We start from the raw sequence: 57,671 nt of genomic DNA on the forward strand, positions 1-57,671 counted from the left end.
TGCAATTGATGCTATTGGTCATTGCCATAAAAATGGAGGGATTCAACCGAGGGAGGAAAATATGGAACACAAGATTAACGATCTCCGCAGCGCCATCGCCTTACTGCAGCGCCACGACGGGCAGTATATTGAAACCGATCGTCCGGTCGACCCCAACGCCGAACTGGCGGGCGTCTATCGCCATATCGGCGCAGGCGGCACGGTCAAACGCCCAACCCGCACGGGCCCGGCGATGATGTTCAACAGCATTAAGGGCTTTCCGCACTCCCGCATCCTGGTGGGCATGCATGCCAGCCGCGAGCGCGCGGCGCTGCTGTTAGGCTGCGAGCCTTCTGAACTGGCAAAGCACGTCGGCCAGGCGGTGAAAAAGCCGGTTGCGCCGGTTGTCGTTCCGGCCGCGCAGGCTCCCTGTCAGGAGCAGGTCTTCTATGCTGACGATCCTGACTTCGATCTGCGCAAGCTGCTTCCGGCCCCGACCAACACGCCGATTGATGCGGGTCCGTTCTTCTGTCTGGGACTGGTGCTGGCAAGCGATCCGGAAGACAGCTCGCTGACGGATGTCACCATTCACCGCCTCTGCGTGCAGGAGCGCGACGAGCTTTCCATGTTCCTTGCCGCCGGGCGCCACATCGAAGTGTTCCGCAAAAAGGCGGAAGATGCCGGAAAACCACTGCCGGTGACGATCAACATGGGTCTCGACCCCGCCATCTATATCGGCGCGTGCTTTGAGGCCCCTACCACGCCGTTTGGCTACAACGAGCTGGGCGTCGCCGGGGCGCTGCGCCAGCAGCCGGTCGAGCTGGTGCAGGGCGTGGCGGTCAAAGAGAAAGCCATCGCGCGGGCGGAAATCATCATCGAAGGTGAACTGCTGCCGGGCGTGCGCGTGAGAGAGGATCAGCACACCAACACCGGCCACGCGATGCCGGAGTTCCCGGGCTACTGCGGCGAGGCGAACCCCTCCCTGCCGGTGATTAAAGTGAAAGCCGTGACCATGCGAAACCACGCGATCCTGCAGACGCTGGTGGGACCGGGGGAAGAACATACCACGCTGGCCGGACTGCCGACGGAGGCCAGCATCCGTAATGCCGTTGAAGAGGCAATTCCCGGATTCCTGCAAAACGTCTATGCGCATACCGCGGGCGGCGGCAAGTTCCTCGGGATACTGCAGGTGAAAAAACGCCAGCCGTCAGACGAAGGACGTCAGGGCCAGGCGGCGCTTATCGCCCTGGCCACCTATTCGGAGCTGAAAAACATTATTCTGGTCGACGAAGACGTGGATATTTTCGACAGCGACGATATCCTGTGGGCGATGACGACGCGCATGCAGGGCGATGTAAGCATCACCAATATTCCGGGGATCCGCGGCCACCAGCTGGATCCGTCCCAGTCGCCGGATTACAGCACCTCGATTCGCGGAAACGGCATCTCCTGCAAGACGATCTTCGACTGCACGGTGCCGTGGGCGCTGAAGGATCGCTTCGAGCGCGCGCCGTTTATGGAGGTGGATCCGCGTCCGTGGGCGCCGGAGCTGTTTGCTGGCAACGCGAAATAAAAACACCACGCGTATGGCCCGCGGGTCATACGCTAATTTTCTTTTCAAGCGTGGCGATGTTTTCACCCGTCACGCGTTCCACAGTGAAACGATCGACGCTCAGCAAAATGAGCATCAGCCCCCTGCCGCTCTCCAGCAGCGGCGAGATTTCACAAAAACGGTCTCGCCTGGCGGCCTCAAGCCGCTCCAGCGGGAACGCGTCACCCGCGTCGGTAAAAACAATGTAGACATCGCTGTCGCGGATGTCGAACCGTACGCTGAATGCGCGCGAGGCATCCTCATGCAGCGCGTGGCGGATGATATTCGTCGCCACCTCACAGACGGCGAGATCGAGCGCGAAACGCCACTCGTCATCTACGGGAAGCGCCCTCAGCCGCTCTTCCAGCCAGCCGGCCAGCGGCGTCAGGGAACCGAGCACCGCCGGAAATTCTGCCTGCACCGGCGTCTGCATCTACTGCCCCAGCTGCGCAAGCGCGCTGCTTTTATCCGGATAGATACGGAATATGCGATCCATGCGGGTCAGGGTGAACATATTCATTATCCCGGGGTTCAGGGAGCACAGCGCCATGTCGCCTTTCCCGTTCATCAGCTTAAACAACGACACCAGCATTCCCAGCCCGCTGCTGTCGATGAAATCCACTTTGCTGAAGTCGACAATCAAGGCCTTGCGATCGTCGCCAATTTCTTCCGTCACGGACGCTTTAAACGTCGCGGCAACGGAGGCATCCAGCCGCCGGACTGCGGGCGTGAGAATGTTGGCATGCGGTAGTCGTTCGGTGTTAATAATCATTCTGTTCTCCCTGACGCTCGATCACGAGCAGTGAAACGTCATCGGTTAAGGCGGTCGGTTCATCACGATTTGCGTTGCGCCAGCCGGTCAGGTGGTCACCGAACCGCGCCAGGAGCTGGTCAACCGGAAGTCGGGCATGGTCATGAAGCCAGCGTTCGAGACGCTGCGGGCCAAACTGCTCGCCGCTGACGTTCTCACACTCCGTAATACCGTCACTGAATAAGCATAAGCGATCCCCCGGATTGAGGGTAAACGCGACGTCCTCCCAGCTGAGGTCAGGCATCAGCCCGACCGGCGGACCGCCATCGCCCACGGACGTGACGGCGCTGTTTGCGTTCACAATGACGGGAGTAGGATGCCCGGCCTGACACAACACCCCTCGTCCGCTCTCGGGGTCGATCACCCCGTAGATAATGGTGAAATAGCTGGTGATGTCGCTCTCTTCACTGCAAAAGCGGCTGTTCAGGATCCTGATCACCTCCGCAGGCGACTGAATGCCGCCCCGATCGGTAAACAAAAAACGGTCTACCACCCGACCATGTAAGAACTGGCGCGCCACCGCGAGGGACATCATCGCGGCCCCCACGCCGTGACCGGACACATCCACGCAATAGAACCCAATGTGAGAATCGAGTGGAAAAATATTGAACACATCGCCTGAGACCCAGGCTGACGGCATGAAAAGCCAGTCGGAAAAGTAGTTCCCAAAACGTAAGCGGTGCGAAGGCAGCACCGAGTGCTGAACGCGCGCCGCGAGTTCAAGATCCTGTTCAATCTGATGCAACGCTTCACTCAGGCGCTTGTTATGCGCCGCGAGGGTCGCCTCCAGGGTCAAAATACGGACCCCGGCGTGGAGCCGCGCCCGCAGTTCATCCTGCTCGACCGGCTTGCTTAAAAAGTCGTCCGCCCCGGCATCAAAGCCCTGCGTTAAATCCCCTGCATTCTCGCGGGCCGTCAAAAGAATGAGATATACATAGTGGCCAAACTGACGGTTGCGGATGGTCTGACACAGCGTGAGTCCGTCCATTTCCGGCATGTCCCAGTCGCTTATCACCATGCTGATCGGCTGGCTGGACAGTATTTCCAGCGCGGCGACGCCATTTTCCGCCTCGCTCACGATATACCCCCACTGGGTGAGCATTCGGGAGAGTAACCGACGATAAATCAGCGAATCTTCAACGATTAACACGTGCAGCGCCGACATACATCCCTCCTAAAGCGGTAAGAACCAGATGAGGCTCACGGTCCCTTCCCTGAATTTTGCATTCCCGTTACCGTGCCCCGGATAGCGCGTTCCCGCATAGTTCGCGTACTGGATGGAGAACGAACCCGGCGTATAGCCGGCATAACCGAAGCTGTAGCTGTAATCGCCGTTCCAGGGCTGCTGCTGGCTGCTGTCCGGGAACCAGAATGCCGTCGCGCGAACGAAGAAATGTTGTTTGAAGGTGTAGCCGCAGCCGCCGAGCATGACGTTTTTATTTTTGCGAATGTCATCGCTGCTGAGATCGTAGTACCGCGGCACCCAGCTGTACCCGACCTGGCAAATGATGGAATCCCCTTTATTAATCAGGAGCGTGTTTTCGACCGGTTTCGGTAGCGAAAACTTGTAGGCCAGCGTAAAGGCGCCCTGTTCGAAATAGGTGTGTCGTCGGCTACCCGACGTCCAGAAGTGGTTATCGCCGTAGTTGCTGTAAACCAGGCTCACCGTGTTGGCGTGCCAGTCATCGTAGCCGAAGCTGTAGCGAAAATCGGCGGTGTAGCGGCTGGTGTCTCTGACCGGCAGTCGGGACGTGATGTTGGCAAACCAGAAGCTGTAGGGGGAATACTGAAGGCTGAGATTTAGCGTCTGGTTAAACTTTTTCTTTTCCGTGGCGGTGTCTGAACTGTTCGGAATGCTCATCCACTGCTCTTTCAGTCCCGAGCTAAAGCTCAGCGCACCTGAGAATTTCTTGTCGTTACCCGAGAACAGGCGCCCCCAGCGGCTGGTAAAGACGCCAGCCTGAACGGGTTCACCGTTCTTATCGCGCAGGGATTCATTTTCACTGCTTTTCGCCGCCTCCGCGGCGGGTATCGCGGCGAGCAGCACGCCCGCCAGAAGCCATTTTTCGCGCATAACCGCCATCCTTAGTTAGGTATCCAGCGTGCGCCGACGTCGTATTTTGCCATCAGCCACAAAATACCCAGTGCCGCCGCATGCACTAACGTGTTCTCTATCCAGGCATGACGCCATAAGTCGAAGGTGATGAACTGGCTCACCAGCAGCACCACGTACACATGCAAAATAAAGGTATAAAGCGAGTGCTGGCCGAGCGGGATCAGGAACCATCCCAGCAGGCGATTGAGCGGCGTCCAGCAATACGTCAGCACCAGGTAGACGGTGACCATCAGGGCGATATCGTTTAACACCCGCACCGGGCCCAGCCCGTTCTTCGCCGCCCAGGTGTGATAAAACGAATTGAAGCTGTCAGGCGGGATGACGTGCATCAGCAGCGCGGGCGGCATAAACGGGTTGGTATGGTTCTGGGCGACAAATCCCAGCACCAGCGACACCATAACCAGCGCCACTACCACCCCTTTCCCCGGAGGCGTCCGGGCGAAAGAGAGCAGTTCGGCTTTATACCAACCGCTGGCCATGCCCAGCACAAAGATGAACTGCCAGGCGAGCAGCGGGAAGGCAAATTCGAATTCCGACGGCGTCAGCCGGAGCGGCCAGCGCTGCCACAAGCCGTACACCAGCAGCGACAGCCCCAGCAGCCACCAGACTTTTCCTTTCTGCAGCATCCCCAAAAATAGCGGGCTGAGTAGCAGCAAAAAGATATACAGCCCCAGAATTTGCGTCTGATGGGGGCCAATCTGCAAATAGAGAATAATGTTGAACCAGGTCTCTTTAATTTGCGGCGTAACAGGATAAAGCGACCAGCTTTGGCCCGAAAAGCGGTCGGTAAAATGGGTGACCTCGAAAACGTTAATATATGGGATATAGGCCAGAAGAATAAATGACACTATGATAATGATATTTACACGATATATTTTCCACGCCCTGAGATAAAGCCCCCACCAAACCGTGAGCAAAACCACTTTTTGCAGACGCGCGCGGTTCAGCATGCCAAGCATAAACCCCGAGAGAATAACAAAACCTTCTGCACCGGTTGTTAACCCAAAACGCTCCCAGGAGAATATATTAAATACCGACATTACCTCCGTATGCGCCACGACCATCATGACGAGAGCAATGCCGCGCATAAAGTCGATTCTCAGGTCCCTGGCACCTGCAACGGCGTACCTCCATGCTGTTGATTTAGCGTCATCTTCTTGCGCTACCGACGGCGCAACATGGCTCATAGGGTGTCCTTTGCCTGAAAACGAAAATTAAGGTCTAAATAAAGTAGATAGCCTAAAGGAATAGTAACCGCAATTTATCGTCAGCAGATGAAAGATATTAAGCAGAATTTAAGCTGAATTAACCACCGCTAAATATTAATAAAAACGTGGCTGGACACTTTTATTCGGCGTTCTACACTTATCTTAAATCTTGTTTAATCGCTATTTTCTTTCGCTTTTGGGAAACTGTCTGCGCAGCAGAATGGGTCTGCATTTTCACGGAATCAGGAACGCCGGAACTATGGATTTTTATTTTTCCCGTTTTGAACATCGTCGTCCTCCGGAACCGTTAACAACACCGCGCTGGGTAATGATGACCTGGCAGGTGTTGGCGGTCGCGGCGCTTATTCTGGGTGCCAATTATATTTACTGGCGCTGGACCGCCTCCCTGAATACTGACGCATTATGGTATGCCATTCCGCTGGTCCTCGCCGAAACCCTGGCGTGGATTGGCACCGTGCTGTTTACCATCAATTTGTGGAAAGAACAGGATCCTCCTCAAAGTCCGCCGCCCGGCGAAATTAACGAATGTCTGTCGCCTGAGGAGGCCGTTGAGCCCCGTCCCGTAAAGGTGGATCTGTTCATTGCCACCTACTCGGAAGACACCGAGCTGGTCAGGCTGTCCATTCGCGACGCCCTGAAGATGACGTACCCGTTCCCGATTGACTACCGGATCCACGTGCTTGATGACGGCCGCCGCCCGGAGATGAAAGCCGTCTGTGAAGAGGAAGGCGTTAACTATATCACTCGCCAGACCAACATCGGCTTTAAGGCCGGCAACCTGCGCAACGGCCTTGAGCAAACCGACGGCGATTTCATTGTTATCTGCGACGCCGATACCCGGGTATTTCCCACCCTGCTCAGCCATACGCTGGGCTATTTTCGCGATCCGGACGTGGCCTGGGTACAGACGCCGCAGTGGTTCTTCGATCTTCCGGAAGGAGAAAACCTGTCGCGCTGGGGCCAGCGAAAAGCCGGAAAAGTGGGCTACGGTCTGGGCTGGCTGATTCAAAAGTGTGTTGGCCCGGTCACGATAGGCCGCGACCCGTTTTTTAACGATCCGCGCATGTTCTATGACGTGATCCTGCGGCGGCGCAACTGGGCGAACGCGGCTTTTTGCTGTGGCGCGGCGTCCATTCACCGTCGCGAGGCGGTCATGCAGGCCGCGCTGAGAAGCTACGTCTGGTCCGTCGAAGAGGAGATCCATCGTCATACGCGCGACATTCGCGATGAGGAGACCCGGGACGCGCTGCAGAATGCAATGCGTCCGCACGTGGCGTTTGACACCGAGCTAACCCCCTACAAATTCCACGTCTCGGAAGATATTTACACCTCGGTGCTGCTGCACGGTGACGCCGCACGACGCTGGCGCTCGGTTATGCATCCGCGGGTTGAGTCGAAGATGCTCTCTCCGCAGGATATGCTCACCTGGATGATCCAGCGCTTTAAGTACGCCGCCGGCTCGCTGGATATTTTGTTTCATGACAACATCTTCAGTCGTCGCCGCTTCAGGCTCTCTCTGCCCCAGACGCTGATGTATGCCACCACCTTCTGGTCATACATGGCCTGCGTATGGAACACGGTGTTTTTGATTTCACCCATTATCTATCTGTTCACCGGCATTCCGCCGGTGTCCGCCTGGTCGACGCCGTTCTATCTGCATTTTCTGCCGTTTTTTATTTTCTCCGAGCTGGCCTTTATGTTCGGCACCTGGGGGATCTCGGCCTGGGACGGCAGGGCCTCATACCTCTCCTTCTTTTCCATGAACCTGCGCGCGCTCAATACGGTGCTGCGGGGCGAACAGATCAAATTTCACGTCACGCCAAAAGAGCGGCAGACGGGCCGTTTTCTCTACCTGGTGAAGCCGCAAATTGCCATCGTGGTGCTGACCCTCGCAGGGCTTATCTGGGGCGGTATCCAGGTGGCGCGTGGACAGGTGGATGACCCCTCCGGCTATGTCATCAATATTTTCTGGGGAGGGGTGAACATCGCCGCCATGCTGCCGCTGATTTTCGCAGCCATGTGGACGCCCGCTGAAGAGGACGAGGTCACCCAATGAGGATACGTGATGCCCTGCTGCCCGCGCGCAGCTACCTCACCATTTTGCTCGGCTTCCTGATCGGCTTTGCCATTGTGGTCTGGGTGGAGAAACAGATGCCCACGCGCGTGGAAAGCAGCGGCGGCATCGCGCTCAGTAAAGACTTTCCGCCGCTGCCCACAAAACGGGCGCTGACCTATGACGAAGCCATCTGGGCGCGGGTCGCCTGGCAATACTACGTGAATAATACCCAGCCAAATGGGCTGGCGAACGCCAGCGACGGTGAACCCTGGCTGAGCCTCTGGAGCGTGGGAAGCTACCTGTTTGCGACCGCTGCCGCAGAGCAGCTCAATATTATTTCCGCCGATGAGTTTGACGAGAGGGTCAGCACCGCCGTGTTCACGCTGGGGCAACTGCCGCTCAATGACAAAGGTCTCCCCGCCGCCTATTACCATGCGGACACGCTCAAGATCCTGGGCAAGCCTGACGCCTCCGCAATCGGTCTGAGCCGGCTGCTGACGGCATTACAGACCCTGCTATGGCGCTATCCCCAGCACGCGGCGGCTATCCACGATCTGTTTAGCCTCTGGAACACCGGCGCTCTGATTGAAAATAGCGCTCAAAGTCAGGCAGCCGTGCCGCTCCATCACTGGACGCTGACCGATGACGAACAGCGGGACAGCTTTGGCTACCGTCTCTATGCCAGCCATACGCTGCGCCTGATTGACAGCGCGGCAGGACTCGCGGTGACCAACCCGCCTGAAGGGCAAAAGATGATCGATCTGGATGGCGTAATGGTGCCCGATGAAGGGCTACGCACGCCCTGGGGCAAGCAAACTTCGCTGATCAGTCTCCCCTACCTGTTAACCGGTCTTGAGCTGGGCTTTGATGCGCAGAGCGCTGAAATTGCGTGGCGAATTATGCAGATCCAGCAGCGGCGCCACGGCCTGCGCGCGCCAAAACCGCCGATCAGCACGGATTATGCCGAACCCGCGCCGGATTACGTTAACGATCTGCCGGACAGGCAGCCGGTACAGGCGCGTAACCTGCGCGACGAGGTGCCGGAGAAAGTGGCGATTACCTCCACCCGCACCGCGTTTGCCTGGTATGCCCTTTTCCGCAACAGCTGGAGCGAAGCGCTGCGCCAGCAGGTTCTGGCCCTTCAGGTGCCGGGTAAAGGCTGGCAGCGCGGGTTAAATCTCAACAACAGCGTCAATGCCGTGGTGGACGCCGATACCAATGCCATTGTGCTGGAAAGTCTGTCTTACATCGCGCATGGCCAGATGCTCTGTCTGGCCTGCCTCTACACTTCCCCCTCAGCAGGAGCAACGCCATGAAGCCACGATCCCCGATCCTTTTTCACCTGCTCACGGGAATATCGATCTGCTGGCTGGCCTTATCGACCGTGCGTGCGGATACCGAGCTCCCTGCATCAGGTTACTCCCCGCGCAGCGGCGAGCTGACCGCCCGGGAGATGACCATCGCGAAAAACGCCTGGCAGTATTTCGTCACCAACTATCAGCCCACGACGGGCCTGGTGAATGCGGTCAACAAATATCCCTCCACCACCATGTGGGACAGCGCCTCCTATCTGGCCGCCCTGACGGCGGCGCGCGAACTCGGGATCATTGATAAAGCGGAATTTGACCGCCGGATGCTGAAATTCCTCGCCACGTTAAACACCCTGGTGCTCTTTCGCAACGAGCTCCCCAACAAAGCGTATAACACCATCAGCGGCCAGAAGGTGGACTACACCAACAAGCCCGGCGAAATTGGCTTCTCGGCGCTGGATATCGGGCGAATGCTGGTCTGGCTGAAAATCATCAAAGAGCGTTATCCGGAATACGGCAACAGCATTGATAACGTGGTGCTCGGCTGGGATTTCAGCCACGCGATCGACCCCTGCGGCACGCTGTACGGGGCCTATCTGGAGAACGGCCAGCCGAAGTACGTTCAGGAAGGTCGACTGGGCTATGAAGAGTACGGCGCGGCCGGTTTCCAGCTGTGGGGGTTTAATACCTGCAAAGCCAGCCGTCCGCAGCCTTACGAGCTGGCCGAGATCTACTGCGTGCTGGTCCCGTACGATACGCGCGACCCGCGCAACACGTCGCAGCATAACTACGTGGTGACGGAATCCTACCTGCTCTACGGGCTGGAGTTCGGCTTTGATAAACCGACCGACCGGGATAACGCCCCGCGCGACTACTCCCTGACGTGGATGAAAAACTTTGCCGACCGCGTTTATCAGGCTCAGGAGAACCGCTATACCATTACCGGCGTCCTCACCGCGCGCTCCGAGCACCAGCTCGATAAGGCCCCTTACTTCGTCTATGACACCGTCTTCAGCGACGGGTACAACTGGAACACCATTACCGATAAGGGACAGTTCGTCCCTAACGCTGCCGCGATTTCGCTGAAGGCGGCGCTGGGCATGTGGGTGCTGTGGAACTCACCTTATACCGACCGCCTGCTCAATACCATTGAGAATGCCAACGAAGAGGGAAAAGGCTACTACGAAGGGCTGTATGAAAACGGTGACGGCCCGATCAAAGAGTTCACCGCGAACAACAACGGCATCATGCTGGAGGCACTGTTGTTCAAAAAAGAGGGAAAACTGCTGGCCTTCAACACCGACAATCCGAAGAGCAAGGATTTTGCCCCGTCCCTGTGGGATCAAAAGCTGCTCGATCAGTTTGAAGAGAACAACGCGCTGCGCAGCCGTCCGTTCCTGACCAGCACACCAGCCGTAAAAAGCTGGTGCGACCGGACCGGCGTCACGCAACGCACCAAACCCGCCTGCCAGGCCTGTCAGTGCGCGTCATGCAGCGTGGACGAGCCCGTTAAACTGCCTCCGGTGACTGCGCAATGCTTAAAACCATAGCCAGAGGGCTCGCGGGATTACTCCTCGCAGGCGCGATCGTCTTTGCGCTGTTTGGACATCAGGGAGCAGGCTGGCGCTGGCTCATCAACGGCGGGTGGCACTCCAGCGCGCGTATTGCCGCCCTGACGCCGGAAGAGCGGACGTGGGCGGCGATCGCCTGGCGCTATTTCGTCAATAATACCCAGCCGCAAACCGGGCTGGTCAACGGGAGCGACAAACAGCCCCGCGTCACGCTCTGGCAAATGGGCGACACGCTTATCGCCCTGCTGGCGGCAAAAGAGCTGGGGCTGATTGACGACGCCGAATATGACGCTCGCCTGACGCGGCTGATGGGCACCCTCAACCGCCTGATGCTGACCGAGGCCCGGACGCCGGGTCGACTCTATTCCAGCCAGACGGCGACGCCGATCGACTTTAGCGGCAAGCCCGTTAAAAATGGCTGGTCCGCGCGCGACATGGCGCGTCTGATGCTCGCCCTGCGCCTCACCGCAGAGCGGGAACCGCAGTACAGCGAATACCTGGATAAAATCATCCTGCGCTGGAATTTCTGTCCGGTCATCGATCGTGAAGGCGAACTGTGGTCATCTTCCCTGCAAAACGGCCAGCCGGTGGTGCGCGAGGAGCTGCGCCTGGGCGAGAGCGAATATGCCGCAACGGCGTTTCGGCTGTGGGGGTTTTCCCCGGAGAAAGCGTTTACGCCCCCGGCGCACCACGTCATCATCGCCCAGCGGCGTCTGGCCGTCGATGCCCGGGATCCGCGCACCACGTGGCAACCCTCCCTGATCGCCACCCTTCCCTATATGCTGCCGGGCCTGGAGTTTGGCTGGGAGCCCGAAGGCGTTGCGGCCGATCGGCAAAAGCACCTGCGCAAGCAGGCCGAAAACGTCTGGCTGAGCCAGAAGAGCCGCTGGGAGACCGATAAGATCCTGACGGCCAGAGCAGATTTCTCGCTTCCGCAGGCGCCCTGGCATATCCAGGATACGGTCTGGGGAAACGGCTATGCCTGGAACTCTGTCGGTGACGATGGCCGGGACTACACCCGTTTCGCGCAGGTATCGACCAAGGCGGTCTTTGCCCTGTGGGCCCTGTGGGACACCCCTTACACCGACGTGCTGATGGCGGTGACAAAGCATCTTAACGATCCGCAAAAAGGCTGGTACGAAGGCCGCCAGGAAGCCACGGGCGATACTAACGCTGCGCTCACCCTTTCCACCAATGCCACGGTGCTGGAAGCCCTGTTCTTTAAGCACAACGCGGGCCCCCTGTTTGACGCCCGCCGGGCCAAAAAAGAGAGCTACTTTACGCGCCGTGTGGCAGATGACTATACGCCCGTCGGGCACTGTCTACCGGGCGAAAACGCCGTAAGGAGGACGCCGTGAAATTTTACCGCGATCTGTTTGAATCCAGCCTGAACCGCGTCTTTCCGGATAATGACAAAACGGCGTTTTTCCAGACGTTCTATGACGCCTTCGTTCATATGTCGCCCGAGACGGAGCAGCATTTTTCTCGCCTGCCGGATAGCGAGGGTCAGCAGACCCTGTTTAAGAGTTTCTTCGCCATGCTTGCGGTGGACGGCGCGTTAATCGTGCCTGATTTTCTCGAGCGCCTGGCGCGGGAGCAAGGCGACGACGGTCTCCACCTCCCCCCGCGTTTTTTCGCCCTGTGGCGCGAAGCCATGTTGAACACGGTGAGCCTGCGCGATCCGCAGTGCGACGATGAAATCCTGACGGCCTGGGCCATGGCGATCGCGCCCGGGCTGGAATACCTGCGCCGACAGGCAGAACTTCACTACCGCGCGTAGGAGGATCACGATGAGCGCATTCACGTACGATCTTAACGCGCTGCCGGCGGCCGTCATGATTTATGACCGCGAGGAACGCCTGCAGGCCTGGAATCACAACGTGGCCCTGTTTTATCCGGTCATCACCCCGTGGCTGAAGGCGGGCACAACGCTGGAGTCGCTGGCGGAACGCTTTATCGACGCCGTTTACAACGTCGACCCTGGCCTGCGTCAGACGCTGCGCGAGTCGATCGTGCGCAACTGTCGGCAGGATAAACACTGCGAAGTGCGGCAGGCGGGCCAGCGGCGCATCTTCGTCCAGCACCAGCGCCTTGCGGACGGCGGCATTGTCAGCCTGCACAGCGATATTACCGAGCTGGATGAAGCGCAGCGGGCGCGGCACCAGCTGCATGACGATTTTCTGCTGACGGCGGAATCCATCCATATCGGGATCTGGGACTGGCAGGTTTCCGGCGACACGCTCCAGGTCAACGATACCCTGCTTGCCATGCTGGGCCAGTCGCGCACCCAGTGGCGATATCCGGTGCGTTTTTTACTTAACCAGGTTCACGAGGACGATCGCGCAGCGCTGCGCAAGGCTCTACAGGCTTCGAAGCAGGATCATCGCCCGGTCTTTGAATGTGAAATTCGCGTGCATCACCCTACCGAAGGACTGCGCTGGATGCTGCTCTCCGGCCAGGTGGTCACGCTCTCTATTGAGGGAAACGCCGAGCGCGTGATTGGCACGCTGCAGGATATTACGCGCCGCAAGGAGGCTGAAATTCAGGCGTTCGCCTCGGCCATTGAGGCACAAAAAGCCAATGAGGCGAAAAGCGCGTTTCTGGCGAATATGAGCCATGAAATTCGCACCCCAATGAACGGCATTATTGGCATGACCCAGCTGTGCCTGGATACGGCGCTCAGCGCCGATCAGCGCGATTACCTGACGCTGGTGATGAGTTCTGCCCAGTCTTTGCTGCATATCATCAACGACATTCTCGACTTTTCCCGGATTGAAGCCGGAAAAGTGGAGCTGGAGGCGGAGCCCGTCCCGGTCCGCCCCTTTATTCAGTCGCTTATTCGCCCGCACATGCCGGGGGCGAGCGAAAAAGGCATCGAGCTGCTGGTTGATATTGCGCCCGACGTCCCCGACGTGCTGCTGGTCGACGGCGCGCGGCTGCGCCAGATCCTGACCAATCTGCTGGGCAACGCGCTGAAGTTTACCCATCAGGGAGAAGTGATCCTCATTGTTGAACCCGGCGATAGCGCGGAACGCTGGCGTTTTCGCGTGCGCGACAGCGGCATTGGCATACCTTCAGATAAGCAGAAAGCCATTTTTGAAGCCTTCAGCCAGGCGGATAACTCAACCACCCGCCGCTATGGCGGTACGGGGCTCGGGCTAACCATCTCTGCGCGACTGGTCGCGGCGATGGGCGGCGAATTAACGGTGTCCAGCGAGCCGGGGAAAGGCAGCGAATTTTCCTTCGCGCTGCCGCTTGCGGCCCAGGCGCCTGGCCCGGAGGAACGCCGGCATAGCCATAGCTTTAACGGGGAGCCCGTGCTGGTGGTTGATGATAACGCGACCAACCTGCGGCTATTGGCCGCCATGCTTAGCCAGATGGGGCTGAAACCCACCTGCGTCAACAACGCCAGCGAGGCCATCAACCGGGTTAAAGCGGGAACGGCATGGCCGCTGATCCTGCTGGACGCGCAGATGCCGGATATGGACGGCGTGTCTCTGGCCCTTGAGCTTTCGGTACTGCCGCAGATTTCTGAAAGCCATATCATCATGCTGAGCTCCATGAGTCGACATTTTGATATCAATATGCTGAAGCGGATCGGTATCCAGAACTACCTGCATAAACCTATAGCCCAGAATGAATTGCATCAGGCGATTGCCGCGGCGTTTGAACGTGCGCCGAAGACGGTGAGTGAAAGCGCGCCCGCACCCACCGTCGCGCCGGACACTGCGGGGCTCAGGGTCCTGCTGGCGGAAGATAATCTGGTCAACCAGAAGGTCGCCGCGCGCCTGCTCGAGCGGCTCGGGCACACCTGTCAGATCGTCGATAATGGCGTCGCGCTGCTGGAACGCTGGCGCGCGGGCGTGTGGGACGTTTTGCTGATCGATCTTCAGATGCCAGAGATGGACGGTGAAACCGCCATTCGCCTGCTGCGTGAAGAAGAACGCGCCCGCCCCGGACCGGCGCAGCCCACCGTCGCCATGACGGCACACGCCATGCAGGGGGATAAAGAGCGCTGTCTTAACATGGGTTTCGACGGCTACATTGCCAAACCCATCAGCCAGGAGCGTCTCGCTGAAGAGATTGCTCGCGTGCTTCCGCGCCACGATGCCCCTTCCGACTTCCCGGATGAAGCACGCCTGCTGAAGCAGTGTGCTGACGACCCTGCTCTGGTTCAGGAGCTGCTGGCCCTGTTTGGCGAAGGGCTGGAGGAGGCCATGAAGGCCATCACCCGGGCTATTGACAGCGACGATCGTGAAGCGCTGCGCCGCGCGGCCCACAAGCTACGGGGAGAAGCCGTCACCCTGGACTTCAGCACGCTCGCACAGCAGCTACAGGCGCTGGAGAGCGAGGCGCACACGCTGGAGGGGCAACAGCTTGCGACGTTCAACCAGCAGCTTCAGAAGGAATCGCTGCGCCTGATGGCGTGGCTCAACGCGCGCGGGGTAAACGCATGAACGCTCGCAACTGCGCGCTGCTCTTTGCCCTGTTGACCACCCATGCGGTGGCGAACGCTGCGCCGGTCAGCTGGTCTCTGGCCGGAGAATGGCAGGTTCAGGACGCCAATGATAGCGCGCATCCTGCCGCATCAGGCTGGCGCCCGCTTCAGGTCCCCGCCAACTGGTACAGCGCCGGGTACGATCATCAGGGCGCGCTGTGGTACAAGCACGCCTTTTCCCTGCCCGTGCAGCCGCCCGACGTAATGAGCACCCTGGTGTTTGACGGCGTCGATTACCTGGCCGAGGTCACCCTGAACGGCCAGCCGCTCGGCCAACATGAGGGCTATTTTCAGCGCTTTTCGCTGGATGCCAGCCAGGCGTTACAACGTCACAACCGACTGGTGGTCAGGGTGGACAGCCCTTACGAAGATCCCAATAAGGTCTGGCCGCTGCATAAAACGCTCATGAAAGGGATCCTTAACCAGCATGACACGCGTCCCGGCGGGGCCTGGTCGCCGCAAGGACAGGACGCTAACTCGGGCGGCATCTGGGCACCGGTGAGGCTGCATCTTAGCCGGGGCGCTACCCTGGATGAGACCATCCTGCGACCAGACTGGTCACAGGGGCTGACGCACCCCGCGCTGAAAGCAGATATTCGCTATCGCGCGCTCGAATCGGGCCCGGCGACCGTGCGGCTCACCGCCACGCCCGCCAATTTCAGCGGCAATCGCTTCCAGGCTGACTTTCCGGTTACCCTCGAAAGCGGCGCCCATTCCGTGCAGGTGACGCTGCCCATGCCGAAGGCAAAACTGTGGTGGCCCGTCGGTACGGGGAAACCGCACCTGTATACCATTCGCGTGGCATTACGCGATGAAAACGGCCTGATGGATACGGCGGTGACCCGCACCGGGCTGCGCAAGATCGTCGAGCAGCCCGACAATAAGGGCTGGCTCATTAACGACAAACGCCTTTTCATTAAGGGCAGCAATTACATCGGCTCCCCCTGGCTCAGCAACATGACGCGAGAAAAATACCGTCGCGATCTTCGTCTGGTGGAAGCCATGAACGCCAACGCCATACGCGTGCACGGACACGTTGCCGGGCGCGCGCTGTATGACGTGGCCGATGAGATGGGGATGATGATCTGGCAGGATGTTCCGCTGCAGTGGGGCTACAACAACAGTGCGGCTTTCACGGAAAATGCGGTTCGACAGACGCGGGAGATGATCGAACAGTTCGGTAACTCCCCCGCCATCATCGTCTGGGGCGGGCATAACGAACCGCCGTGGAACTCGCCGTGGATGGAAAAACGCTTCCCGGACTGGAATAAAAACCTCAACCGCGAACTCACGCAAAAGGTAGCGGATACGCTTGCCGAAGATACCTCCCGCATCGTGCACCGCTTCTCCGCCGTTGAGGAGCATTACTGGGCGGGCTGGTACTTTGGTACCGTACGCGACCTGCTTGCTCCGGCTAAAACGGGGATCATCACCGAGTTCGGCGCGCAGGCGCTTCCCCGCCTGTCAACGCTAAAAACCATCATCCCGGCGGCGTCGCTCTGGCCAAAAACGACCGCCGCTGACGATCCTGGCTGGACCGTCTGGAAATACCATAATTTTCAGCCCTTCCAGACCTTTAAGTTTGCCGGTATTCCGCGCGGGAAGAACATTCAGGCGATGATTCGCAATACTCAGGCGTACCAGTCTCAGCTGGTGGCCACGGCGGCAGAGAGCTACCGTCGACAACGCTACCAGCCGGTGACGGCCCTGTTCCACTTCATGTTTGTAGAAACCTGGCCCTCCATCAACTGGGGCGTGGTGGACTACCTGCGTAAGCCTAAAGCCGGGTTTTACGCCTTAAAACGCGCCTACCAGCCTGTTCTGCCGTCCATTGAACCGGTGACGGCGCAGTGGCAATCCGGGGCGGCGGGGAGCGTGCGTCTGTGGGCCATCAACGACACCTGGAAACCGTGCCGCGAATGCCGTCTGACCTGGCGCATCACCCAGCGCGACAAGGTGCTGGCAAAAGGCACGACGGCGATGACGATCGCAGCAGATTCGGGAACGATGGTTAAAACGCTTACGGCCACGCCCGTGGGCCAGGACGACGTGTCGATTCGGTTTACGATTGAAAACAGCTCGGGAAAAATTATCGGTGAAAATCAGCGCACGGAGTCCGTCATAAAGTGAGCGAGGGGAAAAGGAAAATTGCCGCTTCCCCTGCTTTCTTGTACCCTTTCAGCGTTTATCCCAATCACTTAAAAATCGAGACATCCGGACGCCTATGACTGCACATATTTCCAAAGATCCTTTGCATGGCGTAACGCTGGAGATGATGGTCAACGCCCTGGTGGCGAAATATGGCTGGAGCGAATTGGGCGACCGAATCAAAATTAACTGTTTCAGAAAAGACCCCAGCGTTAAATCGAGCCTGAAATTTCTGCGCCGTACCCCGTGGGCGCGCGCGGAGGTCGAAGCCCTGTATCTGGACTCTCTCGATGATGAGGGAAATACAGAGCAGGCGGCGCCCGCATTTAATCCCTGGGCCAACAGCAGGATTATCAAGAGCTAATACGCAAATGACGCGACACGTAAAACGGATTGGTGCGCTGGCTGCCTGCGCACTTTTACTTGTAAGCTGCTCCTCAAAACCACCCAAATCACTGGTTACCCCTCTCCCCACCGTCAGCAAACCGACGCCGCAGGCAAACCAGCCGATGCGCGGCATCTGGCTGGCGACCGTCTCGCGTCTCGACTGGCCCCCGGTGGCCTCGGTGAATGGCCGCAGCGCGGACCAGCGCATCGCGATGCAAAAGCAGGCGCTGATTGCAAAGCTCGACAACCTTAAGCAGCTCGGCATCAACACGGTATTTTTCCAGGTGAAGCCGGACAGCACGGCCCTCTGGTCATCTAAAATTTTACCGTGGTCAGATATGCTGACCGGCAACATCGGTGAGTATCCGGGATACGATCCGCTGCAGTTTATGCTTGATGAAGCGCACAGGCGCGGCATGAAGGTCCATGCCTGGTTTAACCCCTATCGCGTATCGACCAACACCAAACCGTCCACCATCGCCGCCCTGAACCGGACCGCCTATCAGACCCCGGCCAGCGTTTATGTGCAGCACCCGGAATGGGTCCGCATCTCGGGCGACCGCTTTGTGCTCGACCCGGGGATTCCGGAGGTGCGCGACTGGATAACCAAAGTGGTGACCGAAGTGGTGGCGAACTACCCGGTAGACGGCGTGCAGTTTGATGATTACTTCTATGCCGAATCGCCGGGCTCCGCGCTGAATGATTCGCAGACCTGGCGGCAGTACGGCCAGGGGTTTGCCTCGAAAGCCGACTGGCGTAGACACAACACCCAACAGCTGATCGTCCAGGTCTCCCGCGCGATCAAGCAGACAAAGCCCAACGTGGAGTTTGGCGTCAGCCCGGCGGGCGTGTGGCGTAACCGCTCCTTTGACCCGGCAGGCTCCGACACCCGCGGCGCCGCGGCCTATGATGAATCCTACGCCGATACGCGTCAGTGGGTGCAGCAGGGCCTGCTGGACTACATCGCGCCGCAGATTTACTGGCCCTTCTCTCGTGATGCCGCGCGCTATGACGTGCTGACCAGATGGTGGGCCGACGTCGTCAAGCCGACCCACACTCGCCTGTATATCGGCATTGCGTTCTACAAGGTTGGCGAGCCGTCGAGAAACGAGCCGGACTGGACGGTTCAGGGCGGCGTGCCGGAGCTGAAAAAGCAACTCGATCTCAACGATTCACTGCCCAACGTCAACGGCACCATCCTGTTCCGGGAAGATTACCTGAACCAGCCGCAGACGCAGCAGGCGGTAAACTACCTCCGCGGACGCTGGGGAAGCTGAGTGACCACCAGGCAGAAACGCCCCGTTTCTGCCTGGTCTTTTACGGCTTCGGCCCGAACATCGCCTCGAGCTGCTGCGCATCCGGCATCCCCACCACCTGCTGCAGCTCGTTTTCCGCATTCAGATAGTAAATGGCCGGCGTGGCGTTAGCGCCCAGGCTGTCCATCAGCGTCTGGTGCTTCTGTAGGATCGCTACCGTTTCACGGGAAGCCTCGCCTTCAGGCTTGGGCAGTTTTTTCCCACCGGAAAGCTCGTATTCGCGCCAGGCCGAAACCGGGTCTTTCGCATTCAGAATCGCTGAGGCGTTACGTCCGCTGTTGGGGTTGAGGAACGCCACCAGCAGCGTATTGAGCTGCACCTTACCGGCCTTCACCCACGGCTGCGCCTCGGACCAGAACTGCTTGCAGTACGGACAGAACGGATCGGCAAAGACAAAGACCTTTCGCGGGGCGCTATCCGCCCCTTCCTTCAGGGGATACGCCGCGTTGAGGTTCTTCCACATCTCGCGTCCCATCGGGGCGTAGATCTCTTTCTGGAAGTAGCCCTCGCTGAGGTTCTTCCCTTTGTCATCATAAAGATAACCTGAGATCACGTGCTTGCCGTCCGGCGTGAGAAAGAGCGTCACGCCCATATCCTGATACTGCCCGAGCCAGGCTGGCGCCCCGCCGGGAGCATCCAGCTTCTTGATGATTTTGATGTTCTGCTGCTCGCTGAACTGCTTCACCACGTCCGGTATGGCTTCAGCCGCCTGTACCAGCCCTGACGTCGCCAGCGCCGAAAGTAACAGTAATTTTTTCATTTCCCTCTCCGGTTTGTCGGGGGCATTTCGCCCCCTTCAGGTTAGCGGTTTTTCAGTGCTTCACTGACCATTTCGTCGAACTGTTCGAACGGCACCCAGCCGGGAAGCAGCCCCTCGCCGATAAGCGTGGCGGGCGTGCCCTGAATCCCCATTTTTTCCGCCACAATGAGGCTTCGCCTGATCGTCAGAAAACTCTCCTCATCCGGCGTCGTCACGCTCACGCCCGCCCGCTTTTGCGCCTCCTGAATGCTGGCGTCATCGTGGTACCCCTTTTTCGCCATCAGGGTGTGGTTCAGCTTCATAAACTGCTCAGGATGCGCACGCCAGACGGTTAACGCGTCTCGTGCGGCGGTCAGCGAACTTTCCGAGCGGAAAGGTAAAAACTTAAAGACCACCGCCACGTCCGGATGTTTTTCGACAATCTTCTCCAGGTACGGATCGAATTTTTTACAGTACGGGCAGTTGTAGTCGGTAAACACCACTAGGGTGAGCTTTGGGTTGTTCGCGCCGATGCGCGGGGAGTTTGGATCGTTAAACAGGAAATCAGCGATCGTCTTTTGCGCACGCTGCTCCTGGTCCGGCGTCAGCGGCTGGGCGGCAAATACCTGAAGCGGGGCCAGCAGGAGCAGCAGCGTAATAAAGAGTTTTTTCATGACACAGTTAGCCTTTTGCGTTGTTCAGGGTGGTGACCAGGGTGCGCTTGTCCAGCAGCGGCGAGAGGATCTCGCCATCAGGCAGGCCGGGGCCATACACCGCGTTAAACGGAATGGCGTAGCGGTTTCGCTTCGCCAGAAAATCCGCGATAAACGCGGACGGCTGGCTCCAGTCCCCGCGCAGGGCCACCACGTCCGGCTGGCGCAGCGCGGCAATCACGTTCGGCTGGCTGAGTACGCGATGCTCGTTAACTTTGCACGTCACGCACCAGTCCGCGGAGATATCCACCAACACCCGTTTCCCCTGCACCAGCGCGTTCTCGATAGCCTCTTCGCTGAGCGGCTGCCACGGGATAGTCTGCGCAACGTTTTGTGCCGGAGCGTCAGGCGGCGCGTTAAGCAGACCGCGCACCTGATACCCCCCGAACGCCGACAGCGCGATGACCACCAGCCAGAACAGCGGCGAAGATTTTTGCCCCTTTAGCGCAAACAGCACCAGCGCGACGGCAGTCAGCCCCAGCATCACGATCTGGCTGACCGCCTCGCCCAGATGCACGCTCAACAGCGTCGCCAGCCAGAGGCTGGAGGCCAGCATCATCAAGCCGAGGATGACCCTGAGCGTGTTCATCCAGCGGCCGGGTTTTGGCAGCAGCATGGCCGTTTTCGGCACTAGGGCAACGAACAGCCACGGCAGACTCATGCCCACGCCGAGCATCAGGAAGATCAGCCACAGGGCGTGCAGCGGCGCGCCAAGGGCAAAGGCAACCGCCGTACCGAGGAACGGCGCGGAGCACGGCGTCGCCAGCAGAGTGGCGAACATTCCTTCGCAGAAACTGCCGCCGATCCCCGAGCCCCCTGCCGTCGCCAGCCGTCCTGCGGCAGAAGAAGGCAGCAGCATTTCAAATGCTCCAAACAGGTTCAGCGCAAACAGGAAGGTCACGGCAACCATCAGGCCGATAAACCACGGGTTCTGGAACTGAATGCCCCACCCCAGCGACGCTCCGGCCAGCTTCAGCGCGGTGACCATCCCGGCCAGCAGCATAAAGGAGGTGAGGATCCCGGCGCTGGTGGCGAGGAAGCGCAGCCGGATGGCACGCCTGTCCGATCCCGCCTGCAGGATGCTGTTAAGCTTCATGCCCATCACCGGCAGCACGCATGGCATCAGGTTCAGGATCAGCCCGCCTAATAGCGCAAAGAGCACCATTTTTCCCGTCCCGTCCGGCACGGAGGTCTCTTCGGGCGTTGTCCCAACGGTCATGGTGGTTTGCTGCGCCCGATCGCCGTTGGTCAGCACAAACGACAGCCTTTTGCCTGCCAGCGAGGCGGGTTTATCACCCCATTCGTCAGTCACGGGTACCGTCACCCGAAGCGCAGTGCCGTCATGTTTAATGACCGGCTCGCCGGGCAGAATGTCACCCTCCAGCGGGTCAAAGTAGATCCCCGGATTGTCCCACTTCCCGTCCGTGGTGCCGGTAATCACCAGCTTGTCGCCAGAGAGCCAGGCGGAAAGATCCGTGGATACGCCAGACGTGCCCGGCACGGCGCGCATCGCTTGCTCGAAGGCGCTGCGGAAACCCTCATCCACCGGCTGGGTAAAATCGAGGTGCAGCGGGTAGTCCGTCAGCAGGCAGACGTTGCTGCACGTAGAGAGCGTCAGCGTCCCGTCGAGCGTGTCGCCCTTCGCTCCGTCGAGCGTAATCGGGATCGTCACCTTATCGTGATAGCCCTGCGTGGTCATGCCGGAGATGTCGAAGCGCGACGGCACCGGCCAGGACCAGCTGTCCGTTACGCCTTCCGGCCAGCTGATTCTCGGCGCCACGCCGCCCTCGCCCGGCGATCGCCAGTAGGTTTTCCAGCCGGGCTTTAGCTCAACGGTAAGCAGGCCATTAATGTGCGTTTGTTCCCTCTCCGCCTGAAAGCGGATGCGGGCGTGATCGTTTTGAGGGGAGACCAGCCAGCCGGTGTCCGCCGCATGGGCAATGCCGATGCAGGACAGCCACAGGAAGACGAATCCCCTGAAGAGGTTAACCATGTTGTACTCCGTGAACAGTGAAAAATTATCGTGTGGTGACGATGTTTTTCATTCACGGAAAACGCAGTTTTTCAGGTGTATTCGGGGAGGCGGTGCCTGAACGGACTGTTGCGCAGGAGCCATTGCCCGCCCTTGCGTAAACAGCTGCAGCAGCGCGAAGAAGATAATAATGGCCGGCAGCGCGCCGTCGAAAAACAGCGGCTGGGCGCAGAGAAGCGAGTGCGCGCCTAGCTGACAGGGCGATGGCCCGGACTGCTCGGTGCTGGTTTGCGTTGGGGCATCTGCACTCAGTGAAATCTGCGGTTCCAGTCCCTGTAAAAAATGGTTGAGCATCACCGCACGCTGCACGAGGCAAAGCGCCATCGCGAGACAGGTGATAATCAAAAGCCATTTTCCGAGGAGCTGACGGTTGCGCATAACATTCCAGAGTGACGAGACGCCCCGATCATAAACGATAGTGATGAATCTACAAGTGCCGGAAGTGTAAGGTTTTGTCTGTCGCCGCTATTCGCCCGTCAGCGCGTCATAGACGTCCCGCAGCCGCGTGCGCAGAAATAGCACCGCCTTGTGCTTGCGGGATAACAGCGCCTGTTCGCTGGCGCCGGTCTCCTCTGCCAGCATTTTGATGCTGTAGCCGTGGAGCTCGGTCTTTTCAAATACCTCCCGCTGCGGCGGAGGAAGTTCAGACAGCGCCTGCCCCAGTTCTTCCCACAGCAGCGTCTTGAGGTACTCCTCTTCCGGCGTGTGCGGTACGCCGAACAGGGTTTCGGCCAGCTCGTCTTCCGGAAAACCCTCGTCGTCTTCGCCCATAAAATAGCCGGAGAGCGACACCTCACGCTTTTTGCGCGCCCGGTCGGTCATCTCGTTACGCGCCGCGCGGAACAGCCAGGCGGCGACGTTTTCGACCGGCTGCTCCACTTTCATCAGCTGATACGTCACTTCCTGCAAAATGTCGTCGGCATCATCGCGCACGGAGATCCGTCCGCGAATGAAGGCTTTCAGCCGGGCGCGGCAGGCATTGAGCGCCGACATCAGCATGGATCCGCCCGTCTCCCCGGCTTTCATCTCGCTCACTCTGCATCCGGCGCTTTTGGCGTAGCGTCATCGCGCTTATCGTCACGATGACCGTGCCAGCCGCAGTGCCCGCGACCGTGGCGACCAAACCCTTCGCGACGCTGCTGAATAAACGCCTCGCGCTGTTCGGGCGTCATGTTCATCCAGCGCTCGTTCATCCGGCGGTGCGCGCCAAACATCCCGGGGCGGAAACCTAAGCCGCCAAACAGAATGCGGCTCAGCACCAGAATCCCCAGCGCCTGCCAGAATCCGATGGCCTTCACGCCGAGGATGGCCGGGAGCAAGGCGTTCCACAGGGACATCACCAGCAGGCCGAGCACGATGAAAATCACCGCGCCGATGACTAAGCCCTTGCCCATACGGTGGCGACCGAATCCGCGGCCGTGACCTCTGCCGTGCATTTCAAAATCTCTCATGGTGTTTACCTCGTTTGCAGTAACTGATTATGGCTTGTGATGAGGTAGACGGATGAGGGAGGCAAATATTGCTTGGGGGAATGAATAATTTTGCGGGGAGCGTATTTTCACACGCCCCGTGAAAGCCATTGCTGGCGCTTGTTCACCGTTTAAGGCCGGTTTAGAGCGTTCTTAATTTCCAGGATTTTATCTGCACACTCTGCAGCTGATAACAGGGCGGTATCCAATATGAGATGTTCTCTTTCCCAGGTTTCGTACTCACGGTTTTTAACCTGTTCCCAGTCAGGAGGCGTGAGCCCTGGGATATCAGAGACTCTGTTCTCTACGCGAAAACGATGTTCTTTTTCGTCTGAGCAGACAATTTCAACTTCCAGGAAAGGCACCTTCAACGACAGAGCAATATTGCGGAAAGCATCTCGCACAAGGTTAATATCATTAACGGAATCGGTCACAACGGTGGAGCCCAGCTTAAGATTCTCACTTGCTAAGCCATAGAGGGCAAAATAGCCCTCCGGACCCGTTTTCTGGCCGGGTTCAGAAACTGAACGAATGGCCTGCTCAACGGTATCAACCCGCAGATAAACAGCCCCCAGCCTTTGAGCAACAATTTTTGCAACGGTACTTTTACCGCTGCCGGGTAGCCCACTAAAAATGATTAACATAACTTTCCCTGGTGATAGTTAATTTTAGATTTGTGCTGCCTGTAGAGATCTCCTGAATTATACAGTTACGGTTATGCCAGGTACAAAAAGGCTCCTTGCGGAGCCTCCCTCATTCAATCAAGCCTGCACCGGCAACCTAAAACTCGAAATACTCCGTGAAAGCTGCTGCGCCTGCTCTTCCAGCGAGGCTGCTGCGGCGGCGGACTGCTGCACCAGCGCGGCGTTCTGCTGGGTCACGCCGTCCATTTCGGTCACCGCCTGCCCGACCTGGCCGATCCCGCGGCTCTGCTCTTCAGATGCGACGGAGATCTGCTCCATCAGCGTATTCACTTTATTCACCGACGTAATGATCGAGTCAATCACCTCGCCCGAGCGGCTCACCAGCTCCGCACCGTTTTTCACGCTGGATACCGACTGCGCGATCAGGCTTTCGATATCTTTCGCCGCCACCGCGCTTTTCTGCGCCAGAGTGCGCACTTCGCTGGCCACGACCGCAAAGCCGCGACCCTGCGTACCGGCGCGCGCCGCTTCAACCGCCGCGTTCAGCGCCAGGATGTTGGTCTGGAAGGCGATGCTGTTAATCACGCTGGTAATGTCTTCGATACGCTTTGAGTTCGCCGCGATGGTATTCATCGTGTCGATGACTTCACGGGTCACCGCTTCACCGGTGTGGGCATTTTTCACCGCGTCCTGCACCAGTTTACCGGCCTGATAAACGTTGTCGGTATTGTTCGCCACCGTCGCGCTCAGCTCTTCCATGCTGGCCGCCGTCTGGGTTAACGCCGAAGCCTGCTGTTCGGTGCGTGACGCCAGGTCGATATTTCCGGAGGCAATCTCCTGCGCTGCGTGCGTTACGGTATGGCTCGCATCGCGCACCTGGGCGATTGTCGCCAGCAGTGCCTGACGCATCTGCTCCATCGAGCTCATAAGATGATCGATTTCGTTATGTGCGCTCCCCTTCACCGGCACCGGAATGTCCAGCTTGCCTGCCGCAATCTGGCTGCAGTGCTCGCGCGCCAGGTTGATCGGCGCAAAGACAAAGCGCTTCATCAGCAGGCTGACGGCGATAATCACCACCACAAACAGGCTGGCGATAGCGGCAACGATCGCCAGGCCAGAGACGAAGTTACTGCTCGCATCTTCGTTCAGGCTTTTGGCGTATTTCTGGTGGACGGAAAGCACCTGGTCGAGAACGATCTCGTACTGGCGGTCAAGGCGGGAGACTTCCGGGATCAGCGCGTTGAATTTAGCCACATCGTGCGCCTCGGCGGCGTCGATCAGCGGCGCCAGCCCCTGGTTGCGGTAGTTTTGCCAGCCGTCCTGATAGGCTGTCACCAGCGGCGCTTCATCCGGCAGACGCGGCGACGCCATAAAGGCCGCAAAGGCGTGGTCCGCTTTGGTCAGCGCCTCTTTCACGGCGGCAAGCTTGGCAGCCTCATCGGCAGTATTACCCGCTTCCACCATCTTCACATACTCCATAACCCTCACGCGTAGCGTACGGCTGTGGTTGATGGGGTCAATAATGGACAGCACAACCTGGATCTCTTTGTTGACGTTATCCAGCGAATTATTACTTTTAATGATGAGGCCAACGCTGGTGACGGTGCTGACAACAAAGAAGAAAAGCAGCGAGAACAGGACAATCAGGGACGACTTTTTCAACGACATAAACCAATACCTCAAGGAGAATTATTCCTTATGGTTATCGGCGCTTCCAAAACTTAAATTAATTAAAGTTATTGATGTATCGGTCCGGGCTATATTGCTCACTTATAGCGCCGCTGCAGGGTGGCAGACAGCTTGCGTTGCAACGGTTCCGGGGTCTCCCCCTCGATCAGTTTGCTAATCAAATCAAAGCAGTGCCACGCCAGCTGTCGGTTATCCTGGCGGATGGTATCCACCGGGATCGTCAGCGAATCGTAGAGATAGTGATCGTCAAAACTGGCTAACCTGATATCGCTTTGCAGCAGGTTATGCTGGCCCATATAGCGCAGCACCCCTTCCAGCAGCCCGCAGGCGGCGGCGAACAGCGCTTTTGGCGGACGCCCCAGGCGGGCGCAGAGTTCAGCAAACATCTCGTATCCGGAGCTCGGGTGATAGTTGCCGTGAATGATCCACTCGGGGCGCAGCTCCACGCCGGCCTCACGCAGCCCTTGCTTAAACCCTTCCAGGCGGTCGCGCGTCGGGGATAAGCGGGGCTGCCCGCCGAGGAAGTAGAACTCATCAGGATGCTGACGCGCAATGTCAGCCACCAGTTCGGTCGTCGGGGTAATGGAATCGGTGATCACCAGCGGCAGCGCGCTGTCGTTGATGTGACGGTCAAACAGGACCACCGGCAGCTGCTCGCTGAGCTTATGGTAGTCCGCATCGTTGAGCATGCTGGAAGCCACAATCAGCCCGTCCACCTGACGCGCCACCATGTTGTTCACCACTACCGTCTCCTGCCCCGGGTTTTCATCGCTGCAGGAGATCAGCAGCTGAACGCCCGCCTCGCGGCACAGCGTTTCCAGCTCGTGAGAAAACACGGCAAAACCGTAGTTGGTGATCTCCGGAACCACCAGACCAATGGTGTGGCTGCGGTTATCGCGCAGCGACCGGGCGTGAATGCTGGGCTGATAGTGGTGCTCTTTTGCAATTGCCAGCACGCGCTCGCGCGTCTCCTCCGCCACGCGAAGCTCTTTGCTGCGCCCGTTGAGGACCAGGCTGGCGGTGGCTTTTGATACGCCCGCCAGCTCCGCGATGTCTTTAATGGTGACGCGTTTTGTTTTTCTCACAACGACTTAGATCCGGCTGCCAAAACCCTCATTCTATCATGCAGGCGCGCAGCGACCAGTAGCGTAATGTGATATCGGACGCACCTTCGAACCGCACCCGGGCCGGATGGTCAGGAAAATAGCGGCTGCTCATCACTCCTTCGCCGTGGTTAATGAAGATTTCGACGCTGGAGCGGTCGCAGAGAACGCGTAAATGAGTGACGTCGCCCTGCCAGTAGCGGGTCAGCGTTTCACCGGTTTTCAGGCTCGCGCGTTCCAGACGCACGCCCTGCTCATCGACCATAAGACGCAGCGCGCCGGCAAAATCGACGCTCACGTGCGCGGCGCCCAGCTCAAACTCCAGACGCGTCGCGTCCAGTTCGGGCGCGTCGCTGGCGCGCCCCTGCCAGCGCTGCTCATCTTCACGCAGCGCCGCCAGCTCGCGCGCCGGGGTCTGCCAGAGCCTGCCGTCGCGGTACCGTAATTCGCGCGGGCAGGTCATCTGGTGCATCCAGCCGTGCGCCCGGGTTGGCTGAAGCATCTCTTCCCCGTCCGGTACGCCCATCCAGCCGATCAGAATGCGGCGACCGTCTTCCGCCAGCGTGGTTTGCGGGGCGTAAAACTCAAACCCCGCGTCCAGCTCGTGAAGCTCGCCGTGATCGAATGCGGCGTTTGCATAGTCAAACGCCCCGCTCATCCAGGTAGCCGGATAGGTATTGAGGTAGCGATGCGGCTCGCGCGCCAGCCCCTGCGGGCAGCTGATCAGAACATGCGTTCCGTCGAGGGCAAACAGGTCCGGACACTCCCACATATACCCCGAGTTCGTCAGGCCGTTAACCCCGTGACCGGCGATCTCCCCGCAGGACGTCCAGGCGTGCAAATCGGCTGACTTAAAGAGCAGCACCTTGCCGCGCTTTTGTACATCCTGCGCGCCGAGCACCATGTACCACTCCCCTTCGTGCTGCCACACCTTCGGGTCGCGCACGTGTCCGGTGTAGCCTTCCGGCTGCGCCAGCACCGGCCCCAGCTTCGTAAAACTCCCGTCCGGCTGCTCCACGGCAAGGCACTGCCAGGCCGTGCGGCTGCCGTCATCGAACTTAACGTTGCCGGTGTAGCAAAGCGTCAGGACGCCCTGGTTATCCACGGCGCTGCCGGAGTAGCAGCCGTTGCGGTCATACTCTTCATCCGGCATCAGCGCCAGCGGCTCATGCTGCCAGTGCACCAGGTCCGCAGAGCTCCAGTGCCCCCAGCATTTAAACCGATGCTCGCAGTCCAGCGGGTTCCACTGATAGAACAGGTGATAGCGGCCGGCAAACCAGATAAACCCGTTGGGATCGTTCATCAGCCCCGTCACCGGCGCGGGGTGCCACTGCGGATAGTGGCTATCCGCCAGCGCCCGCGGCTGACCTTTCATAACGGCCTGCAGGATCGCAGGCCAGCGGGAAGGTAACGTCATTATTCAGAATCCGTTTTATATTTCAGCAGCAGTGAGACGGTAAACGCCACGCCGAAGGCAATCACCATGCCGATAATATAGTTGAGCAGCGAGCTGGCCTGCACGATGGCCATGCCCGGAATAGCGGTCAACCCAACGGCGGTCATGTAAACATGGACAGATACCACCCAGGCCCCGCCCACCGCACCGCCGATCAGCGCGGCGATAAACGGCTTAACGAAGCGCAGGTTGATACCAAAAATGGCCGCTTCGGTGATGCCCAGCATCGCAGAGAACGCCGACGGTAAGGTAATGGCTTTGATTTTGGCATCTTTAGTTTTGAACCACACCGCCAGACAGGCGCCGCCCTGCGCCACGTTCGCCATGGCCCAGATCGGCAGCAGGAAGTTAACGCCAATCGACGGGTTACCCAGCAGCCCGGCTTCAATCGCGTGGAAGCTGTGGTGAATACCGGTGATCACAATTACCGAGTAAAGCCCGCCGAACAGTAGCCCGGCCAGCCAGCCCGCGTGGGCGATCAGCGTGCTCAGAATAAAGGAGATACCGTCCCCCAGAGCGCGCCCCGCCGGGCCGATAATCAGCAAGGCGATAAAGCCGGAGATAACGACGGTGAGGAACGGGGTCAGGATCAGGTCTAACGCATCCGGGATCGCGCGGCGCAGGTTTTTCTCGACGATGCTCATAAACCAGACGGCCAGCAGCACCGGGAATACCGTGCCCTGATAGCCAATCATCGCAATCTCAAGGCCGAAGAAGTTCATGGTGTGGAAGCCCGACGCCACGCCCCAGGCGTTGGTCAGCGCCGGGTGGGTCAGAATGCCGCCCAGCGTCGCGCCGAGGTACGGGTTACCGCCAAATTCGCGCGCGGCGGTGAAGCCAATCAGAATAGGCAGGATGATGAACGCCGCGGAGCTGCACATGTCCAGCATGATGTAGATGGCGTTATCCGCATTGACCCAGCCGTAGGTTTTCACCATGCCGAGCAGGCCCATCAGCAGGCCGGACGCCACAATCGCGGGGATGATTGGCACAAAGATGTTGGAGAGCAGACGGGCAATGCGCTGGAACGGGTTCAGCTTGCGCGCCGCCAGATCCGCGGCTTCCGACTTGCTGGACTCACTTATCCCGGCCGCCTGAATAAACGCGGCGTAAACCTTGTTGACCACGCCCGTGCCAAAAATCACCTGCATCTGCCCGGCGTTACGGAAGCAGCCTTTTACGCCATCGACCTTGCCGATGGCCTGCTGATCCGCCAGCGCGTCATCGACCAGCACCAGACGAAGACGCGTTGCGCAGTGCGCCGCGCTGGCGATATTTTCCTTGCCACCGAGCAGCGGAATAAGCTCGCGGGCGATTTGATTAAAATCCATAGATACCTCTGCCTGACTTCTTTTTATGATGTACGAAACGCTCCCGCCAGGCGGGAGCGTGATGGGTTAAAACCAGGTTTCCATCTGGACCCCAAAGTTCCATTCCCCGCCGGCGTTGAAGCCGCTGCTGCCAAAGGCATCATCGCTGGCGTAATGATCCAGTTTGCTGCTCCAGTCCATCCAGGTGGCAAACAGGCGCAGCTCAGGACGGCTGAAGAAATCGCCGATTTTGCTCGCTTTTAAGGTTGGCGCAAAGGTCAGCTTGTAGAAACTGCCGTTGACGGCGTTGCGGTCCTTATAGCCTTCCGGATTTAAATCCATGTACTGATAGCTTCCCTCAAACGCCAACGCGAAATTCTGGGTGACCTCTTTGATCAGGCGGGTGTTGAGCGTTACCCACTCATAGCTATCGCCCTTGACGTAGCGATCTTTACTGCTCTGCGCCAGAACGGCGGGCGCAACGCTCCAGCCGCCGCCCACAGGCGTGACACCGTAACTTGCGAAGCGCCAGGTATCCGCCTCAGACAGCAGCGCGCCGTCGGAGCCGATGCTTTTCACCTCCGCACCCAGCCCGTGACCATACAGCAGCGCCGTTTTGGCGGTCCCTTCGCGCAGGCCGTAGAAGCTGTCATTATGCAAGCCCACCAGGGCATGAACGCCGTGATTGGCGGCATCCGTTTTAATCAGATCGCCGTTAGTGTCTTTACGGTCGTCGTTATCCTTCGCCCGCAGGCCGCTCACCATCAGCTGGAACGGGCCGGCGAAGTGGTTCATGCTGAGGATATAGTTCTGAACGTTGTTGTCGGTCTGCTCCACGCTGCCGAAGTTGCGGCCGTAGATGGAGAAGTTGCTGCGCAGCGAATCGTTCCACTTCACGTCATAGACGCCGCCGCCGGTACCGGCCAGGAACACCACGTCGGAGTCCAGCCAGTGAATGTCAAAGTTGTCGCGGTCGAAGCGTTTACCCGCCCAGAAGGTACTCCCCTTCAGCGCGCCGGTAAAATCAGGCAGGTTGCCCAGCTCCGCGAAGGCCTGACGAATATTGAGATCGCTGGTATCGGCTGACCAGTCGTTATAGGTTCTCTGACCGTCGGCCAGCATCGCTTTAAAGCGCGTGGTCGCCCCGTTGTCCAGGGTTTGCTTGTGCTCCAGGTTCAGCTCGACGTAGGTGTCGGCTTCGTTACCCAGACGCCCCACCGCACCGCCGGTTTCACCAGCTGGGGTCAGGTAAGGGCCGCTTTTGCTGCTGGAGGCGGCATCGTTCATCAGCAGGCCAGAGCGGGCATAGCCGTGGAACTCAAACCCGCCGGTCTGATCCGCCTTCTTCTCCAGCGCGGTGGTGCGCTGCGCTACCGCCTGAGTTGTCGTTTGCGTCTGCTGCTGAGCGGCAACCAGCTGCTGCGTTTTTTGTTCTGCATCGGCGGCGCGTTTTTCAGCCACCTGCGCACGCGTTTCCGCCGCCTGGAGGCGCTGCTCCATCGCGGCAAGACGCGCTTCGATACTTGTCATATCCGTTTGGGCAAAAACAGAGGTACTTCCGGCCAGCATGCCTATCATCACGGCAAGTCTGCGTTTTTTATACATTTTGTCGCATCCCTAAAAGAAGTCATTAAACGTGCTAAATTGCTAAACCGGTTTAGGTTGCTGATACTAAACCTGTGAATTTTGGATCGGCAATCTTTTTTGCTAAACCGTTTTAGTAAGTGTGATCGAGGCGACAATTCAGGCCGCCGGATGGCGGCCAGTGAAGGGAGGAATTACAGTTCGTGCTGCCACGGCAAGGCGGTCATCGCCCCTTTGGCCGTGGTGGCTAATGCGCCGCAGCGCTGGGCTAAGGCGATGACCGGCGTCAGGTCCTGCCCGGCAGCCAGCCCGTAGAGCAGCCCCGCCACAAAGGCATCGCCCGCGCCGGTGGTATCGACACACTCAACAGGCGTTGCCGGATAGTGCTCCACGGCGCCGTCATGCCAGGCGATGACGCCCTCTTTACCCTGAGTGACCAGCACCAGACGCGCCGGGCAGCGCTCCATCAGCACTTCCAGACCGACGTTGACCTCCGCGCTGCCGGTGAAAAAGGCCAGCTCTTCTACCGAAAGTTTCACCACGTCGGCGCTTTGCAGGGCCTGCTCCAGGCAGCCATGCAGTGTGTTCTCATCCGGCCAGAGGTCCGGGCGAATATTGGGGTCGAAGCTGACGTAACCGCCCGCTTCACGGATGGCGGCCATCGCCTCAAATGTCGCCGTACGGCTCGGCTCTGCGCTTAGCGCGATAGAGCAGACGTGCAGCCACTCTCCGGCGCTAAACGGTGGCAGATCGGCGGGTTCCAGAAACAGATCGGCGCTCGGGCGCACCATGAATGTAAACGAGCGCTCGCCGTGGTCGTCCAGATCGACCACTACCGTTGAGGTGCGGTGCGCCGGGTCAAGGCGCATCCACGTCACGTCAACCCGCTCGTCAGCGAGCGTTTTCGCCATAAAGCGCCCGAAAGGATCGTCGCCAACCCTGCCGATAAAGGCGCTCTGGCCGCCGAGCCGGGCAATTCCGACCGCAACGTTTGCCGGTGCGCCGCCGGGACACTGCAACAATCTGCCTTCCTCATCGGGCAGCAAATCCACTACCGCATCGCCAAGTACCCAGATTTTCTTCATGTGATCCTCTTAGCTAAACTATGTTAAACCGTTTTAGCTATTTAAGCACAGGCCGGGCAAAGGGGAAATAACGGGAGGGAAAATTGGCTTACCGCACCAGATGCGGCCAGTAGATATCGCCGACGCCATTAAGCTGCGGCCGGGCAAACAGGAAGCCCTGGAAACGACGGATACCGGCGGATTCAAGCCAGCACCACTCTTCTATTTTCTCAATGCCTTCAGCCACCAGGGTGATTTCCAGATCGGAGCAACAGCTGATGATGGAGCGCACGATCGCCTGCTTCGGGCCGCTCAGGTGGATGTTGCTGACAATTTCGCGGTCGATTTTAATTTTGTCAGGCTGGAAGCGGGTCAGCAGCGAAAGCCCGGCATAGCCCGAACCAAAATCATCGATCGCCAGGCCAATCCCCTCGCCGCGAAGCTGCTTAATGGCGCTGTTAAACTGGTTGAACCCGGAGATCATCTCGTTTTCAGTGACTTCAATGACCACCTGCTCCGGCTGAAGGCCATGCTTTTTAATCTGATTGACCAGAAATTCCACCGCGCCAGGGACATTAACCAGCGACATGGGAAGCAGGTTTACCGCGATTTTATGGCTGCCAATGCCCAGCTTTTCCGCCAGCGCAAAGGCATACGCTTTTGTCTGGAGATCGACTTCGTAGACGTTGTCCGGGTTAACGGTGCTGAAGAAATGCTCCGGGCTGCCGCCGTCGTTGCCGCGGATAAGCGCCTCAAGGGAGCTGATCTTCCCTTCCGAGGGCTCGACAATAGGCTGCAGCGCAAACTGGCAGGTTTGCCCGACAATCAGGCCCAGATGCTCACCAAAGGGTAACGTTTCGGTCGAGAGCGTCCATTTGTCCGGGGTGTAGCGTGCCCCCGACGGGGCCGGACGTTTACCGGTTATAAAGGTCTGAATAAATTTGAACACCCGATCGTCGGAGGTCAGATAGCTCTCCAGCTTGCTGTAGCGCAGCACCGACTGCAGCACCTGTTTCGGCGACTGCATTTGCAGATCGAACAGCAGCATGCCGACGTTTTCGAAGCGTCTGCGCGGACCATAGTCCCGCAGCAGTTCAACCACCCCGCTGTGCCGCTTGTCCTCACGGATGGTGTGGAACAGTTTGACCACACTCTCTTCCGACCCTTCGAGGATCTGCAGAACGTCGTTCCCTTTAGCAAGGAGGACGCCGGTGATATTCAGTTTTGCATTGCGGCCCCTGGCGCGCTCCACCAGCTCCCGCAGTTCAGTGGTCGGGGGGGATAAATTCAACTGGCTTCGGTAGATCAGAGTCGTCAGCACAAAAATGGGTTCCGATGAGAAAGAAAGGTGCTTTGAAGCTTCTATTTAACATACTTAATCAATGCGACCTAACTTATTCACACCACAAAGGAACGTTACTTTCCCCCGTCGCCAATCCGGCTGTCGATCCTCTCCTGCATATAGTCGTAGAACGGGTTCGAGGTGACCCGCATCAGCGCTTCTTTTCCGACGCTCAACACGGACGTTTCTCCCCAGAGCGCAATCGTCCCGAGGCTGATGCCGTAGCGGTTTTTCACTGCAGGTTCACGACCATAAAGATCGTCATCCGGCGGGAACGGCACCGCAACGTGCGACAGGGAATAGACATCCTGTGGCCAGGACTGCGCAAGCGGCACGACCGTCTCCTGCGTGCTGCCTGCTGGAGTGATTTTCGCCACCGTCGAGAAACTGTGCTCGCCAGCATTGGTAATAATAGTGACACTGTAACGCCTTTGCGCAACCGGCAGTAGGGCCGAGGTAGCCGTCCACGACGACGGTTTGAACAGCGGGCGGAAGCTCGCCGCCTGGTTGATGTTAAACACCACCAGCTCGCTGCCGTTTGCGGGAAGCTGGTCGAACAGGCCGGTCACCACCGCGCGGGTGCTGACCGTAGAATCCATGACCGACTGGAACGCCAGCACCGGCGGCAATTTCGCCAGCCTGTTTACCCGCGCCTCACGGCCAATCTGCTCCTGCAGGGCCTTCGTCAGCAGCCACGACTGGCGAGCGGCGTTAACCGGGAAAGAATTGTATTTATACGGGTTATATTCCGGCGCAATATTCAGCCAGGCTGCTTTAGCAAACGCCGGCAGCAGCGCCGGTAACCCGGCGAAACCGGCAAAGCGCGCAAAGGACGTCACGCCGATCATCGGTGAGAGCAGGATCACCTGCTGGGGTTTACGCAGCGCAGAAGTGTCAAGCGCATCGAGGGTATATTTCATCGCCAGCGCCCCGCCGTTGGAGTAGCCCACCAGATGCAAAGGCACAGCCTCACCCGCCAGGCGCGTGGCTTCCCGCACCGCAAGACGCGTCGCCGCCAGCCACATTTCCCAGTCAACGTCCGTCAGCGCACCGGGCGCGGTGCCGTGCCCGGGTAGACGCGGGACCACGGCCACAAAGCCGTGCTGTTGATAGTTCACGGCAAGGCGTCGGACGCTGTAAGGCGAGTCCGTCAAACCGTGCAGCAGCACCACCGCGCCGCGTGGCTTTCCGGCCGGCATCAGCACAAAGGAGCGGTTGGCATCGGGGGCAAACTGACCGGGCCACACCAGGCTCTGGCGGTAGTAGCGGTTTAACGGGGTTTGTTCCTCGCCCGCTGTTTTCGCCGTCACCGCGTTATCCAGATCGGTGAAAATCGCCTTTTCCCGGGCCTGATACCCGGCAAAGTCGGTGTTGTCCATCTCGCGCGCCGACATCTCATTGGCCCGCCAGGTGTGCCACAGGTGCAGTTCCGGCCCCTGCTGCGAGAGATAGACCCGCACCGCCAGCAGGACGACCAGTACGATCCCCACGACCATTCCTGTTTTCTTTGCAAGCGCGATCAGGCGCACGCTGACTCGCCAGGGCAGATTTGCCATGCCGGGATCCCTTTTATATTCACAGTACATCTATCTTATCAAAAATGTGAACGGACTGACGTATTCACCAAATTCATACCTGCCCGCTCAGCCAGTGCACCAAAAGTGAACTACGCTGCACAAATGTTGATCATTGGTTAACTAAATATTGCATGAAGTTTACTGCGCAGCGGGTTTTCGCCCGCCTGTGAATATGGCACGCGTCATGCATTGTTAATTGGGTAACACAAAATCAGCTTTTGACAGCCTGTTAACAGCGAGGCGGTATGACGACGAAACCTGAGATGTTGAGCCGTATCGAAGCGACCTTCAGCCAGCTCACGCCCAGCGAAAAGCGGGTCGGAAGCTGGCTGCTGGCGCACGCCGCGCAAATCCCGTTTGAAACGGCGGAAAGTGTGGGTCAGGCGAGCGGGACCAGCGGAATTACCGTCGGACGCTTCCTGCGCAAGCTGGGGTACCGCAACCTGGAAGATGCCAAAAAAAGCCTGCGCGATCCGTATCAGCCCTGGGGCATGAACGAGCGGCTCGACTCCTGGCAGCAGCAGCGCCCTCTTTCCAGCCGCCTTCAGCACGCCCTGTCGCTGGAAGTGGATGCCATCACGCAGGTGTACCAGCTGGCGCAAACGGACGCCTTCCGCCAGGTGGTACACCATCTGGCCCACGCGGACGCGGTCTTTGTGCTGGGGATCCAGTCCACGCGCGGGATCGCCAACGCTTTCTTCAGCCACCTTGAATACCTCCGCCCGCGGGTGAGCTACTCCGAAGGGGCATCCGGCAGCTGGGTGGAATCCCTGAACTCGGGGTTCTCGCACCCTTATGTCGTGCTGACAGATACGCGTACCTACTCCGCAATGGCGCGCCAGTACTGCCGCGTCGCGAGCGAGAAAGGCATTCCGCTGGCCTTAATCACCGACATCTGGTGCCCGTGGGCGCGGGATTACCCGATGGATTTGCTGCAGGTGAAAACCGATACCGGTCATTTCTGGGATTCACTTGCCCCCGTAAGCTGCCTGTTCAACCTGCTGCTGTCGGGCGTGGTGGAAGCGCTGGGTGATGCGCTTCCGGCTCGTCTGGCGGTAAACCGACAATTACAACAAGAGTTTGGTCAATTCGAACGCTAAAGGAGCGGAGCTATGCCCGTAGAGAGTGAACTGATTGATGTGGCGAAGACGTTCCCCACGCTGCATATCGATCTGAAATACGCCACCGCCGACAACATCACCGGCCGTCCGATCTATCAGGAGGCGCTGTGCCTGCTTCATACCGATGCCGCTACCGCGCTGGCAAAAGCCATCAGCATTGCCACGCTGGCCGGGCTGAAGCTGGTGGTCTACGACGCCTATCGGCCGCAGCAGGCGCAGGCTCAGCTGTGGGAGGCCTGCCCCAACCCGGAATACGTGGTCGACGTGGCGATTGGCTCCAACCACAGCCGCGGCACGGCCATCGACGTCACCCTGATGGACGAACATAACGCCGTGCTGGATATGGGCGCCGGTTTTGACGAAATGCATGACCGATCGCATCCGTATCACCCCTCCGTACCGCCGCATGCCCAGCGTAACCGTCTGCTGCTGAACGCCATCATGTTTGGCGGCGGTTTTGTGGGTATCAGCAGCGAATGGTGGCACTTCGAACTGCCGAACGCCGCCAGCTACCCGCTGCTTGACGACCGTTTTGCCTGTTTTCCCCTGACGCACACCTCTCTTTGAACCTGGAGCACTGCCATGAAAACATCGCTTCTCTCGACCATCATTGCCGCCACGCTGGCCCTGAGCGCACCGCTGGCGCTGGCTGCCGTCCCGAAAGACATGCTGGCGATCGGGAAAGCCGCCGACCCGCAAACGCTCGATCCGGCTATCACCATTGATAACAACGACTGGACCGTCACCTATCCGTCCTACCAGCGTCTGGTCAAGTACAAGCCAGGCTCTACCGAGGTGGAAGGCGATCTGTCGACGGGCTGGAAAGCTTCCGACGACCAGAAAGAGTGGACCTTCACCCTGGCGGATAACGCCAAATTCTCTGACGGCACGCCGGTTACCGCCGAGGCGGTCAAACTCTCCTTTGAGCGCCTGCTGAAGCTCAGCCAGGGGCCGTCTGAAGCCTTCCCGAAAGATCTGAAAATTGATGCCGTTGATGACCACACGGTGAAGTTCACCCTCAGCCAGCCGTTCGCGCCTTTCCTCTACACCCTGGCAAACGACGGGGCGTCCATCATTAACCCGGCGGTGCTGAAGGCCAATGCCGCAGACGATGCGCGCGGCTTTCTGGCGCAAAACACCGCCGGTTCCGGGCCGTTTATGTTGAAGAGCTGGCAGAAAGGCCAGCAGCTGGTGCTGGTGCCAAACCCGCACTGGTCTGGCGACAAGCCGCACTTTAAGCGCGTCTCGGTAAAAATTATCGGTGAGAGCGCGTCGCGCCGTCTGCAGCTTTCCCGCGGTGACCTGGACATTGCCGACTCCCTGCCGGTCGATCAGCTGGCGGCCCTGAAGCAGGAAGGCAAAGTCGCCGTTGCCGAATACCCGTCCCTGCGCGTGACCTACCTCTACCTCAACAACAGCAAAGCGCCGCTCAATCAGGTGGATTTACGCCGCGCGGTCTCCTGGGCGACGGACTATCAGGGGATGGTGAAAGGCATTCTGAGCGGCAACGGCAAGCAAATGCGCGGCCCGATCCCGGAAGGCATGTGGGGTTTTGACGCCGCGGCTATGCAGTACAGCCTCGACGAGGCCAAAGCTAAAGCAGCCCTGGAGAAGGTCAAAGACAAGCCCGCCAGCCTGACCTTCCTCTACTCGGACAACGATCCAAACTGGGAGCCTATCGCCCTCTCCACCCAGGCCAGCCTTGGCAAGATCGGCATTAACGTCAAGCTGGAAAAACTGGCCAATGCCACCATGCGCGACCGCGTCGGAAAAGGTGATTACGACATCGCCATCGGCAACTGGAGCCCGGACTTTGCCGACCCGTACATGTTCATGAACTACTGGTTCGAATCGGATAAAAAAGGGCTGCCGGGCAACCGCTCGTTCTATGAGAACAAAGAGGTCGATTCCCTGCTGCAGGCCGCGCTGAAAACCACCGACCAGGCGGAACGCACCAAAGATTACCAGCAGGCGCAAAAGGTGGTTATCGACGAAGCGGCTTACGTCTATCTGTTCCAGAAGAACTACCAGCTGGCGATGAACAAAGAGGTCAAAGGCTTCACCTTTAATCCGATGCTCGAGCAGGTGTTCAACATCGCCACCATGAGCAAGTAACCGTTTCGCCGGGGGAAAGCGTATGACGTTCTGGAGCATAGTGCGCCAGCGCTGCTGGGGGTTACTCCTGGTGGTGGCCGGTGTCTGTATTATCACCTTTATTATTTCGCACCTGATCCCCGGCGATCCGGCCCGTCTGCTGGCCGGCGATCGCGCCAGCGACGACATCGTGCAGAACATCCGCCAGCAGTTAGGGCTGGACCAGCCCCTGTACGTTCAGTTTGGCCGCTACGTGGACGCCCTGGCCCACGGCGATTTAGGCACGTCCATCCGTACCGGTCGTCCGGTTGCGGAAGACCTGAAGGCCTTTTTCCCCGCCACGCTGGAGCTGGCCTTTTGTTCTCTGCTGCTGGCGCTGGTCATCGGCGTGCCGCTGGGGATTTTGTCGGCGGTCTACCGCAACCGCTGGCTGGATCACCTGGTGCGTTTAATGGCGATGACTGGCATCTCCACCCCGGCCTTCTGGCTTGGGCTGGGCGTCATCGTGCTGTTCTACGGGCACCTGCAAATCCTGCCGGGCGGCGGGAGGCTGGACGACTGGCTCGATCCACCGACGCACGTCACCGGCTTTTATCTGCTGGACGCGCTCCTTGAGGGCAACGGCGAGGTCTTTTTCAATGCGCTGCAGCACCTGATTTTACCCTCGCTGACGCTGGCATTTGTCCACCTGGGCATCGTCGCACGTCAGGTCCGTTCGGCGATGCTGGAGCAGCTTAGCGAGGACTACATTCGTACGGCCCGCGCCAGCGGCCTGCCCGGCTGGTATATCGTCCTGCGCTACGCCCTGCCGAATGCGATGATCCCGTCGATTACCGTGCTCGGGCTGGCGCTGGGGGATCTGCTGTACGGCGCCGTGCTGACCGAAACCGTCTTTGCCTGGCCGGGCATGGGCGCCTGGGTGGTGACGTCCATTCAGGCGCTCGATTTCCCTGCCGTGATGGGCTTTGCCGTCGTTGTTTCGCTGGCCTACGTGCTGGTTAATCTGATGGTCGATCTGCTTTACCTGTGGATTGACCCGCGAATCGGGCGCGGAGGTGCCGAATGATGTTAACGCAGGAAACGCCCGTCCCGGTTAAAACCGCCAGACAACGCATCAACTGGGCAAAGCTGTTCTGGATGCTGCGTCAAAGCCCGCTCACGATCGTTGGCGGCGTCATTATGCTCGTGATGCTTTTCATTATGGTGGCCGCGCCGTGGATAGTGCCGCACGACCCGAACGCGCTGGATCTGACCGCACGCCTGCAGGCGCCTTCTGCACAGCACTGGTTTGGTACCGACGAGGTGGGCCGCGATCTGTTCAGCCGCGTGCTGGCGGGCAGCCAGCAGTCCATTACCGCCGGGCTGGCGGTGGTGATGATTGCGGGCGGCATCGGCTCGCTGCTGGGCTGTCTGTCCGGCGTGCTGGGCGGGCGCGGCGACGCCGTCATCATGCGGGTAATGGACATTATGCTCTCCATTCCTTCCCTGGTGCTGACCATGGCGCTGGCCGCCGCGCTGGGGCCGAGCCTGTTTAACGCCATGCTGGCAATTGCAATTGTCCGCATTCCGTTCTACGTCCGCCTGGCGCGCGGCCAAACCCTGGTGGTGCGCCAGTTTACCTACGTGCAGGCCGCCCGCACCTTTGGCGCCTCCCGCTGGCATTTGATCCGCTGGCATATCCTGCGCAACGCCCTGCCGCCGCTGATCGTGCAGGCGTCGCTGGACATCGGCAGCGCCATCCTGATGGCCGCCACGCTGGGGTTTATTGGCCTGGGGGCGCAGCAGCCGACCGCCGAATGGGGCGCGATGGTGGCCGTCGGCCGTAACTACGTTCTGGACCAGTGGTGGTACTGCGCGTTTCCCGGTGCGGCGATTTTGATAACCGCCGTGGGCTTTAACCTGTTTGGCGACGGTATCCGCGATCTGCTGGACCCGAAATCGGGAGGTAAACAGTGATGACCGACCCGGTACTCAAGATTGAAGACCTGCATCTGAGCTTCCCGATTTTTCGCGGCGAGGTCCACGCGCTGAACCACGTCTCGCTGGAGATCGGCAGGGGTGAAATTGTCGGCGTGGTGGGCGAATCCGGTTCGGGTAAATCGGTGACCGCCATGCTCGCCATGCGTCTGCTGCCGGAAGGCAGCTACCGCATTCATCATGGTCAGGTGAAATTACTCGGCGAAAACGTCCTGACGGCGTCCGAAAAACAGCTTCGCCAGTGGCGCGGCGCAAAGGTCGCGATGATTTTTCAGGAGCCCATGACCGCCCTCAACCCGACGCGTCGGATTGGCAAACAGATGGTCGAGGTGATCCGCCAGCATCAGCCGCTTTCCCGGCATGAGGCGCAGCAGAAGGCGATTACCCTGCTGGAAGAGATGCAAATCCCGGATGCGAAAGCGGTCATGGCGCGCTATCCGTTTGAGCTGTCCGGCGGGATGCGCCAGCGGGTGATGATCGCCCTTGCCTTCTCCTGCGAGCCGGAGCTGATTATCGCCGACGAACCGACCACCGCGCTGGACGTCACCGTCCAGCTGCAGGTGCTGCGTCTGCTGAAGCACAAGGCGCGGGCCAGCGGCACCTCGGTGCTGTTTATCAGCCACGATATGGCCGTGGTGTCCCAGCTCTGCGACAGAGTGTACGTGATGTATGCGGGCAGCGTGATCGAGAGCGGTGCCACGCAAACGCTGATCCACCAGCCTGTGCATCCCTATTCCATTGGCCTGCTGCAGTGCGCGCCGGAAAACGGCCAGCCGCGCGCCCCGCTTCCCGCCATCCCCGGCACGGTCCCCAACCTCAGCCAGCTTCCGCAGGGATGCGCGTTCCGCGAGCGGTGCTTTGCCGCCGGGACGAAATGCAGCGAAACGCCGCGCTTACAGCCCCATGGCGCAGAGGGCCAACAGGCTGCCTGCTGGTATCCACAACGGGAGAAAGTCCATGTCTGATGTACTGCTGGAACTGGATAGCGTGCACGTCAATTTTGCAGCGCGTAAAAACTGGCTGGGCCGCGTGACGGAAAAGGTCCATGCGCTTAACGGGCTCGACCTTGAGATCCGTCGGGGAGAAACGCTCGGTATCGTCGGGGAATCCGGCTGCGGGAAAAGCACGCTGGCCCAGCTGCTGATGGGCATGCTTAAGCCCAGCTCCGGCGCCTGCCAGCGGACGCACCACGCGGGCGGCATGCAGATGGTGTTTCAGGATCCGCTCTCCTCGCTCGACCCGCGCCTGCCGGTCTGGCGCATCATCACCGAGCCGGTTTGGGTACAAAAGCGCAGCAGCGAGCGCGACCGCCGTCAGCTGGCTGAAAACCTGGCGCTGCAGGTGGGCATTCGCCCGGAATATCTCGACCGGCTTCCGCACGCCTTCTCCGGCGGGCAGCGCCAGCGCATCGCCATCGCCCGGGCGCTCTCGTCCGATCCGGATATCATCGTGCTTGATGAACCCACCAGCGCGCTGGATATTTCCGTGCAGGCGCAGATCCTCAACCTGCTGGTGACCCTACAACAGCAGCGTAATCTGACCTACGTGTTGATATCACATAACGTCTCGGTGGTCAGGCACATGAGCGACCGCGTGGCGGTGATGTACCTTGGGCAGATTGTGGAGCTGGGCAGCGCCGCTCAGGTGCTTGGGGAGCCGCGCCATCCTTACACCCGCCTGCTGCTCGACTCGGTTCCCCGCACCGGTGAACCGCTGGATGAAACGCTGGCCTTACGCAAAACGGAGCTTCCCGGCAACCGCCGTCTTCCCGAAGGCTGTTTTTTCCGTGACCGATGCCCGATGGCCGCGCAGGGGTGCGAGCGTCCCCAGCCGTTACAGCCCTCTCGCGAGGGCCGTGACGTCCGCTGCTGGCGAAGTCTGGGTTAAATTTGCGCCATCCCGCCGTCCACGAACAGCTCGGTGGCGTTAATAAAGCTGGCCGCGTCGGAGGCCAGAAACGCCACCGCTTTCCCCACCTCGCCCGGCGCGCCTAAACGGCCGAGCGGCACCTGCGCGGCCAGCGCGTCGTACAGCCCTTGACGGTGTTCTTCCGGCACCAGATCGCCGAGGCCAGGGGTTTTGATCGGGCCCGGGCTGACCACGTTGACGCGGATCCCACGGCCCTGCAAATCCAGCGTCCAGGAGCGGGCAAAGTTGCGCACGGCGGCCTTACTGGCGCTGTAGACGCTAAAGTTTGCCGTCCCCTTAATGGAGACCGTCGAGCCGGTCAGAATAATCGACGATCCAGCGGAGAGCAGAGGCAGCGCCTTCTGCACCGTAAACAGCACCCCGCGGACGTTGGTGCCGAAAATCCGGTCAAACTGCTCTTCGGTGATCGCGCCCAGCGGCAGCATATCCCCGCCACCCGCATTGGCGAACAGAATATCGAGGCGGCCTTCTTCTTTGGCTATCCGGGCATAGACCTCGTCCAGATCCGCCAGTTTTGACACGTCCGCGCGAATGCCCACTGCCGTTGAAGCAATTTCTGCGACCGCCGCGTCAAGCTCGGCCTGACGGCGTCCGGTGATGTACACCTTCGCGCCCTGCGCCGCCAGCTCCTGCGCCGTGGCAAGACCAATGCCGGTGCTGCCGCCGGTGACCAGTGCGATTTTTCCTGAGAGAGTCGTATTCATGTCATTTACCTTTTGTTGGGTTTGCGTTGGACAAACTTTAGCCCTTGCAGGATTAGTGAAAAACCGGCAAAAATGAAAATGACTATTCACATACAGAAATAATAAGAGGTCATCATGGACCAGCTCATGGCGATGCGCGCCTTTACGCGGGTGGTGGAATCCGGCAGCTTTACTCGCGCGGCGGACTCGCTGAATATGCCAATCGCCACCCTGAGCAAGCTGGTCAAATCGCTTGAGGCGCATCTTGAAATACGCCTCCTGCACCGGACGACTCGCCGGGTGGTCGCGACGCCGGAAGGGATGGAATACTATGAAAAAGCGCTCAGGGTCTTGATAGATATTGAAGACATCGACACAGCGTTTCGCATTTCCCGCGCGACGCCAAAAGGGCATCTGCGGGTTGATATAGGCGGATCCACCGCCCGCGACGTGCTTATCCCCCTGCTGCCGGATTTTATGCAGCGTTATCCGGAAATCCGCATCGACCTTGGGGTAGCCGATCGTCCGGTGGATCTCATCAGCGGTAACGTAGACTGCGTCATCCGCGGCGGGCCGCTGAACGACTCTACCCTCATCGCCCGCCATCTCGGTAACGCCGAAATGGTCACCTGCGCGACGCCGGGTTACCTGAAAAACCATGGCGTTCCGGCCTATCCACAGGAGCTGTGCAACGGGCACAAGCTCATTAGCTACCTCTCGCCCGTCACCGGGCGGGCGTTTCCGTTTCGCTTCAGAGAGAACGGCGAGACGCTGGAAATCAATATTCCGCATTATCTCGGCGTAAACGAAAGTAATGCCCATCTGGCGGCTGCCGCAGCGGGATTGGGGATCGTTCAGACGTTTGAGTATTCGGCAAATGCGTATTTACAGGCGGGTACGCTGACGGCGATCCTGAGCGACTGGCGCCCTGCCGCCTATCCGTTTCATGTGGTTTACCCTCAGAACCGGCATCTGACGCACCGTCTTAAGGTGTTTATTGCGTGGCTGGCGGAGGTGTTTCCCGCCGCACTGAAGGGATAGCCGGGCGCAAACCCGGCTGTGGCTTAGTTAAGCTTATAGTCCAGCGTAATCTCAGCCTTCAGGAGCTGCGATACCGGACAGCCCGCTTTGGCTTTCTGAATAATACCGTCGAACTGCTGTGGGGCGATGCCCGGGACGGTCACCTTGCTTTTCAGGGCAACCTTCGTAATCGCAAAGCCGCCGTCGGTTTTATCCAGAGAGACGTCCGCCGTAGTATCAATGGAGTCGGCGGTATAGCCCGCTTCCCCGAGCATCAGCGACAGCGCCATTGAGAAGCAGGCCGCATGTGCCGCGCCAATCAGCTCTTCGGGGTTGGTCCCCTTTTCGCCCTCAAAGCGGGTATTGAAACCATAAGGCTGCTGATTGAGAACGCCGCTCTCGGTGGAAACCGTTCCTTTACCGCGCTTAATGTCGCCAGACCAGTGTGCCGAACCGTGCTTATGAATAGTCATTCTTGCTCTCCTTTTGGCTTACAAAGGGTTAAGTATAGACTACGCATCTGACCCACCCTGGAACACAGACAATTCCAGGACTTTCACCTGCTGTACCAACAAAAAGGATAATGATATGGCGCTAAAAATCAGGATGGCCGTTGCCGTCACCACACTGGCGGTATCGCTGTCTTCACTGGCGAAAACGCCGGAGAATTTTATCTATACCAGCTCCGGCGAGCTCGACGCGGTGTTTCCGCTCGTTGCGCGAAGCGATATCGGCGGCGTGCAGATCGTTTACAACTGGCGCTTGCTGGAGCCCGGAAAAGACAACTATGACTTCTCGCGGATAGAACAGGATCTGGCGCGCGTTAAGGCCGCCGGAAAAAAACTCTTTATTCAAATCCAGGATCGTTTCTTTGAGGCGGACGCCCGCTACGTGCCGGACTATCTGATGCACGATAAGCAATACGGTGGGGGGATTGCACCGCAGTTCGATAACCCCGGCGAAGGGAAGCCAGTCGGTTCAGGATGGGTGGCGCGTCAGTGGGATCCCGCCGTGCGTCAGCGCTACCAGGCTTTGCTGGCCGCCCTCGCGAAACGCTTTGATGGTGAGATGTATGGCGTAAACCTGCCCGAAACCGCCATCGATCTCGACGAAAAAAATCCGCCCGCCGGGTTTACCTGCGACAGCTATTTCGCTGGAGAAATGGAAAATCTGGCCTTTGCGCGAAAGGCTTTTATGAAATCACACGTGGTGCAATACGTGAACTTCTGGCCGTGCGAGTGGGATAATGACCACAACTACATGGGGCGTCTGTTTACGTATGCCAGCGCCAACAATGTCGGTCTGGGTGGGCCGGATATTGTTCCCAACCGCAAGGCACACATGAAGAATGCCTATCCCTTCTTCCATAAAAATAAACAGACGCTGCCGCTCATCGCCATGGCGGTTCAGGAACCGACCCTGACCTATAAAAATCCTGAGACCGGCAAGCCCTTCACCAAAGCAGAATTTGATCGGTTCGCGGAAAATTATCTCGGGGCGGATATTATTTTCTGGAGCAAGTCCTCTCCCTGGCTAAAGGCAAAATAATCACCCGTCAACCCTGCTCTTAAGCCAGGAAGCGGGCCAGTTCGTCGAGGAACACGCGCAGCGCGGCAGGCTGATATTCCCGTGACTGATAAATGCCATGGATGGCAAGCGGTTTCGGCTCCAGAGCCTCGAGTACCGACACCAGCAATCCCTGATCCAGCGCGGCACGCGCCTCGCGCTCCGGCAGCATGGCAATACCACAGTGCTTGATAGCCGCGTCCATCAACAGCGAAGAGATGCTGGCGCTCAGGTTGCCGCTGACGGCCACGCTCAGGCTTTCGCCCTCCGGCGTCAGGAAGTGCCAGGACTGCCCGGCGAAAAAGCTGTAGTGCAGGCAGTTATGCTGCGCGAGTTCTTCGGGGCTGCCGGGCGTACCGTGCTGCGCCAGATAGTCCGGCGAGGCGCAAAGGACCGAGCGACACTCCCCCAGCCGACGGGCAATCATGCCGGGTTCAGGGTTATCGGTAATGCGTACGGCAACATCAATGCGCTCTCCCACCAGGCTGACCGGATGGTTGTTCACATCCAGTTCGATGCGCAGCTGCGGGTAGCGCGAGAGCAGACCGGGCAGGACCGGCGCAATCAGATGCATGGCGGTAAAGTGCGCGCAGGCCACCCGCAGGGTGCCGGACGGAAGATCTTTTTCCGACTGGCCTTCAATTTCCTGCGAGATCTGCGAGAGGGTCCGCGTTTTTTGCAGCACCTTTTCCCCAGCCGCGGTCAGCGTCAGCTTGCGCGTGGAGCGGTTTACCAGCCGCGTGCCCGCCCACTTCTCCATCTGTTCAAGGTACCGGCTGACCATCGGTCGGGAAATACCCAGCGCGCGGGCTGCAGCGCTCAAACTCCCCAGCTCGCATATCCGGTTGTAAACCTGAGCGGCAATAACGCGGTCCATATAAGCTCCATTTGCTCGATTTATGAAACTAAGCATGTCTTGTTTCAGGAATTCTGGCAAATGCAAATATCCGTACAATAAAGACATTCCTGAACAACCGAGACAACAGCATGAAATTCACTCACCTTGCCCTGCTTTCCACCCTTTTCACACCCGCTGTTTTTGCCGCGCCGCTGAACATTGATACCTATAACCCGCAGGAGAAAGGCATTTTCGCTGTCTCCTCCACGCTGGTTTCCGGCCCGAAAGAAGCCGTACTGTTTGACGCGCAGTTCAGCGTGAAGGATGGCGAAGCGCTGGTAGAGAAAATTCGCCGCAGCGGTAAAACCCTGAATAAGATTGTGATCACCTCCGGCGATCCGGATTTCTATTTTGGCCTGCAGCCGCTGGTCAAAGCCTTCCCAAACGCCAAAGTGGTGGCCACGCAGCACGTGGTTGACCACATCAAGGCCACCAAAGACGCCAAGCTCGCCTTCTGGGGTCCACAGATGAAAGACGGCGCACCGACCGAGCTGGTCGTCCCGCAGGTGCTCGCCTCCACCACGTTTATGGTTGACGGGGAGAAGATCGACATCGAACAGCCTGACAGCTATGCGGCCTATGTATGGATCCCGTCCGCAAAGACCATCCTCGGCGGCACTGGCGTAGCCTGGGGGATTCACGTCTGGACGGCGGACACCCAGACAGCGGAAAGCCGTAAGCAGTGGCAGGAAACGCTGGTGAACATGGCGGCGCACAAACCCGAGCGCGTGATCCCGGGTCACTATCTGGGTACCCCGCCAGCCGGGACGGGTGCGATTGATTTTACCCGTGACTATCTCCAGCGCTTTGAAAAGGCCTTATCCGTTCATAAAGATTCTGCGGGCGTCATCAGCACCCTGAAAAAACAGTATCCGAACCTGGCCGAAGAGAGCTCACTGGAATTAAGCGCTAAGGTGAATACCGGCGAAATGAAGTGGTAATTTAAACGCTGCTCCTGCTATTTTTTCGAGATAGCAGGAGCACCGTTATAATATCCCCTCAACAGCACTTCGATTAACCCCCACATTTCAAAAGCGCATAAAAGCATGCACTTATGTCATTTTTATTTCTAAGATGAATCTGAACCACAACCGGGAAAATATTTGCCATTCTGTTTATGAATTAAATTTTTTGCGAGCCGTACCATTAAACAGAAAACGACACGGAGGCAGCATGTTTACTTATTACCCGGCTAATACCGCAGCAGCACAACCTGAACTCGTTAACGCGATTGCGCAGGGTCTTCACGCCGAGCACGGTGCTGTGACTGAAGATGACATTTTGATGGAACTGACCAAGTGGGTGGAATCCACAGATAATGACATCCTCAGTGACATCTACCAGCAGACCATTAACTACGTCGTCAGCGGGCAAAACGCACCCTTGTAAAAACCTGCTAAGCTGGATCTGCAACCTAAGGGGTTACATTTCGTTTGCGTAAGCAAACTGGTCCTTAAAACTATCAACAGGATTGAGGAGTTAACATGAAATCGAACCGTCAGGCACGCCATATTCTGGGACTGAACTACAAGCTTTCGAATCAGCGTAAAGTGGTGATTGAAGGCGACCACGAAACGCAAGTCACGCACGCCACCGGCAGAAAACGCCACGCGGGCAAGTAAGTTCCAGACTGAGATCCAGAACACCATCGGTAATCCCGGTGGTGTTTTTGTTTATGTGTTGCGGTAATTAATATTTAGCTCCTTTATAATACCGTCGGACCGCACCCCATCGCACAGGCCAGAAAGATGACAAACAGCAGTGTCAGGGACGGATCTTCATAAAAAGAGTGAGTGACATGGACAACAAACTGAAAAAACATCGTTCCTTATACATCCCATACGCCGGACCGGTTTTACTCGAATTCCCCCTGCTCAACAAAGGCAGCGCCTTCAGTATGGAAGAGCGCAGCAGCTTTAACCTGCTGGGTTTACTGCCGGAAGTGGTTGAAACCATTGAAGAACAGGCAGAGCGCGCGTGGATCCAGTATCAGGGTTTCAAAACTGAAATCGACAAACACATTTACCTGCGCAACATTCAGGATACCAACGAAACCCTCTTCTATCGCCTGGTGCAGAACCATCTCGAAGAGATGATGCCGGTGATCTACACCCCTACGGTGGGTGCGGCCTGCGAGCGCTTCTCAGAGATCTACCGTCGCTCCCGCGGGGTATTCATCTCCTATCAGAACCGTCACAACATGGACGATATTCTGCAGAACGTGCCGAACCACAATATCAAAGTCATTGTGGTGACCGACGGCGAACGTATTCTCGGCCTCGGCGACCAGGGCATTGGCGGGATGGGGATCCCTATCGGTAAACTCTCTCTTTATACCGCCTGCGGCGGCATCAGCCCGGCGTATACCCTGCCGGTCGTGCTGGACGTCGGCACCAACAACCAGCAGTTGCTAAACGACCCGCTCTATATGGGCTGGCGCCATCCGCGTATTACCGACGACGAGTACTATCAGTTTGTCGACGACTTCATCCAGGCAGTGAAGCACCGCTGGCCGGACGTTCTGCTGCAGTTTGAAGACTTCGCGCAGAAAAACGCGATGCCGCTGCTGAACCGCTATCGCGATGAGATCTGCTCCTTTAACGACGATATCCAGGGCACCGCGGCCGTGACGGTGGGGACGCTTATCGCCGCCAGCCGCGCAGCCGGCAGCCAGCTGAGCTACCAGAAAATCGTCTTCCTGGGCGCAGGCTCTGCGGGGTGCGGTATTGCCGAGCAGATTATCGCCCAGACGCAGCGCGAAGGCTTAAGCGAAGAGCTGGCCCGCTCCCGCGTCTTTATGGTTGACCGTTTCGGCCTGCTGACCGACGGCATGCCGAACCTGCTGCCGTTCCAGACGAAGCTGGTGCAGAAACGCGAAAACCTGAAAAACTGGGATACCGACAACGAAGTCCTTTCCCTGCTGGACGTGGTGCGCAACGTGAAGCCGGATATTCTGATCGGCGTTTCCGGGCAAACAGGTCTCTTCACCGAAGAGATTATTCGCGAGATGCACAAGCACTGCGAGCGCCCTATCGTGATGCCGCTGTCCAACCCGACCTCGCGCGTGGAGGCAACGCCGCAGGATATCATTGCCTGGACCGAAGGTAACGCGCTGGTTGCGACCGGCAGCCCGTTCGATCCGGTGGTGTGGAAGGATAAAACCTATCCGATTGCCCAGTGCAACAACTCCTATATCTTCCCGGGCATTGGACTGGGCGTGATCGCCTCCGGCGCGTCCCGCATTACCGATGAGATGCTGATGTCGGCGAGTGAAACCCTCGCGGGCTACTCTCCGCTGGTCAACAACGGTGAAGGGCTGGTGCTGCCGGAGCTGAAGGACATTCACAAGGTGTCGCGCGCGATCGCGTTTGCGGTAGGTAAAATGGCGCAGCAGCAGGGCGTGGCGGTGAAAACCTCTGCCGACGCGCTGCAGCAGGCCATCGACGACAACTTCTGGAAGCCTGAATACCGCAGCTATCGCCGTACGTCGATTTAATCCGCTCCGCCCGGTGGCACTTCGCTTACCGGGCCTACGGGCCGGGTGTTTTCCCTCTCCCTGTGGGAGAGGGTCAGGGTGAGGGCAACAGACCGCACCATCGAATACCCACTAGCCAAACCCCTTTTCCCCCGCTACACTCCATTCATCCATTAACCCACTGAATATATAAGGAGGCCAATTATGCTGTATCGTGAAATTTTCAATGTTTCACATACATTTGGCGATCGCACCAGCTCAAGCGTTATCGGTATCGTGCTGCGATAACTTCTGCTTGAGCGAAGACACCAACCCCTGAAATCCCTTCTCTCGGGCTTACTGAGTTATCGTCAGCGATGTTTGACGAGGCATAAACATGCCTGTAACTCTTGGGTAAGCAACAATGAGCACTTTACTCACTGCACAATCTTTACGCGTTGATACGGCGTTTGGCACGCTCTTCGACTCACTCTCCTTTACGCTGAAAAAAGGCGACCGCATTGGCCTGCTGGGCGACAACGGCTGCGGCAAAAGTACGCTGCTGAAGGTGCTGGACGGCACGGACTCCCCTGCGGCCGGAACGGTAGCGTTGGCCGGGCACTGCCTTATGGCGCGCGTGGAGCAACATCTCCCGGACGCTATTTTACCGCTGACCATGCTGGATGCCGTCCTGGCCCAGTTGCCCTCAACTGAACGGGACAGCCTGCGCTGGAAAGCCGAAACGCTGCTGGCAGGCATGGGCTTTACGCCGCAGGATATGATGCTGCACTCCGCCACGCTGAGCGGCGGGCAGCACACCCGCCTGCTGCTGGCGCGGGCGCTGATTCACGAGCCGGACCTTCTTCTGCTCGATGAACCCAGCAACCACCTTGATTTGCCGACCATGCTCTGGCTGGAACACTTCCTACAGAACTGGTCGGGTAGCTTTGTGCTGGTCTCGCATGACAGACAGCTGCTGGATGCCGTCACCAACGGCAGCTGGATCCTGCGCGATAAAACGCTGCACTACTTTGCCCTTCCCTGCACGGCGGCACGTCAGGCGCTTGACGCCAAAGATGAAAGCGACGCGCAGCGTCACAAGGCGGAGCAAAAGGAGATCGACCGCGTAACCGCCAGCGCCAAACGTCTGGCGACCTGGGGCAAGGTTTACGACAACGAAGACCTGGCCCGCAAAGCCAAACAGATGGAAAAACAGGTCGAACGGCTCAAAGAGAGCCAGACCGCGCTCACGGCGGGCAGCCCGTGGACGCTAACCCTGCGCGGCGACGCGCTGCGGGCGGATCGTCTACTGGAGATGGAAAACCTCGGCGTCCCGCCCGCGCCTGGGCTACCGCCGCTGTTTAACATCGAAACGGCGCGCCTGAAAAGCGGCGATCGCGTGGCGATTGTTGGTCGTAACGGCTGCGGCAAATCGTCACTGATGAAGCTTATCTGGCGACATTTTACGGATGAACCGGCGGAAAGCGGGCTGAAAATCCATCCGCGCGTGTCGCCTGGCTACTACGACCAGACGCTTCATCAGCTTGCAGACAACGCCACGCTTCTCGACGCGCTGGAGCCTTTCGCACCGGATCCGCAGAATCGCAAAATGGCCCTGATAAGCGCCGGGTTCCCGTGGTCCCGCCACGGGCAGAAAGTCAGCACGCTCAGCGGCGGCGAGCGTTCGCGCCTGCTGTTCGTGGGCCTGACGCTTGCCCGCTACAGCCTGCTGATGCTGGATGAGCCAACTAACCACCTTGACATGGAAGGCAAAGAGGCGCTGACGCAAACCCTTCAGCAGTTTGAAGGCGGCGTTCTGCTGGTCAGCCATGACCGACAGTTAATTAGCCAAAGCTGCAACCGTTTCTGGCTGATTGAAGAGGAAAAGCTGAGCGAGTGGCACGATGCAGAAGCGGTCTTTGAGCGTCTGCGTGAAAGCGCGGGGCTGGTGACATCCACCGCACCTGCTATCACCGCTTCGGCGGTTCAATCCTCGCCGTATGACGATCTGCTCGAACGGCTGGTCGCACTGGAAACGCTGCTGGAAGACGATCTGGCGCGTAAGCCTAAGCATCAAAAGCCGCAGCTGCAGGCTCAATGGCGTAAAGAGATTAAGGAGATAGAAGCACAGCTGTAAGTCTGCGCCCGGCGAGTCTCTCTCGCCGGGCCAGTATTTTCCCCCTAAATTATTAGAGGAACGCCGTATTCTTATTCTGAAAATGGATTAAATAATGACATTATGTTGCCGTTGCCTTGCATTACAGCGCCAAACCACTAATCCTTGAGGAGTATTACACCTGCTATGCAGATACTCATCATGAACAAGGAGATACACATGAAGGCTGCTGTTGTCACTCAGGATCATCAGGTTAATGTCACCGAAAAAACCTTGCGCCCGCTAAAGCACGGGGAAGCTCTGCTGAAGATGGAGTGCTGTGGCGTATGCCATACCGACCTCCACGTGAAGAACGGTGATTTTGGCGATAAAACCGGGGTTATCCTGGGCCATGAAGGGATTGGTATCGTAAAAGAAGTCGGCCCAGGCGTGAAATCGCTGAAAGTCGGCGACCGCGCAAGCGTGGCCTGGTTCTTTGAAGGCTGCGGGCACTGCGAATATTGTAATACCGGCAACGAAACCCTGTGCCGTGACGTGAAAAACGCCGGTTACTCCGTTGACGGCGGCATGGCGGAAGAGTGCATCGTCACCGCGGATTATGCGGTAAAAGTGCCGGACGGTCTGGATTCGGCGGCGGCCAGCAGCATCACCTGCGCCGGGGTCACCACCTACAAAGCGGTGAAGGTGTCCGAAATCAAACCAGGCCAGTGGATTGCGATTTACGGTCTGGGCGGTCTGGGCAACCTCGCGCTGCAGTACGCCAAAAACGTCTTTAACGCCAAAGTCATCGCGCTTGACGTTAACGACGAACAGCTGAAGCTGGCGGCCAGCATGGGTGCGGATCTCACCATCAACTCCCGCAGCGAAGATGCCGCTAAAATTGTGCAGGAGAAAACCGGCGGCGCGCATGCAGCAGTCGTCACCGCCGTCGCAAAAGCCGCCTTCAACTCGGCGGTAGATGCCGTGCGTGCCGGTGGCCGCGTGGTCGCGGTTGGCCTGCCGCCGGAAGCGATGAGCCTCGACATTCCGCGCCTGGTGCTTGACGGCATTCAGGTGGTGGGTTCGCTGGTTGGCACCCGTCAGGATCTGCAGGAAGCGTTCCAGTTCGCCGCTGAAGGCAAGGTCGTGCCGAAAGTCACGATGCGTCCTATCGAGGATATCAACGCCATCTTTAAAGAGATGGAACAGGGCCAGATCCGTGGCCGTATGGTGATTGACCTGCGTTCATAATCACCACCGTTCAATTACCGCTCCTGACAGGGGCGGTATTTTTATAGCCATTTTCCGGCAATCCTTATCTTAATTCCTTTGTTCCCTTGTTTTCCCCCGCGCCCGATGATGAATCCGACGCTAACAAGAAGATAACAAAGGAATTCACCATGCAAACCCCATTTCGTCTGCCGCTGCTGACGGCGCTGATTCTGGCGACAACCGCAGCGTGGGCAGCAGATGCGCCCGTCAAAGGCGGCACGCTGATTTATCTGGAGCAACAGGCGCATACCAACCTTTACCCGCCTGCCGGCGGCTTCTACCCGAACGGCGGCATTCTGAACCAGATCACCGACAAACTGACGTGGCAGAACCCGAAAACGTTACAGGTGGAGCCCTGGGTAGCCGAAAGCTGGACCACCAACGCCGATAAAACCGAATACACCTTTAAGCTGCGTCCCGGCATCACCTTCTCCGACGGCACGCCACTGGACGCCAACGCCGTAGCGAAGAACTTTGATACCTACGGCTTAGGCAACAAAGCGCAGCGTCTTCCGGTGTCAGAAGTGATCAATAACTACGATCGCAGCGAAGTGGTCGACCCGCTGACCGTGAAGTTCTACTTCAAAAAACCGTCGCCGGGGTTCCTGCAGGGCACCGCCACGATTGGCTCGGGCCTGGTTTCGCTCAGCACGCTGAAGCGCAACTTTGAAGAGCTGGGTGACGCCCGGCATATCATTGGCTCCGGCCCGTTTGTGGTGAAGGATGAGAAGCTGGGTCGCGAAGTGACGCTGGAAGCGCGTAAGGACTACCAGTGGGGACCGAAAAACCTGACGCAGCAGGGGCCAGCCAATCTGGACGGCATCAAGTTTATCGTGACCCAGGAAGACAGCGTGCGCGTCGGCGCCCTGCTGGCCGGTCAGGCCGACTTTATTCGCCAGGTCCAGGCGTATGACGAAAAGCAGGCGACAGACCAGGGCTATAAAATCTACGCCGCCCCGACCCGCGGGGTGAACGACAGTATTAGCTTCCGCCCGGATAACCCGCTGGTCTCCGATATTCGCGTCCGCCAGGCGCTGCTGCATGCCACCAACGCAAAACAGGTGGTCGAGACCCTCTTCTCGGCCAACTATCCGCAGGCGAAGTCGGTAATTGCCGATTCTGCCGCCGGCTTTGTCGATCTCAGCGATAAATTGACCTTTGACCCGGCAAAAGCCAACCAGCTGCTGGACGAGGCGGGCTGGAAAGCGGGCAGCGATGGGATCCGCGCCAAAGACGGGCAACGGCTGGCGCTGACGGTGTACGAATCCCTGCCGCAGCCGCAAAACAAAGAGGTGCTGCAGCTGGTTGCCCAGCAGTGGCGCCAGGTGGGCGTGGCGCTGAGCGTGAAAGCTGGTGACGCTGGCAGCCGCACGCTGGATAACCTTGATCCGCTGAAAACCCCGTTAACCGTCTCCGAAGTGGGACGCGCCGATCCTGACGTGGTGAAAAGCATGTTCTACACCGCTAACCGCGACGCGCTGCTGCAAAAAGGCGGCTCCAGCGACAAGGTCAAAAACTTCCGTGACGACAAGCTGAATGAACTGCTGGTGAACATTTCGGCTGAGGTCGATCCGCAAAAACGCCTGCAGCTGACGGGGGACGCCCAGCGCTACCTGCTGGATAACGCCTACGTCATTCCAATTTTCGAGGAGCCGCAGGTCTTTGCCGGTGCGCCGTGGCTAAAAGGCGTCAATTTTGAAGCGGTCGGCCGCCCGTCCTTCTACGGCGCGTGGATTGAGAAACACTGAGGAGCTGACGATGCGCCACGCACTTCTTCAACGCTTTGGGCACGGGCTGCTGGTACTATGGGCCGCCTTTACCCTCTCGTTCGTGTTGCTCCAGGTGCTGCCGGGCGACGCGGTGCTGATTAAATTTCAGAACCCGGACCTGGGCTTAAGCCCGGCGCAAATTGAGGAGATGCGCGTGGCCTACGGCGCGGACAGCCCGCTGTGGCAGCAATACGGCCATACGCTGCTGGCGATGCTGCACGGGGATTTCGGCTATTCGTTACAGGCCGGGGTGCCGGTCAGCGAGCTGATTGCCAGCAATCTGCCGGATACCCTGAGCCTCGCCCTGCCCGCCTTTTTAATCGCGGTTCTGCTGGCGTTTGCGCTGGCCTTTGCGTCGCGTCTGCCGGGTCTGCGCTGGCTGAGTAATACCCTCCAGTCTCTGCCGGTCCTGTTTATCTCCTTACCGACGTTCTGGCTGGGGATTGCCCTCATCCAGCTCTTTTCTTTCCAGCTGCGGCTGATCCCGGTGATTAACCCGACGCCGCTCCAGGGGCTGATCCTGCCGATCGTGACCGTCGCGATCCCGATCTCCGCCCCGCTGGCGCAAATCCTGATGCGCAGCCTCGACCAGGTGGCGACGCAGCCGTTTGTTGCCGTAGCCCGGGCCAAAGGGCTGAGTGAAACCGCCGTGCTGTGGCGTCACGTGACCCGCAACGCCCTGCTGCCTGTCCTGAACATTGCCGGGCTGCTGCTGGGCGAGCTGATTGCCGGGGCGCTGATCACCGAAACCGTTTTTGGCCGCAGCGGGCTCGGGCAGCTGACCCAGCAGGCGGTGAATAACCAGGATATTGCCGTACTTCAGGCGGTAGTGATGATTTCCGCCCTCGGCTTTGTCCTGATCAACCTGCTGGTGGACCTGCTTATGCCGCTGCTGGATCCCCGTCTGCAAACCGTTACCGGAGGTGCATCATGAGCCTGGTCGATTACGCTGCCGCCGCGCGAAAACGCGTTCCCGGCTGGCAGGGCGTCGCGTGGCAGCCCGGACTGTGGCTGGCATGGGCGGTAATTATCATTGCGATTTTCGCCGCCGTGGCGCCCGGCCTGTTAACCCACTACAGCCCGATTGAGGGCATCGCCGGAGCGCAACGTCTTGCGCCGCAGGCGGGACACTGGCTCGGCACCGATCAGCTTGGCCGCGATGTTTACACCCGTATTGTGTACGGTGCGTCCCACTCCCTGAGCGCGGCGCTAGCTGCCGTCACGATGGGGCTGGTGGTCGGCACAGGTCTGGGGGTCATAGCCGGAGCGTTCGCCGGACGCGTCGAGTCTTTCCTGATGCGTTATGTCGACGTGCTGTTGTCCATTCCGTCTCTGCTGCTCTCCCTGACGGTTATTATTCTGCTCGGGTTTGGCACCGTTAACGCCGCCATTGCCGTCGGCGTGGCCTCTATTGCCAGCTTCGCCCGCCTCGCGCGCGGTGAAGTGGTGCGCATCCGCCATACGGATTACGTCGAGGCGGCGTTTGGCAGCGGCGGGACGTTCCTGGCGGTGCTGTGGCGACACATCCTGCCCAACGCCTTAACCGCCGTCCTTGCCTTTGCCACGCTGCAGTTTGGTCAGGCTATCCTGGCCCTATCAACGCTGAGCTTTCTCGGCTATGGCACCCCGCCGCCCGTTCCGGAATGGGGCTTATTGATCGCCGAAGGCCGTAACTATCTCTCTACCGCCTGGTGGCTAACCACCTTCCCCGGCGTCGTCGTCATCGCCGTCGTGCTTGCCACCAACCGTATCAGCCAGCAGTTCAGCGGAGGCCTGAAATGACCGTACTCTCGGTAGAAAACCTGGCCATCAGCTACCGTACCGCGCGCCAGTGGCGCGAGGTGGTGCATAACGTCAGCTTCACCCTCAGGCGAGGGGAAATGCTGGCGTTTGTCGGCGAATCCGGATCCGGCAAAACGACCACGGCACAGGCGATCATTGGCCTGCTGGCGGATAACGCCCGTCGCGATGCGGGGAAAATCGTGCTCAACGGCGAGGAGATTAGCCGGTGGTCAGCGAAGCGTCTCGATACCCTGCGCGGGGCGCGAATCAGCCTGGT

General features: G+C 58.8%; 52 protein-coding genes (1 of these 52 only partly in view). 29 read left to right on the forward strand and 23 right to left on the reverse strand.

What is annotated here, in order from left to right; genetic code table 11:
• The first annotated feature begins 61 nt into the window (after positions 1–61).
• Positions 62–1,552 (forward strand): UbiD family decarboxylase, encoded by a 1,491-nt coding sequence (locus tag LRM19_RS06920; RefSeq protein WP_271367894.1) that lies wholly within the window; start codon positions 62–64, stop codon positions 1,550–1,552.
• Positions 1,553–1,577: 25 nt separating this feature from the next.
• Here LRM19_RS06920 and LRM19_RS06925 read toward each other — a convergent pair whose 3' ends face one another.
• Genes LRM19_RS06925 through opgC form a run of 5 tightly spaced genes read right to left on the reverse strand, consistent with a single transcriptional unit; the run spans position 1,578 to position 5,684 of the window.
• On the reverse strand, positions 1,578–2,003 hold the full coding sequence (locus LRM19_RS06925) for an ATP-binding protein (RefSeq protein ID WP_271367895.1): 426 nt from the start codon (positions 2,001–2,003) through the stop codon (positions 1,578–1,580).
• The gene (locus tag LRM19_RS06930) at positions 2,004–2,342 is read right to left on the reverse strand and encodes an STAS domain-containing protein (RefSeq protein ID WP_023292380.1); all 339 of its coding nucleotides are present in this window, start codon (positions 2,340–2,342) and stop codon (positions 2,004–2,006) included.
• On the reverse strand, positions 2,332–3,546 hold the full coding sequence (locus LRM19_RS06935; RefSeq protein WP_271367898.1) for a PP2C family protein-serine/threonine phosphatase: 1,215 nt from the start codon (positions 3,544–3,546) through the stop codon (positions 2,332–2,334). The genes LRM19_RS06930 and LRM19_RS06935 overlap by 11 nt, the downstream gene beginning before the upstream one ends.
• Positions 3,547–3,555: 9 nt before the next feature.
• Complete coding sequence (locus LRM19_RS06940; protein ID WP_143345136.1) at positions 3,556–4,455, reverse strand: hypothetical protein; 900 nt, start codon at positions 4,453–4,455, stop codon at positions 3,556–3,558.
• 11 nt (positions 4,456–4,466) lie between these two features.
• The gene (opgC, locus tag LRM19_RS06945; RefSeq protein WP_271367899.1) at positions 4,467–5,684 is read right to left on the reverse strand and encodes an OpgC domain-containing protein; all 1,218 of its coding nucleotides are present in this window, start codon (positions 5,682–5,684) and stop codon (positions 4,467–4,469) included.
• Positions 5,685–5,964: 280 nt separating this feature from the next.
• On the opposite strand from opgC, the gene LRM19_RS06950 reads away from it, so the two are divergent.
• From LRM19_RS06950 to LRM19_RS06990, 9 genes are all read left to right on the forward strand, one after another.
• On the forward strand, positions 5,965–7,782 hold the full coding sequence (locus LRM19_RS06950) for a glycosyltransferase family 2 protein (protein ID WP_115875102.1): 1,818 nt from the start codon (positions 5,965–5,967) through the stop codon (positions 7,780–7,782).
• The gene (locus tag LRM19_RS06955) at positions 7,779–9,098 is read left to right on the forward strand and encodes a DUF3131 domain-containing protein (protein ID WP_133294449.1); all 1,320 of its coding nucleotides are present in this window, start codon (positions 7,779–7,781) and stop codon (positions 9,096–9,098) included. The genes LRM19_RS06950 and LRM19_RS06955 overlap by 4 nt, the downstream gene beginning before the upstream one ends.
• Complete coding sequence (locus LRM19_RS06960; RefSeq protein WP_271367903.1) at positions 9,095–10,642, forward strand: DUF3131 domain-containing protein; 1,548 nt, start codon at positions 9,095–9,097, stop codon at positions 10,640–10,642. Before LRM19_RS06955 ends, LRM19_RS06960 begins: the two co-directional genes overlap by 4 nt.
• Positions 10,627–12,021: a DUF3131 domain-containing protein gene (locus LRM19_RS06965; RefSeq protein ID WP_271367904.1), complete on the forward strand. Its 1,395-nt coding sequence runs from the start codon at positions 10,627–10,629 to the stop codon at positions 12,019–12,021. The genes LRM19_RS06960 and LRM19_RS06965 overlap by 16 nt, the downstream gene beginning before the upstream one ends.
• Positions 12,018–12,443 (forward strand): globin, encoded by a 426-nt coding sequence (locus tag LRM19_RS06970; protein ID WP_127730963.1) that lies wholly within the window; start codon positions 12,018–12,020, stop codon positions 12,441–12,443. Before LRM19_RS06965 ends, LRM19_RS06970 begins: the two co-directional genes overlap by 4 nt.
• A gap of 10 nt (positions 12,444–12,453) precedes the next feature.
• Positions 12,454–15,120 (forward strand): hybrid sensor histidine kinase/response regulator, encoded by a 2,667-nt coding sequence (locus tag LRM19_RS06975; RefSeq protein WP_271367906.1) that lies wholly within the window; start codon positions 12,454–12,456, stop codon positions 15,118–15,120.
• Complete coding sequence (locus LRM19_RS06980; RefSeq protein WP_271367907.1) at positions 15,117–17,291, forward strand: glycoside hydrolase family 2 protein; 2,175 nt, start codon at positions 15,117–15,119, stop codon at positions 17,289–17,291. Before LRM19_RS06975 ends, LRM19_RS06980 begins: the two co-directional genes overlap by 4 nt.
• Before the next feature lie 94 nt (positions 17,292–17,385).
• A complete protein-coding gene (locus tag LRM19_RS06985; RefSeq protein WP_111963589.1) occupies positions 17,386–17,673 on the forward strand; it encodes a VF530 family DNA-binding protein in 288 nt (95 codons plus the stop codon).
• Between the two features lie 7 nt (positions 17,674–17,680).
• The gene (locus LRM19_RS06990; RefSeq protein WP_271367908.1) at positions 17,681–18,973 is read left to right on the forward strand and encodes a glycoside hydrolase family 10 protein; all 1,293 of its coding nucleotides are present in this window, start codon (positions 17,681–17,683) and stop codon (positions 18,971–18,973) included.
• A 40-nt stretch (positions 18,974–19,013) separates the two neighbouring features.
• Here LRM19_RS06990 and dsbG read toward each other — a convergent pair whose 3' ends face one another.
• From dsbG to LRM19_RS07065, 15 genes are all read right to left on the reverse strand, one after another.
• Positions 19,014–19,772, reverse strand: coding sequence for a thiol:disulfide interchange protein DsbG (gene dsbG / locus LRM19_RS06995; protein ID WP_271367910.1), 759 nt, complete (start codon positions 19,770–19,772; stop codon positions 19,014–19,016).
• A gap of 41 nt (positions 19,773–19,813) precedes the next feature.
• Positions 19,814–20,425 (reverse strand): DsbA family protein, encoded by a 612-nt coding sequence (locus LRM19_RS07000; protein WP_271367911.1) that lies wholly within the window; start codon positions 20,423–20,425, stop codon positions 19,814–19,816.
• Positions 20,426–20,432: 7 nt separating this feature from the next.
• Complete coding sequence (locus tag LRM19_RS07005) at positions 20,433–22,457, reverse strand: protein-disulfide reductase DsbD family protein (RefSeq protein ID WP_271367913.1); 2,025 nt, start codon at positions 22,455–22,457, stop codon at positions 20,433–20,435.
• Between the two features lie 48 nt (positions 22,458–22,505).
• Entirely contained in the window at positions 22,506–22,874 is a 369-nt protein-coding gene (locus LRM19_RS07010) for a hypothetical protein (protein ID WP_111963594.1), read from the reverse strand.
• 87 nt (positions 22,875–22,961) lie between these two features.
• Positions 22,962–23,522 carry an RNA polymerase sigma factor gene (locus tag LRM19_RS07015; protein WP_271368229.1) on the reverse strand — a complete coding sequence of 187 codons (561 nt, stop codon included), beginning with the start codon at positions 23,520–23,522 and terminating at the stop codon, positions 22,962–22,964.
• Positions 23,523–23,527: 5 nt separating this feature from the next.
• Positions 23,528–23,947: a hypothetical protein gene (locus LRM19_RS07020; RefSeq protein WP_271367915.1), complete on the reverse strand. Its 420-nt coding sequence runs from the start codon at positions 23,945–23,947 to the stop codon at positions 23,528–23,530.
• Positions 23,948–24,096: 149 nt separating this feature from the next.
• A complete protein-coding gene (locus tag LRM19_RS07025; RefSeq protein ID WP_271367917.1) occupies positions 24,097–24,609 on the reverse strand; it encodes an AAA family ATPase in 513 nt (170 codons plus the stop codon).
• Positions 24,610–24,726: 117 nt separating this feature from the next.
• Positions 24,727–26,277, reverse strand: coding sequence for a methyl-accepting chemotaxis protein (locus LRM19_RS07030; protein WP_271367919.1), 1,551 nt, complete (start codon positions 26,275–26,277; stop codon positions 24,727–24,729).
• Between the two features lie 98 nt (positions 26,278–26,375).
• Positions 26,376–27,383: a LacI family DNA-binding transcriptional regulator gene (locus tag LRM19_RS07035; protein WP_048992344.1), complete on the reverse strand. Its 1,008-nt coding sequence runs from the start codon at positions 27,381–27,383 to the stop codon at positions 26,376–26,378.
• A 28-nt stretch (positions 27,384–27,411) separates the two neighbouring features.
• A complete protein-coding gene (locus LRM19_RS07040) occupies positions 27,412–28,818 on the reverse strand; it encodes a sucrose-6-phosphate hydrolase (RefSeq protein WP_271367920.1) in 1,407 nt (468 codons plus the stop codon).
• Positions 28,818–30,188: a sucrose-specific PTS transporter subunit IIBC gene (locus LRM19_RS07045; RefSeq protein ID WP_023619263.1), complete on the reverse strand. Its 1,371-nt coding sequence runs from the start codon at positions 30,186–30,188 to the stop codon at positions 28,818–28,820. The genes LRM19_RS07040 and LRM19_RS07045 overlap by 1 nt, the downstream gene beginning before the upstream one ends.
• Positions 30,189–30,254: 66 nt before the next feature.
• Complete coding sequence (locus tag LRM19_RS07050; protein ID WP_133294462.1) at positions 30,255–31,772, reverse strand: carbohydrate porin; 1,518 nt, start codon at positions 31,770–31,772, stop codon at positions 30,255–30,257.
• A 173-nt stretch (positions 31,773–31,945) separates the two neighbouring features.
• Entirely contained in the window at positions 31,946–32,836 is an 891-nt protein-coding gene (locus LRM19_RS07055) for an aminoimidazole riboside kinase (protein WP_271367924.1), read from the reverse strand.
• 88 nt (positions 32,837–32,924) lie between these two features.
• Positions 32,925–34,136 carry a diguanylate phosphodiesterase gene (locus tag LRM19_RS07060; RefSeq protein ID WP_271367925.1) on the reverse strand — a complete coding sequence of 404 codons (1,212 nt, stop codon included), beginning with the start codon at positions 34,134–34,136 and terminating at the stop codon, positions 32,925–32,927.
• 95 nt (positions 34,137–34,231) lie between these two features.
• The gene (locus LRM19_RS07065; RefSeq protein ID WP_271367927.1) at positions 34,232–35,713 is read right to left on the reverse strand and encodes an alpha/beta hydrolase; all 1,482 of its coding nucleotides are present in this window, start codon (positions 35,711–35,713) and stop codon (positions 34,232–34,234) included.
• 266 nt (positions 35,714–35,979) lie between these two features.
• Between LRM19_RS07065 and LRM19_RS07070 the strand changes: the two genes are divergently transcribed.
• From LRM19_RS07070 to LRM19_RS07100, 7 genes are read left to right on the forward strand one after another with little or no spacing between them, the layout of a single operon-like run.
• Positions 35,980–36,834, forward strand: coding sequence for a MurR/RpiR family transcriptional regulator (locus tag LRM19_RS07070; protein WP_111963604.1), 855 nt, complete (start codon positions 35,980–35,982; stop codon positions 36,832–36,834).
• A 12-nt stretch (positions 36,835–36,846) separates the two neighbouring features.
• On the forward strand, positions 36,847–37,422 hold the full coding sequence (gene ddpX, locus LRM19_RS07075) for a D-alanyl-D-alanine dipeptidase (protein ID WP_111963605.1): 576 nt from the start codon (positions 36,847–36,849) through the stop codon (positions 37,420–37,422).
• A 15-nt stretch (positions 37,423–37,437) separates the two neighbouring features.
• Entirely contained in the window at positions 37,438–38,970 is a 1,533-nt protein-coding gene (locus LRM19_RS07080) for an ABC transporter substrate-binding protein (protein WP_111963606.1), read from the forward strand.
• 22 nt (positions 38,971–38,992) lie between these two features.
• Positions 38,993–40,015, forward strand: a complete 1,023-nt coding sequence (locus LRM19_RS07085) for an ABC transporter permease (RefSeq protein WP_248174270.1) — start codon at positions 38,993–38,995, stop codon at positions 40,013–40,015.
• Positions 40,012–40,905 carry a D,D-dipeptide ABC transporter permease gene (ddpC, locus tag LRM19_RS07090; RefSeq protein ID WP_111963608.1) on the forward strand — a complete coding sequence of 298 codons (894 nt, stop codon included), beginning with the start codon at positions 40,012–40,014 and terminating at the stop codon, positions 40,903–40,905. The genes LRM19_RS07085 and ddpC overlap by 4 nt, the downstream gene beginning before the upstream one ends.
• On the forward strand, positions 40,905–41,891 hold the full coding sequence (locus LRM19_RS07095; protein WP_229225913.1) for an ABC transporter ATP-binding protein: 987 nt from the start codon (positions 40,905–40,907) through the stop codon (positions 41,889–41,891). The genes ddpC and LRM19_RS07095 overlap by 1 nt, the downstream gene beginning before the upstream one ends.
• Entirely contained in the window at positions 41,884–42,813 is a 930-nt protein-coding gene (locus tag LRM19_RS07100; protein WP_271367931.1) for an ABC transporter ATP-binding protein, read from the forward strand. Before LRM19_RS07095 ends, LRM19_RS07100 begins: the two co-directional genes overlap by 8 nt.
• On the opposite strand, the gene LRM19_RS07105 is transcribed toward LRM19_RS07100, so the two are convergent.
• A complete protein-coding gene (locus LRM19_RS07105) occupies positions 42,810–43,559 on the reverse strand; it encodes an SDR family NAD(P)-dependent oxidoreductase (RefSeq protein ID WP_271367933.1) in 750 nt (249 codons plus the stop codon). The genes LRM19_RS07100 and LRM19_RS07105 overlap by 4 nt on opposite strands.
• Before the next feature lie 114 nt (positions 43,560–43,673).
• On the opposite strand from LRM19_RS07105, the gene LRM19_RS07110 reads away from it, so the two are divergent.
• Entirely contained in the window at positions 43,674–44,579 is a 906-nt protein-coding gene (locus LRM19_RS07110) for a LysR family transcriptional regulator (RefSeq protein ID WP_271367934.1), read from the forward strand.
• A gap of 23 nt (positions 44,580–44,602) precedes the next feature.
• Here the strand turns inward: LRM19_RS07110 and LRM19_RS07115 are convergent, their stop codons facing one another.
• Positions 44,603–45,031 (reverse strand): OsmC family protein, encoded by a 429-nt coding sequence (locus tag LRM19_RS07115; protein ID WP_023311893.1) that lies wholly within the window; start codon positions 45,029–45,031, stop codon positions 44,603–44,605.
• Positions 45,032–45,146: 115 nt separating this feature from the next.
• On the opposite strand from LRM19_RS07115, the gene LRM19_RS07120 reads away from it, so the two are divergent.
• On the forward strand, positions 45,147–46,106 hold the full coding sequence (locus LRM19_RS07120; RefSeq protein ID WP_271367937.1) for a hypothetical protein: 960 nt from the start codon (positions 45,147–45,149) through the stop codon (positions 46,104–46,106).
• Between the two features lie 19 nt (positions 46,107–46,125).
• Here LRM19_RS07120 and LRM19_RS07125 read toward each other — a convergent pair whose 3' ends face one another.
• Entirely contained in the window at positions 46,126–47,001 is an 876-nt protein-coding gene (locus LRM19_RS07125) for a LysR family transcriptional regulator (protein ID WP_271367938.1), read from the reverse strand.
• Between the two features lie 110 nt (positions 47,002–47,111).
• Between LRM19_RS07125 and LRM19_RS07130 the strand changes: the two genes are divergently transcribed.
• The 10 genes from LRM19_RS07130 to LRM19_RS07175 form a co-directional block, all read left to right on the forward strand.
• Complete coding sequence (locus tag LRM19_RS07130; RefSeq protein WP_271367940.1) at positions 47,112–47,963, forward strand: Vmh family MBL fold metallo-hydrolase; 852 nt, start codon at positions 47,112–47,114, stop codon at positions 47,961–47,963.
• Positions 47,964–48,195: 232 nt separating this feature from the next.
• A complete protein-coding gene (gene bdm / locus LRM19_RS07135; protein ID WP_013096534.1) occupies positions 48,196–48,411 on the forward strand; it encodes a biofilm-dependent modulation protein in 216 nt (71 codons plus the stop codon).
• Between the two features lie 95 nt (positions 48,412–48,506).
• Positions 48,507–48,644: a stationary-phase-induced ribosome-associated protein gene (gene sra / locus LRM19_RS07140; RefSeq protein WP_008501714.1), complete on the forward strand. Its 138-nt coding sequence runs from the start codon at positions 48,507–48,509 to the stop codon at positions 48,642–48,644.
• 176 nt (positions 48,645–48,820) lie between these two features.
• A complete protein-coding gene (locus LRM19_RS07145) occupies positions 48,821–50,518 on the forward strand; it encodes an NAD-dependent malic enzyme (RefSeq protein ID WP_023335794.1) in 1,698 nt (565 codons plus the stop codon).
• 382 nt (positions 50,519–50,900) lie between these two features.
• A complete protein-coding gene (locus LRM19_RS07150) occupies positions 50,901–52,613 on the forward strand; it encodes an ABC-F family ATP-binding cassette domain-containing protein (RefSeq protein ID WP_271367949.1) in 1,713 nt (570 codons plus the stop codon).
• A gap of 198 nt (positions 52,614–52,811) precedes the next feature.
• A complete protein-coding gene (gene adhP / locus LRM19_RS07155) occupies positions 52,812–53,822 on the forward strand; it encodes an alcohol dehydrogenase AdhP (RefSeq protein ID WP_115875167.1) in 1,011 nt (336 codons plus the stop codon).
• A gap of 149 nt (positions 53,823–53,971) precedes the next feature.
• The gene (locus LRM19_RS07160) at positions 53,972–55,591 is read left to right on the forward strand and encodes a TIGR04028 family ABC transporter substrate-binding protein (RefSeq protein ID WP_271367950.1); all 1,620 of its coding nucleotides are present in this window, start codon (positions 53,972–53,974) and stop codon (positions 55,589–55,591) included.
• Positions 55,592–55,601: 10 nt separating this feature from the next.
• Positions 55,602–56,546, forward strand: a complete 945-nt coding sequence (locus LRM19_RS07165) for an ABC transporter permease (RefSeq protein WP_127731005.1) — start codon at positions 55,602–55,604, stop codon at positions 56,544–56,546.
• Positions 56,543–57,394: an ABC transporter permease gene (locus tag LRM19_RS07170; protein WP_271367951.1), complete on the forward strand. Its 852-nt coding sequence runs from the start codon at positions 56,543–56,545 to the stop codon at positions 57,392–57,394. Before LRM19_RS07165 ends, LRM19_RS07170 begins: the two co-directional genes overlap by 4 nt.
• On the forward strand, positions 57,391–57,671 hold the 5' portion of the coding sequence (locus LRM19_RS07175; RefSeq protein ID WP_271367952.1) for a dipeptide ABC transporter ATP-binding protein. The gene runs 1,327 nt beyond the window's last position; the window shows 281 of its 1,608 coding nt (coding positions 1–281); it begins with the start codon at positions 57,391–57,393; its stop codon lies off the right edge, out of view. Before LRM19_RS07170 ends, LRM19_RS07175 begins: the two co-directional genes overlap by 4 nt.

Origin of the sequence: Enterobacter sp. PI-10, assembly GCF_027947695.1 — a bacterium.
In the GTDB taxonomy this organism is placed as follows: Bacteria; Pseudomonadota; Gammaproteobacteria; order Enterobacterales; family Enterobacteriaceae; genus Enterobacter; species Enterobacter vonholyi.

What these genes read in the sequence shown, in the direction of transcription:
- LRM19_RS06950 (WP_115875102.1), top strand. Translation starts at nt 5,965, where the DNA reads ATGGATTTTTATTTTTCCCGTTTTGAACATCGTCGTCCTCCGGAACCG.
- LRM19_RS06940 (WP_143345136.1), bottom strand. Translation starts at nt 4,455, where the DNA reads ATGCGCGAAAAATGGCTTCTGGCGGGCGTGCTGCTCGCCGCGATACCC.
- adhP (WP_115875167.1), top strand. Translation starts at nt 52,812, where the DNA reads ATGAAGGCTGCTGTTGTCACTCAGGATCATCAGGTTAATGTCACCGAA.
- LRM19_RS07145 (WP_023335794.1), top strand. Translation starts at nt 48,821, where the DNA reads ATGGACAACAAACTGAAAAAACATCGTTCCTTATACATCCCATACGCC.
- LRM19_RS07120 (WP_271367937.1), top strand. Translation starts at nt 45,147, where the DNA reads ATGGCGCTAAAAATCAGGATGGCCGTTGCCGTCACCACACTGGCGGTA.
- LRM19_RS07160 (WP_271367950.1), top strand. Translation starts at nt 53,972, where the DNA reads ATGCAAACCCCATTTCGTCTGCCGCTGCTGACGGCGCTGATTCTGGCG.
- LRM19_RS06975 (WP_271367906.1), top strand. Translation starts at nt 12,454, where the DNA reads ATGAGCGCATTCACGTACGATCTTAACGCGCTGCCGGCGGCCGTCATG.
- LRM19_RS06930 (WP_023292380.1), bottom strand. Translation starts at nt 2,342, where the DNA reads ATGATTATTAACACCGAACGACTACCGCATGCCAACATTCTCACGCCC.
- LRM19_RS06965 (WP_271367904.1), top strand. Translation starts at nt 10,627, where the DNA reads ATGCTTAAAACCATAGCCAGAGGGCTCGCGGGATTACTCCTCGCAGGC.
- LRM19_RS07045 (WP_023619263.1), bottom strand. Translation starts at nt 30,188, where the DNA reads ATGGATTTTAATCAAATCGCCCGCGAGCTTATTCCGCTGCTCGGTGGC.
- LRM19_RS06925 (WP_271367895.1), bottom strand. Translation starts at nt 2,003, where the DNA reads ATGCAGACGCCGGTGCAGGCAGAATTTCCGGCGGTGCTCGGTTCCCTG.
- LRM19_RS07020 (WP_271367915.1), bottom strand. Translation starts at nt 23,947, where the DNA reads ATGAGAGATTTTGAAATGCACGGCAGAGGTCACGGCCGCGGATTCGGT.
- LRM19_RS07085 (WP_248174270.1), top strand. Translation starts at nt 38,993, where the DNA reads ATGACGTTCTGGAGCATAGTGCGCCAGCGCTGCTGGGGGTTACTCCTG.
- LRM19_RS07080 (WP_111963606.1), top strand. Translation starts at nt 37,438, where the DNA reads ATGAAAACATCGCTTCTCTCGACCATCATTGCCGCCACGCTGGCCCTG.
- LRM19_RS07050 (WP_133294462.1), bottom strand. Translation starts at nt 31,772, where the DNA reads ATGTATAAAAAACGCAGACTTGCCGTGATGATAGGCATGCTGGCCGGA.
- LRM19_RS07130 (WP_271367940.1), top strand. Translation starts at nt 47,112, where the DNA reads ATGAAATTCACTCACCTTGCCCTGCTTTCCACCCTTTTCACACCCGCT.
- LRM19_RS07100 (WP_271367931.1), top strand. Translation starts at nt 41,884, where the DNA reads ATGTCTGATGTACTGCTGGAACTGGATAGCGTGCACGTCAATTTTGCA.
- LRM19_RS07030 (WP_271367919.1), bottom strand. Translation starts at nt 26,277, where the DNA reads ATGTCGTTGAAAAAGTCGTCCCTGATTGTCCTGTTCTCGCTGCTTTTC.
- LRM19_RS07010 (WP_111963594.1), bottom strand. Translation starts at nt 22,874, where the DNA reads ATGCGCAACCGTCAGCTCCTCGGAAAATGGCTTTTGATTATCACCTGT.
- LRM19_RS07055 (WP_271367924.1), bottom strand. Translation starts at nt 32,836, where the DNA reads ATGAAGAAAATCTGGGTACTTGGCGATGCGGTAGTGGATTTGCTGCCC.
- LRM19_RS06935 (WP_271367898.1), bottom strand. Translation starts at nt 3,546, where the DNA reads ATGTCGGCGCTGCACGTGTTAATCGTTGAAGATTCGCTGATTTATCGT.
- opgC (WP_271367899.1), bottom strand. Translation starts at nt 5,684, where the DNA reads ATGAGCCATGTTGCGCCGTCGGTAGCGCAAGAAGATGACGCTAAATCA.
- LRM19_RS06990 (WP_271367908.1), top strand. Translation starts at nt 17,681, where the DNA reads ATGACGCGACACGTAAAACGGATTGGTGCGCTGGCTGCCTGCGCACTT.
- LRM19_RS06955 (WP_133294449.1), top strand. Translation starts at nt 7,779, where the DNA reads ATGAGGATACGTGATGCCCTGCTGCCCGCGCGCAGCTACCTCACCATT.
- LRM19_RS07105 (WP_271367933.1), bottom strand. Translation starts at nt 43,559, where the DNA reads ATGAATACGACTCTCTCAGGAAAAATCGCACTGGTCACCGGCGGCAGC.
- LRM19_RS07110 (WP_271367934.1), top strand. Translation starts at nt 43,674, where the DNA reads ATGGACCAGCTCATGGCGATGCGCGCCTTTACGCGGGTGGTGGAATCC.
- LRM19_RS07000 (WP_271367911.1), bottom strand. Translation starts at nt 20,425, where the DNA reads ATGAAAAAACTCTTTATTACGCTGCTGCTCCTGCTGGCCCCGCTTCAG.
- LRM19_RS07170 (WP_271367951.1), top strand. Translation starts at nt 56,543, where the DNA reads ATGAGCCTGGTCGATTACGCTGCCGCCGCGCGAAAACGCGTTCCCGGC.
- LRM19_RS07150 (WP_271367949.1), top strand. Translation starts at nt 50,901, where the DNA reads ATGAGCACTTTACTCACTGCACAATCTTTACGCGTTGATACGGCGTTT.
- LRM19_RS07025 (WP_271367917.1), bottom strand. Translation starts at nt 24,609, where the DNA reads ATGTTAATCATTTTTAGTGGGCTACCCGGCAGCGGTAAAAGTACCGTT.
- LRM19_RS07115 (WP_023311893.1), bottom strand. Translation starts at nt 45,031, where the DNA reads ATGACTATTCATAAGCACGGTTCGGCACACTGGTCTGGCGACATTAAG.
- LRM19_RS06985 (WP_111963589.1), top strand. Translation starts at nt 17,386, where the DNA reads ATGACTGCACATATTTCCAAAGATCCTTTGCATGGCGTAACGCTGGAG.
- sra (WP_008501714.1), top strand. Translation starts at nt 48,507, where the DNA reads ATGAAATCGAACCGTCAGGCACGCCATATTCTGGGACTGAACTACAAG.
- ddpX (WP_111963605.1), top strand. Translation starts at nt 36,847, where the DNA reads ATGCCCGTAGAGAGTGAACTGATTGATGTGGCGAAGACGTTCCCCACG.
- LRM19_RS07065 (WP_271367927.1), bottom strand. Translation starts at nt 35,713, where the DNA reads ATGGCAAATCTGCCCTGGCGAGTCAGCGTGCGCCTGATCGCGCTTGCA.
- LRM19_RS06960 (WP_271367903.1), top strand. Translation starts at nt 9,095, where the DNA reads ATGAAGCCACGATCCCCGATCCTTTTTCACCTGCTCACGGGAATATCG.
- LRM19_RS07005 (WP_271367913.1), bottom strand. Translation starts at nt 22,457, where the DNA reads ATGGTTAACCTCTTCAGGGGATTCGTCTTCCTGTGGCTGTCCTGCATC.
- LRM19_RS07095 (WP_229225913.1), top strand. Translation starts at nt 40,905, where the DNA reads ATGACCGACCCGGTACTCAAGATTGAAGACCTGCATCTGAGCTTCCCG.
- LRM19_RS07040 (WP_271367920.1), bottom strand. Translation starts at nt 28,818, where the DNA reads ATGACGTTACCTTCCCGCTGGCCTGCGATCCTGCAGGCCGTTATGAAA.
- LRM19_RS07070 (WP_111963604.1), top strand. Translation starts at nt 35,980, where the DNA reads ATGACGACGAAACCTGAGATGTTGAGCCGTATCGAAGCGACCTTCAGC.
- ddpC (WP_111963608.1), top strand. Translation starts at nt 40,012, where the DNA reads ATGATGTTAACGCAGGAAACGCCCGTCCCGGTTAAAACCGCCAGACAA.
- LRM19_RS07165 (WP_127731005.1), top strand. Translation starts at nt 55,602, where the DNA reads ATGCGCCACGCACTTCTTCAACGCTTTGGGCACGGGCTGCTGGTACTA.
- LRM19_RS06920 (WP_271367894.1), top strand. Translation starts at nt 62, where the DNA reads ATGGAACACAAGATTAACGATCTCCGCAGCGCCATCGCCTTACTGCAG.
- LRM19_RS07015 (WP_271368229.1), bottom strand. Translation starts at nt 23,522, where the DNA reads ATGAAAGCCGGGGAGACGGGCGGATCCATGCTGATGTCGGCGCTCAAT.
- bdm (WP_013096534.1), top strand. Translation starts at nt 48,196, where the DNA reads ATGTTTACTTATTACCCGGCTAATACCGCAGCAGCACAACCTGAACTC.
- dsbG (WP_271367910.1), bottom strand. Translation starts at nt 19,772, where the DNA reads ATGAAAAAATTACTGTTACTTTCGGCGCTGGCGACGTCAGGGCTGGTA.
- LRM19_RS07125 (WP_271367938.1), bottom strand. Translation starts at nt 47,001, where the DNA reads ATGGACCGCGTTATTGCCGCTCAGGTTTACAACCGGATATGCGAGCTG.
- LRM19_RS06980 (WP_271367907.1), top strand. Translation starts at nt 15,117, where the DNA reads ATGAACGCTCGCAACTGCGCGCTGCTCTTTGCCCTGTTGACCACCCAT.